The following is a 55,466-nucleotide window of genomic DNA, read 5'->3' on the forward strand; positions in this document are numbered from 1 at the left end:
GCAGTGATGTGGCGTACGTTCAGGACGACCGCGTAAGCGGTAGGTGGTGTTCTAGGGCTTTGGTTGAAGTGGGGAGTCATCTGCGTTATGGGGCTCGGTGATTCCCTCCGCGCCGCAGAGATGTTCGCTAGAGATGGCATTACCTCGGTCGGCGTTGGACCAATCGGCGCAGTACGTAACGTATTCGTCGGTGATTTCGAGGATTAGGCTTTTGGTAAATGGCATCAGACTTCCTTGTCTCAGAAGGACAGGGCATCCCGCCCTGCGATGCGGCAGTCAACCAATATCCCGGCCGTGTTGCCAGCCCATTTTTCGATTTCGTGACCGGCTCCCACTGCTCTGGCAAGCACCTAATGGGGCTTCAGCGTTTTCTGGTCGGCTCCGAAAACCGAGGCGTAGGACGCCACTGATCCCACCTTGTACGCTCACCTGCGCGTGGTCGCCTATTCCGCAGGCGGTGACGAGTTCACCCCAGCCGCTACCCCGCTTCTACGCCGCTCAGTCCCCCTCCAACCTCACCCGCGCAAAGTTGTTCGACCCCAGCGGGTTGAGCTGGTAGCCGCTGACGCCTTTGCGCACGACGGCGAATTGCCGGGGGTGGGCGAGGGGGATCCAGGGGGCTTGCTGGTGGAAGATGCCCAGGGCCTGGCGGTAGAGGGCGGCGCGCTGGGTGCCGTCGCGTTCGGCGCGGGCCTGGCGGATGAGGGCGTCGAAGGTGGGGTCGCACCAGCCGGCGAGGTTTTCGCCGGAGCTGGCGGCGGCGCAGGAGAGGTTGGGGCCGAGGAAGTTGTCCGGGTCGCCGTTGTCGCCGACCCAGCCCATGAACACCAGGTCGTGCTCGCCGTTCTTGGCGCGTTTGATCAGTTCCCCCCATTCGAAGACGCGGATGTCGGCCTGGATGCCGACGGCGGCGAGGTCCGCCTGGAGCATCTGCGCGCCGATGCCGGGGTTGGGGTTGGTGGGACCGCCGCCGGGGCGGGTCCAGATGGAGAGGTGGAAGCCGTCGGCATGCCCGGCCTCGGCCAGCAGCTGGCGGGCGCGCGCGTGATCGTGGGCCCAGGGTTTCAGGGCGGGGTCGTAGCCGAGCACGCTGGGTGGATAGGGGGCGGCGGCGAGGGTGGCGTTGCCTTCGCCGAACTGGGCGCGCAGGTAGGCGTCGCGGTCGAAGGCGAGGTTGATGGCCTGGCGCACGCGCACGTCGTCCAGCGGCGGGTGGCGGGTGTTGAGGCCGACGTAGGCGACCAGCAGGGCGTCCATCTCCAGCACGTTCAGCTCCGGCTCCTGGCGCAGTACCGGGATGTCGGTGGGGCGCGGGTAGATGGCCACCTGGCAGTCGTTGGCCTTGAGCTTCTGCACCCGCACGTTGGGATCGGGGGTGATGGCCAGCAGCAGCCTGTCGATGGCGGGGCGGCCGCCCCAGTAGTCGGGGTGGGCGGTGAAGCGCACCTGGGCGTCCTTCTCGTAACGCTGGAAGACGAAGGGGCCGGTGCCGATGGGGCGGCTGTTGAGGGCCTCGGGCGTGCCGGCGGCGAGCAGGCGGTCGGCGTATTCGGCGGAGTAGATGGAGGCGAAGCCCATGGCGAGGTCGGCGAGGAAGGGCGCTTCGGGGTGGCGCAGGACGAAGCGGACGCGGTGGTCGTCGAGCTTTTCGATGCGCTCGATCAACTGCCCCAGGGCCATGGATTCGGCATAGGGAAAGCCCCGGGGCGAGCGTTCGTGCCAGGGGTGCCTGGGGTCGAGCTGGCGCTGGAAGCTCCAGAGCACGTCGTCGGCATTGAAGTCGCGGGTGGGGGTGAACCAGGGCGTGGTGTGGAACTTGACGCCCTGGCGCAGGGTGAATTCGTAGCTGAGGCCGTCATCGGAAAGCGTCCAGCGTTCGGCCAGCGCGGGTTCGATGCGGGTGCTGCCGGGGGCGAACTGCACGAGGCGGTCGAAGAGGGTTTCGGCACTGGCGTCGGCGGTGTTGGCGGCGGTGTACTGGACGATGTCGAAGCCTTCCGGGGCGGCTTCGGTGCAGACCACCAGGCTGGGGGCGGCCTGGGTCCAGAGGGGCAGCAGGAGCAGGAAGGGCAGCAGGCGTGGGTGCATCGGGCGTCCTTGGCGTGATGGCCTGCCGCGAATGCGTGCCTGCGGTGGCGGTGGCGGGTGGGGGAGGGCGCCCAGTAGCGTGCGCCCGGTGCCGGGAGGGCGGGGCGTGGTGCCCCGCCTGCCGGGTTACTTGCCGACGCTTACGCCGTAGAAGGCGTTGAGGGCGAACGGGCTGATCTTGAAGTCCTGCACGTTCTTGCGCATCGGCTGGTAGACCGTGGAGTGGGCGATCGGGGTGATCGGCACCTGGTCCTTGAGGATGTGCTGGGCCTGTTTGTACAGCTCGGTGCGCTGGGCCTGGTCGGGGTTGGCCTTGGCCTGCTTGACCAGCTTGTCGTAGTCGGTGTTGCACCACTTGGAGAAGTTGTTGCCGTCGATGGCGTCGCAGCCATAGAGGGTGCCGAGCCAGTTGTCCGGGTCGCCGTTGTCGCCGCTCCAGCCAATCAGCATGGCGTCGTGCTCGCCGCCCTTGGCGCGCTTGATGTACTCGCCCCACTCGTAGGTGACGATGCGGGCCTTGATGCCGACCTTGGCCCAGTCGGCCTGGAGCATTTCGGCCATCAGCTTGGCGTTGGGGTTATAGGGGCGCTGCACGGGCATGGCCCAGAGGGTGATCTCGGTGCCTTCGGCCACGCCGGCGGCCTTGAGCAGTTCCTTGGCCTTGTCGGGGTTGTAGCCGGCGTCCTTGATGGTCTCGTCGTAGGACCACTGGGTCGGCGGCATGCCGTTGACGGCGAGCTGGCCGGCGCCCTGGTAGACGGCGTCGATGATGGCTTTCTTGTTCACCGCCATGTCCAGCGCCTGGCGCACTTCGAGCTTGTCGAAGGGCTTGTGGGTGACGTTGTAGGCGATGTAGCCGAGGTTGAAGCCCGGCTGGGACGGCATGTTGAGGTTGGCGTCCTTCTTCAGCGCTTCGAGGTCGGCGGGGCGGGGGAAGAGGGTGATCTGGCACTCGCCGGCCTTGAGCTTCTGCATGCGCACGGAGGCGTCGGTGTTGATGGCGAAGATCAGGTTGTCGATCTTCACGTCCTCGGGCTTCCAGTAGTCCTTGTTGCCGGCGAAGCGGATCTGCGCGTCCTTCTGGTAGCGCTTGAACACGAACGGGCCGGTGCCGATGGGCTTCTGGTTGAGGTCGGCGGCCTTGCCCTGCTTGAGCAACTGGTCGGCGTATTCGGCGGACTGGATGGAGGCGAAGCTCATGGCGAGGTTCTGGATGAAGGCGGCGTCCACCTGGTTGAGGGTGAACTTGACGGTCATGTCGTCCAGCTTCTCGACCTTGGCGATGTTGGCGTCCATGCCCATGTCGGTGAAGTAGGGGAATTCGGTGGGGTAGGCCTTACGGAACGGGTGGTCCTTGTCGAGCATGCGCTGGAAGGTGAACAGCACGTCGTCGGCGTTGAAGGTGCGGGTGGGCTTGAAGTAGTCGGTGGTGTGGAACTTCACGCCCGGGCGCAGGTGGAAGGTGTAGGTGAGGGCGTCGGGGGAGACGTCCCACTTCTCCGCCAGGCCGGGGATGACGGCGGTGCCGCCCCGCTCGAACTGGGTCAGGCGGTTGAAGACGGTCTCGGCGGCGGCGTCGAAGTCGGTGCCGGTGGTGTACTGGCCGGGGTCGAAGCCGGCGGGGCTGCCTTCGGAGCAGAACACCAGGTTCCCGGCGGCGCTGGCCAGCGGTGCGCCGGCGATCAGCCCGGCAGCGAGAAGCGCTTGGATGACGGCGTTTTTACGCATTTTGACCTCATGTCTTGTTGTGTTTGTCATCGTGAGGGGCGCCCTCGTAAGGCGCCTCGCCCGAAACTATGCATGGCACATGCCCGAGGCAAGCCATGGTGGGACATGAGTGTAGAAGCTGTGGCGATGCTGTAAGGCGGTGTCGCAATTCTGCAAGTTCGCGACCGTTCGCAGCCTGGGGCCACCCGTTCGTGCGGGTGGCCCGGGCCCCGTGTCAGGGCATCTGCACCTCGATGACGCCATCGGCGGTGACGTTGACGCGGCTGGTGCCGGCTTCGATCTCCGGTGCCGGGGCGTCTTCGGCCAGCATCATGCTGGCCTTGGCGGCGCGCATGGCCATCATCGGGCGCGGCTGGAAGCCGTCGCTGTTGAGGTTGAGGCTCACCAGCTTGTAGCCGGAGCCGCCCAGGGCCTGGGTCGCCAGTTGGGCGCGGGCCTTGAAGGCGTCGACGGCATCCTTCAGCAGGGCGTCTTCGTTCTTCTTGCGGGTGGCGTCGGCGATGCTGAAGTCCATGCCGGCCATCTTCAGGCTGCCCATCAGGTCGGCGCTGAGCTGGGACAGTGCGGCGAAGTCGGCGCTTTCCAGGCGTACTTCGGCACGCTCGCGCCAGCGGGTGATCTTCTGGCCCTTGTCGTCGTAGACCGGGTAGCTGTTGCGGCTGCCGAGGCTGACGGTGATGCCTTTGGTGGCGCGGGCCTTCTCGACGGCGGCGTTGAGGGTGCGGGTGATCTCGGCGGCCAGCTTGGCCGGGTCGCTGTTCTCGGATTCGCTGAACAGGGTGACGTGCATCAGGTCATGGGCCACGTCCTGGCTGACCTCGGCACGCAGGGCCACCTGGTTGTAGCGCGCCTCGTCGGCCATGGCCGGGAGGCTGGCGAAGGCGGCGGTGGCCAGGGCGAGGGCGGCGGAGAGGCGGGTGATGGCTTGCATGTCGGCTCCTTGTGAGAGGCAGTGGGTGTGCGCGCGGTTTGCGGCAGTCAACAGGGTAGACGGGCGTTCCGTGCGGTCCGGGTTAAGACCGCAGGAATTTTTTTCGTTCGATCACGGCCTCGTATTCTCGGCCGCTCTGGTACGCAGGCTGCGCAGTCGCGCTGTCCATGAGTCACCGCCGCGCAACGATGCGGCGAGTTGACGCATATCAGCGGTGCGCCAGGCACCTTGGTTATACTCCGCCGAATTCTTGGAGTGGCCATGCTCGAACCCTTACACCACCTGTCCGCCAGCCGGCAGAACCTCCTGCGTCTGACCCTCATCCGTGTGCTCGTGCTGGCCGCCCAGGCCGGTTCGGTGGGCCTCGCCTACCGGGCGCAACTGCTGGAGCTGCCCTGGCTGGAGCTGTCGGTGACCCTGGCGGTGTCGCTGGTGCTCTGTGTGAGCACCACCCTGCGCCTGCGCGGCCCTTGGCCGGTCACCGAGCTGGAGTATTCGGTACAACTGGCCTGCGACCTGGTCATCCACAGCGTGCTGCTCTATTACTCCGGCGGCTCCACCAACCCCTTCGTTTCCTATTACCTGGTGCCACTGACCATCGCCGCCGCCACCTTGCCCTGGGTCTACACCCTGGTGCTGGCGGGGCTGGCGCTGGCGGCGTACACCCTGCTGCTGGTGTGGTTCCACCCGCTGGAGATGCCGGTGGAGCAGCGCGAGGCGATGCTGATCTACGGCATGTGGCTGAGCTTTGCCCTGGCAGCGGCGTTGATCACCTTCTTCGCCGCCCGCATGACCGAGGAGCTGCGCCGCCAGGACCAACTGCGCGCCGTGCGCCGCGAGGAAAGCATGCGTGACCAGCAACTGCTGGCGGTGGCCACCCAGGCCGCCGGTGCCGCTCATGAACTCGGCACCCCGCTGGCGACCATGAGCGTGCTGCTCAAGGAGCTGCGCCAGGAGTACGGCGACAAGCCGGCCCTGCAGGATGACCTGGCGCTGCTGCAGGAGCAGGTGAAGCTGTGCAAGGAAACCCTGCAGCAACTGGTGCGCGCCGCCGAGGCGGATCGTCGCCAGGCGGTGGTGGACCAGACTGCCGTGGAGTGGCTGGAGGCGACCCTCAACCGTTGGCACCTGATGCGCCCGGAAGCCACCTACCGCTACCAGTGCCTGGGCGTGGGCCTGGCGCCGCGCCTGCGCCCGCCGGCCGACCTGACCCAGGCCCTGCTGAATCTGCTGAACAACGCTGCCGACGCCTGTCCGGAGAAACTCGACATTCGCCTGGACTGGGACCATCAATGGATGGTGCTGAGCATCCGCGACCAGGGCGCCGGCGTTCCCCTGGCCATCGCCGAGCAACTCGGCCGGCCCTTCTTCACCACCAAGGGCAAGGGATTCGGCCTCGGCCTGTTCCTCAGCCAGGCCAGCGTGACGCGCGCCGGTGGCACGGTGAAGCTGTACAACCACGAAGAGGGCGGTACCCTCACCGAGCTGCGCCTGCCCCGCAGCCACGGTGTCGCCTGAGCCCACCACGAGAGGACTCGACATGAGCGAAGAACCCCTGATCGACGGCGAAGAACAGCCCCACCTGCTGCTGGTGGACGACGACGCCACCTTTACCCGCGTCATGGCCCGCGCCATGAGCCGCCGGGGGCTGCGCGTGTCGGTGGCCGGCTCGGCCGACGAGGGCCTGGCCCTGGCCAAGGACGACCTGCCGGATTACGCCGTGCTGGACCTGAAGATGGAAGGCGACTCCGGCCTGGTGCTGCTGCCCAAGCTGCTGGAGCTGGACCCAGACATGCGGGTGGTCATCCTCACCGGCTACTCCAGCATCGCCACCGCCGTGGAGGCCATCAAACGCGGCGCCACCAACTACCTGTGCAAGCCGGCCGACGCCGACGACGTGCTGACTGCGCTGCTGTCCCAGCAGGCCGACGTGGAAAGCCTGGTGCCGGAGAACCCCATGTCGGTGGACCGCCTGCAGTGGGAGCACATCCAGCGCGTGCTGGCCGAGCACGATGGCAACATCTCCGCCACCGCCCGTGCTCTGGGCATGCACCGCCGCACCCTGCAGCGCAAGCTGCAGAAGCGCCCGGTCCGTCGCTGAGGCGGACGCGGGGCTCCGTAGCCCAGGCCTCAGCCCGGGAGCGGAGTGGGCGACCAGCCCCGGACTGAAGTCCGGGCTACGCCTACGGCACCGCACCTGCAGGGGCGACTTCTAGTCGCCAAGCGGCGCGCAGCGCCGCCACCCCACAGGCACGGGTTCATTCGCGATCAGGCTCCCCTCTCAAGCCAAGGCTCGCTCAGCGCCCTCCGGTTCTTCTCCCCTGAAAGCGTCCTGAAAGCCACTGGTGGCCGGGCCTTGGTATTCTTAGCCGCCTAACCAATCCCGCCCAGGCCCGTCATGTTCCCCGTTGTCCAGCAGATTCTCGGCATCACCGCCCCGGTGTTCTCCATGCTGTTCCTTGGCGTGTTGCTGCGCCGCCTGGGCTGGATCGACGCCCCCTTCATCGACACCGCCTCCAGCCTGGTCTTCCGCGGCACCATGCCGACCCTGCTGTTCCTCGGCATCATCAAGGCGGACCTGAGCACCGCCCTGCAGCCCGCGCTCATCGCCTACTTCGTCGTCGCCACCCTGGGCTGCTTCGGCTTGGCCTGGCTCTGGGCCCTCTGGCGCTGCCCGGAGGCGGACCGGGGCATCTACACCCAGGGCGCGTTCCGTGGAAACAACGGCATCATCGGCCTCGCCCTGGCCACCAGTATGTACGGCGACTACGGCCTGTCGGTCGGGGGTGTGCTCGGGGGCGTGGTGATCCTCTGCTACAACACCCTGTCCTCCATCGTGCTGGCGGTCTACGCACCGGGCATGCGCGCCGACCCCTGGAGCCTGATCAAGGGCGTGCTGAAGAATCCGCTGATCATCGGCGTGCTCGCCGCCATCCCCGTGGCCTACCTGCAACTGCAGTTGCCGGCCTGGCTGATGACCTCCGGCGAGTACTTCGCCCAGATGACCCTGCCCCTGGCGCTGATCTGCATCGGCGGCACCCTGTCGCTGGCGTCCCTGCGCCAGAGCGGCCGCCTGGCCATCAGCTCCAGCCTGATGAAGATGGTCTGGCTGCCGCTGCTGGCCACCGCCGGCGCCTGGGCCCTGGGGTTCCGCCAGGCCGAGCTGGCGATCCTCTTCCTCTACTTCGGCAGCCCCACGGCCGCCGCCAGCTTCGTCATGGCGCGGGCGGTGAACGGCAACCATGCCTTGGCTGCCTCCATCATCGTCATCACCACCCTGGCCGCCGTGGTCACCACCAACATCGGCCTGCTGAGCCTGCAGCTGCTCGGCCTGATCTAGGCCCGGTGCCCCGGCCTGCGCGGCCTTGGGTGAGTTGTATCAGAATGTGAGGGGCTTCCGACTCCTCGGTCGCGCGCGTTGCGTCTTGGCGTGGGGAGGGCTAGCATCGCGGCCTTTGCGCCATTAACGGATTAAACATGCGCGCCGTTTCGTTGCTCAGCCTGTTCCTCCTGGCCCCCCTTGCCTGGTCGGCCGAGCCGTCCGCGACGCTGGAGGGCCCCAGTGCTGGCTGGCGCTACGCCGGCTTGCTCGATCGCAGCGAAAACCCGGCGGTTGCCTACCCGACGCCGCCCATCGACCGGGGCGCACAGCGCAACCGCACCCTCATCGAAGGCCGCCTGGCCAACATCGGCCACGTCCGCCCGCCGCACCGCCTGGTGGTCAACGGCAACCCACTGCCGCTCTACACCGATGACGCCGGACGTTTCGTCCGCCCCTACGCATTCGGTGCCGGCTCCAACAGCGTCGAAGTGGTGTCCGGCGACGGCAAGTCGCTCAAGCGCGTGCAGTTCTACGAAGCCAACACCGGCCGCACCCCGGCGCGCCTGCGCGTGGTGCTCGGCTGGGACGATCCCAAGGCCGAGCTCGACCTGCACATCGTCACCCCCGACGGCCAGCACGCCTTCTGGGCCGACCCGGTGATGAGCAATGGCGGCGGCCTGGACACCGACAGCGTCGACGGCCCCGGCCCGGAAATGTTCACCATGGCCGCGCCCCTGCATGGCACCTACCTGGTGTACGTGAACTACTGGGGCAACTACGGCGCCAATGGCTACAACTTCGACGCCGGCAGCAACCAGAACGAGGTCATCACGTCGCAGATCAGCCTGGTGTTCAACGAGAACACCGTGAACGAGAAGCGTGAGTCCTTCGTCGTGCCCTTGCGGGCCATCGGTGAGCTGGTGCTCGTCAAATCCTTCAACTTCTGATGTCCCGCCGCGTGGATGAACCGGGGTTTTTCACCATGAACCAGAACACCACTCCTGAAAGCGCCCGCACTGCCCTGGCGCGTCACCCGCGCGCTCTGGCCCTCGGCCTGCTGCTGCCGCTGGCGGCCGCCGGCCTGCTGGGGGGCTGCGACAAGCAGGAGCCGCGCGACCTGGCGGAACAGAGCGCCCTGGGGCTGGACCTCAAGCGCCCTGACGCCCTGATCGAGAGCGCCTCCCTCAGCCGCCTGCCCAAGGACATCCTTGCGGTGCCGCTGCTGCGCGACACCCTCACCGAGGACTTCGTCTTCTACTACCAGGACAACGCCGATCGCCTCGGCCTGGCCGGCAGCCTGCGTCGCATCATCTACGAGCACGACCTCAAGCTGCAGGACTCGCTGATCGACGAACTGCTCGACCAGCCCGCTGAAGTCGCGGCCTGGCGGGGTGCCGACGGCAAGCTCAAGCACGTGCTGGTGACCCTGCAGCGCGGCGGCCTGGCCCGAGTGCTGGAGCCCCTGGCCCACGCCGCACTGGACGACACCCAGCTGAGCCAGGTGGGCGAGCTGCGGGTGGACGGCGACAGCGTGCCGCTGTACAGCCTGCGCTACCTGGGCGAGCGCTCGGTGCTGCTGGCCAGTCATGGCGACAAGCTGCTGGTGCTCTCCAGCCCCGGCATGCTGCTGGACGAATCCGGCAAGCTCGCCCGCGCCGAGACCGAGACGGTCGAAGGCCTGATGGCCGGCGATGATCCCTTCCCCGAGCGTTTCGGCCTCAAGGCCCGTGGCCAGGAGCAGCAGCGCATCGCCCTGGGCGGCGAATTCCTCGCCTTCGGCTACCAGCGCTTCCTGCCCAGCTTTGCCGGCCTGCGCTTCGAGATGGACGACAAGGGCTGGCGCAGCTACGTCGCCCTCAACGAGGTGGACGACCAGGCCAAGTTCGACTTCAAGCCCCTGTGGCAGGCCATGCCCATGGGCGCCAGTGCCTGCGTCGCGCTGCCCGTGGCGCCGGGCGTGAATGCCCGCCTGCTGGACCGCGTCGGTGCCGGCAAGGAGGTCACCGAGCAGCTCGGCAAGCGCCTCGGCACCGCCGCCGGCCTGTGCTGGTACGCCGACTCCCGCCTGCATTCGCCGCTGCTGGTGGCCCACCTCGACGAGGCGGCCTCCGGCCAGATGGACCCGGCCATCGAAGGCCTGTTCGGCTCGGTGATCGGTGCCTTCGAACCCTATGCCGAAGGCGGCCGCTTCCCGCTGGAGAGCCAGACCCGGGGCGCCGCCCGCATCTGGGCCCGCGACGTCGGCTCCAACTTCGGCCAGTACCCCGCATCCCAGAGCGCCAACCCCGATGCCCTGGCCTCCCGTGGCTACTTCCACGTGAGCCTGGCGCGCCATGGCGACACCCTGCTGTTCTCCCTCGACGACAAGCTGGTGACCAAGGGCCTGGATACCCTCGACAAGCGCTTCCCGCCCTTGGGCGAGACCCTGCCCAAGGACGCCCTGGTGCCGGCCTACCTGGCCCCCGAAGGCCTGGCCAAGCTGCTGGAGCGGGAAACCCTCGACAGCCTGCCGAGCAACGACGAGCCAGTGTTCCGCAACGCCGCCGAAGCCCACCTGCTGCCCAAGCTGCGGGCCCTCGGTGGCCACGGCAAATACGCCCTGGCACTGCCGGCCGACACCCAGGCCAGCGACCCGTGGGAATGGCTGCCCCTGGAATGGCGCTCCCTGTGATCCGTCGCCTGCCGTTCGGGCTGGCCGCGCTGCTGATGGTGTGGAGCCTGGTGCTGCGCGCCGACGAAACGGTGGGGCTCGACCCCGAGCAGTCCCAGGTGTTCCGCGCCTGGTTCGTGCGCATCGCCCAGGAGCAGCTGCGTCAGGGCCCGAGCCCGCGCTGGCACCAGCAGGATTGCGCCGGCCTGGTGCGCTTCGCCGCCAACGAGGCGCTCAAGGTCCACGACGCCAAGTGGCTGCGCGCCAATGGCCTGTCCAACCGCTACCTGCCGCCGGAGCTGGAGCTGAGCGACGCCCAGCGCCAGCTCGCGCAGAACTGGCAGCAGGGCGGTGGCAAGGTCGGCCCCTACGTCAACGCCATCAAACTCATTCAGCACAACAGCCGGTTCGCCGGCCGCGACCTCAACCAGGCCCGTCCCGGCGACCTGATCTTCTTCGACCAGGGTGATGACCAGCACCTGATGATCTGGATGGGGCGGGAAATCGCCTACCACACCGGCACCAGCACCCCGACCGATAACGGCATGCGCTCCGTCAGCCTGCAACAACTCATGAAATGGAAGGACACCCGATGGATCCCCGACGAATCCAACCCCAACTTTATCGGCATCTATCGACTGAACTTCCTCGCCCGATGAACGCCAGCCCCCTGCGCCGTGCGGCGCGCCTGTCCGCTGCCGCGCTGATGGCGCTGGTGCTGCCCCTGGCCCTGCCGGCGCTCACCCAAGCCGAGGACGAGGTGCCGGCCAGCGGCTACACGCCCCTGGCGGGCGAGTCCTTCTTCCTGCTCTCCGACAGCAGCTTCGCCACCGATGAAGTGGCCCAGGTGCGCCTGGAGGCTCCGGGCCGCGACTACCGCCGCTACCGGATGGAGGAGTACGGCGGCGTCGACATCCGCGTGTACCGCATCGAGAACCCCCTCGACTTCCTCAAGCGGCAGAAGAACCTGCACCGCGTGAGCACCGAGGGCGACTTCAAGGGCGAGGGCCTGTCCAACACCCTGGCCTACCTCTGGGACAACTGGTACCGCAAGTCGCGTCGGGTGATGCAGCGGGCCTTCTCCTACGAGTCGCGCAAGCAGGTCACCGAAGAAGCCCCCGAACTGAGCATGGGTGAGGCCATCCGCCAGCCCACCGAGTTCACCCCGCAGGTGCAGTACGCACCGCTCAAGGGCATGCCGATGGTGGCGCAGTTCCGCTACCCGCTGTGGCAGGCCAAGCCCATCGAGCCGCCGAAGGGCGTCGAGCTGGCCGGCTCCTCCAGCCAGTTCACCAGCACCCAGCCGGGCAACGTCTACATCCCCCTCGGCAAGCTCAAGCCCGGCCTGTACCTGACCGAAGCCATCGTCGGCAAGTACCGCGCCACCACCGTGGTGTTCGTCTCCAACACCGTGGCCGTGAGCAAGATCGCCGGCAATGAGCTGCTGGTGTGGACCGCCCGCAAGCACGAAGGCACCCCGGTGGCCGATGCCAAGGTGCTGTGGAGCGACGGCCTGGGCGTGATGATCAGCGGCAGCACCGACGCCCAGGGCCTGCTGCGCCTCGGCCACGGCAGCCCCGAGCGCTCCTACGTACTGGGCGAGGATGCCGAAGGTGGCGTGTTCGTCTCCGAGAACTTCTATTACGACAGCGAGATCTACGACACCAAGCTCTACGCCTTCACCGACCGCCCGCTGTACCGCCCGGGCGACTGGGTCGAGGTGAAGATCGTCGGCCGCGAATTCAAGAACGCCCGCGACTCGGTCGCCCCCACCGCCGCGCCGCTGAAGCTCAGCGTGCTCGACGCCAACGGCACCGAGCTGCAGACCCTGGACCTGGCGTTGGACGGCCAGTCCGGCACCCAGGGCCGCTTCCAGTTGCCGCGCAACGCCGTGGCCGGTGGCTACGAACTGCGCTTCCGCTACCGCGACCAGATCTACAGCAGCGCCTTCCGCGTGGCCGAGTACATCAAGCCGCACTTCGAGGTGTCGCTGGACCTGGCCAAGCCGGACTTCCGCACCGGCGAGCCGGTGAAAGGCGCCCTGGTGCTGCTCTACCCGGACGGCAAACCGGTGGCCAACGCCCGCCTGCAACTGAGCCTGCGCGCCCAGCAGTTGTCGATGATCGACAACGAACTGCAGTACCTCGGGCAGTTCCCGGTGGAGCTGGAGAGCACCGAGCTCACCACCGACGCCCAGGGCCGTGCCGAACTCAACCTGCCGGCTGCCGAAAAGCCCAGCCGCTACCTGCTCACCGTGTTCGCCAGCGATGGCGCCGCCTACCGCGTGCGCACCAGCAAGGAGATCCTCATCGAGCGCGGTGCGGCCCGCTATGTCCTCACCGCGCCGCAGCGCTTCAGCAGCGCCGGTGAGTCGGTGCACTTCAGCTTCCGCAGTGAGCGCCCGAGCGACCTCAAGCCGGCCCGCTACGACTGGGTCCGCCTGGAAGACCAGAGCACCCAGGGCGGCACCCTGGCCGGCGGCAGCGACGGCTTCGACCTGAAGTTCGAGCGCCCCGGCACCTACAGCATCACCCTCAAGGACGACAAGGGCCTGATCCTCGGCGCCACCGGCCACTCGGTCAGCGGCGACGGCGTGAAATCCGTGGCCGGCACCATCGAGATCGTTCTCGACAAGGCCGAGTACAAGACCGGCGACGAAGCCCTGGCGCTGATCACCTTCCCCGAGCCGGTGAGCGATGCCCTGTTGACCCTGGAGCGCGACAAGGTGGAAGCCACCGCGCTGCTGTCCAAGGGCGGCGACTGGCTGAAGCTGGAGCGCCTTTCCGACACCCAGTACCGCGCGCGCATCCCGGTGGGCAAGACCTTCTCGCCCAACATCACCTTCTCCGCGCTGTACACCCGTGGCGGCGACTACAGCTTCCAGAACGCCGGCATCAAGGTGGCCACGCCGCAGATCGACATCGAGGTGGTGGCCGACAAGGAAGTGGCCCGCCCGGGTGACACCGTCACCGTCGAGCTGACCACCCGCTACGAAGGCAAGCCCACCGCCTCGCGCCTCACCGTCAGCGTGGTGGACGAGATGATCTATGCGCTGCAGCCGGAGATCGCCCCGGGCATCGACCAGTTCTTCTACCACCCGCGCCGCAACAACGTGCGCACCAGCGCCAGCCTCTCGTTCATCGCCTACGACCTGGCCCTGCCCGGCAGCGCTACCGCGCCCGGCCGCGCCAACCGCAGCGACCGAGGCGTGAAGGTGCTGGAGCGTCCGCGCCGCGAGGACGTGGACACCGCCGCCTGGCAGCCGGACCTGGTCACCGACGCCAACGGCAAGGTGCGCTTCAGCTTCCGCGTGCCGGACTCCCTGACCCGCTGGCGCATCACCGCGCGGGCCATGAACGCCGATGGCCAGGTGGGCCAGAAGCGCCAGTTCGTGCGCTCCGAAAAGCCGCTGTATCTCAAATGGAGCGGCCCGACCACCTTCCGCAAAGGCGACCGCCCGACCCTCGGCCTGTTTGCCTTCAACCAGGGCGAAGCCGGTTCCAAGGCCGAGCTGGTGACCCGTTACGGCGGCCAGGAACAGCGCACCACGGTGGAACTGGCCAAGGGCATCAACTACCTGCCGCTGACGGTTCCGGCCGTGACCGAAGGGGACTTCCACGCCGAACTGGTGCGTGACGGCCAGGCCGTCGATGCCCTCGACGTGGCCCTGCACCTGGCTGCCGACGGTTGGCCGAGTGCCCAGAGCAAGAGCCTGGTGGCCTACGCCGGCAAGACCGAGCTGGGCCTGCCGGCTGACGCCAGCGCCATCCGCCTGCGCCAGGACGACAACGGCCAGGCCCTATTCCGTGGCGCCCTCGACGACCTGCTCGCCTACCCCTATGGCGGCGTCGAGCAGACCGCCAGCCGCCTGCTGCCGCTGGCCGTGGCCTACCCGACCCTGGCCCAGGGCGAGCGCCGCGTGAGCGACCGCCTGCGCCTGATCATGCAGACCGGCCGCCTGCGCCTGGTGCAGATGGCCGGCCCGGAAGCGGTGTTCACCTGGTGGGGCAATGAGGCCGATGCCGACGCCTTCCTCACCGCCTACGCCTACTACGCCGACTGGTACACCAGCCGTGCCCTGGAGGTTCAGCTGCCGCCGGACCACTGGCAGCGCGTGCTGGACACCTACGCCGCCCAGGCCCCCAACACCCCGCTGCTGCAACGTGCCCTGGTGCTGGCCTTCGCCCGCGACATGGGCTTGCCGGTGAACACCCTGATGGAAGGCCTGATGGCCGACCTGGCCGCCGCCGGTGAGGGCGAGGACGTGCCCGAGGTGGACGACGGCCGCGCCAGCCTGGTGATGGCCGCACCGGAGTCGTCCCTCGGCCTGGCGGCTGCCCGCGTGCTCACCGCCGGTCTTGCCCGTCAGCTGCAAGTCCGCGTGCCGGCAGCGCTGGACGCCCAACTGGGTGCCGCCCGCGAGCGCCTGTCCGCCAGCCAGCAGCCCTTCGCCGAAGCCCTCGGCCTGTACCTCAATGGGGCCGACCCGGTGCGTGCGGCTGCCCTGCTCAAGCGCCTGGCGCCGGGGCAGTCCACCGTCGAGCGCGCCCTGGCCCTGACCTGGCTGCAGCGCAGCCTGGACAAGGCCGGCCCGGACCTGGCCATCGCCCCGCAAGGCGACTGGCAGGCCCGCGAAGGCGACAGCGGCGAACGCTACTGGCAGTGGCATGGCCAGGGCGTGCCCGCCACCCTCGACCTGCCGACCGACCTGGCCCACCCGGTGGACGTGCGCCTGGATTACCAGAGCGCCCAGGCTGCCGGCGCGGGTGCCGCACTGCCGGTGGCGATCAGCCGCCGCCTGCTGCGCCTGGTGCCGGGCAGCGAGCCCTTCACCTTCAAGGCCGAAGAGGCCAAGCCCGGTGACATCTCCAGCGACGCCCTCTACCTGGACGAAGTGGTGCTGAACGCCCAGGCCGGCCGCGCCCTGCGCTACGGCCTGCTGGAAGTGCCGCTGCCGCCCGGTGCCGATGTCGAGCGCACCACCTGGGGCATCCAGGTTTCCGGCCTGGAAGGCGAGGAAGCCTCCGCCCTGGAGAAGGCCCGCAACGAGCCGGGGCAGATGGTCTACGCCGTCCCGGTGGATCGCCTGGAAGGTGCCCTGGTGCTGCGTCACCTGGTGCGCTTCTCGCAGAAAGGCGAGTTCCAGTTGCCGCCGGCGCGCTACGTCCGCCTCTACGCGCCGCAGGAGCAGGCGCTGGAGAGCGAACCGGCGCTGGGACAGATCAAGGTCGATTGAGATTGACCAGGGGCCTGCGCATGGCCGCTGCGCTGCTGGCGCTGGCGGCCCTCCCGGTGGGGGCCGCCGAGGCGCCCCTCGCCCTGGCCTGGCGCACCCCGGCCGGTAACGAACTGCTCGAACTGGACCGCAGCCGCGTGCTGGCGCGCGGTCCCTTGCCCGCCGAGCGCCAGGCACCCCTGGGCAGCTTGTGGAAGCTCTTCGTCTACGCCTACCTGGTGGACCAACAACGGCCGGACCCCGGCTACCAGTGCCTCGGCCACGACCGTGACGAGGTGTATTGCTGCAACCCCGGCGAACGCATCGACCGTGACCAGGCGCTGGTGAAATCCTGCGGCCTGTATTTCGACCCGGTACGCCTAGGTGTGACCCCGGATGACTGGGCCCGCTACTGGCAGGCACGCCGTGCCCCGGCCTGGCTGCAACGCCTCGATGCGCTGAAGCCCGAGGCGCGTGTCCCGGTGGCCGACCTGCTGGCCCAGTTGCAGACCCTGCCGGCCCAGGACGAGGCCCGCCGCGTGCTGCTCGATGTACCGCTCCAGGCCCGTGATGCCGGCGTGCTCGCCACCCTCGGCGCGCGCCTGCGGGTGAAGACCTGGAGCTGGCTCGCGGACGCCGATCCCCAGGCCCGCCAGGGCGGCTTCGCCGGCTGGCTGAACGACGGCACGCCGGTCTGGGCCGGCGGCCCCGGCACCAGCCAGCGCGTTCTCGGGCAGTACGCCGAGGTCCTCGAACGCACGTTGCCGGTGAGCTGGCCCCGCGAGCCGGGCAGTTGCGTGGAGGTGCGGCTGTTCAGCCGCTATCCGCTGCGCGAGGTCAGCCTCGCTGGCCAGTCCACGCCCGTGGCACCCGGTGCCCTGCGCGGGCGCTACCAGGTGTTGTTCGAGAACGGCAACCGCCTGGACATCGAAAGCCAGGGCGAGCTCTTTCTCGAACGCCGTGACGACGGCCTGGCGCTGACCGCTCATCTGGAGCGCGAGGACTACGTGGCCCGCGTGCTCGACCGCGAGGCGGCAGCCGAACCGGCCGAGGCCGCCAAGGCCCTGGCCGTGGCGGTGCGCACCTACCTGGTGCAGAACGCCGTGCGTCGCGGCGAGTGCCTGTCCATCGACGACAGCAGCTCCAGCCAGCGGGTCGCCCCCCGGCCGGCGTCTGCTGCCAGTCGTACCATCGCCGCCTGGACCGCCGACCTGGTGCTGGCCGGCAGCACGGTGACCTACCACAGCGAGCGCGCCGGTCCGGATCGCCTCTCCTGGCAGCAGGCCGTAACGGAAGCGAAGGAGGGCATCCGTTACGACAGCATCCTCGCCCGTGCCTTCCCGCGCGCCAGCCTCAGCCGCTGGGACAAGCCCGTGGCGGCCTGTCAGGCCCTGCCCAATGCCGAGGAGTGGCTGCGCCGCCAGCGTCGCGGATGGCGTCCGATCCTCGATGCCGAGCCGGGCTACGCTGAAATCCCGCAGTTCTCGGTGTGCCGCCTGGCCTCTGGTCGGCCCCATGTCGACCGCGAGCGGCGGCGCATCTTCGTGCGCGGCCTGTTTTCCCTGCAGGACCGCCTCGACCTGACCCACGAATACCTGCACCTGGCCTTCGAAGCCCACCCCAACGGCCAGGACGAAGCCTACGTCGAGCGGCTCGCCCGCCAACTGCTACTGGAATGATCCCCATGCGCTGCGCCTCCCTTGCTTCCCTGTTCCTGGCTCTGACGCCGCTGCTCGCCAGCGCCGAGCTGCGACTCGACACACCGCGCGGTGGCTGGCGCGAGGGCGCCGGCTCCGGGGAGCACTTCATGCAGGAGGTCAACTACCCGGCTTCTTCGGTCAACACCGCGGCGGACCAGGCCGACACTGCGCTGATCAAGGGGGCGATCACCGGTCTGCCGAAAGCGGCCAGCGGCCCCGGCACCCTGGTGGTCAACGGCGTGAGCATGCCGCTGAAGGTGGGCGAGGACGGCAGCTTCCAGCGGCCCTTCGTGTTCCCCTCCGGCAGCAACAGCGTCGAAGTGCGCAGCCCGGATGGCAAGCAATCCCACCGCGTGCAGTTCTACAGCCGGGCCAAGGGCGGCGTACCGGCACGCATGCGTGTGGTGCTCTCCTGGGATGCCGACAACACCGACCTGGATCTGCACCTGGTGACCCCGGATGGCGCCCACATCTGGTACGGCGACCGCAGCGCACCCAACGGCACGGCGCTGGACGTGGACGTGACCACCGGCTACGGCCCGGAAATGATCGCCAGCCCGACCCCGCTCAAGGGGCAGTACCTGGTGTACGTGAACTACTACGGCGGCGGTTACTACGGCAGCGACGACGGCACCGAAGGCCCTGCGCAGCCACTGATCACCGCCCAGGTGACGGTCATCACCGAGGAAGGCACGCCGAGCGAGAAGCAGGAAAACTTCATCGTGCCCATGCGCCAGCCGGGCGAACTTACCCTGGTGAAGCGCTTCAGCTACCCCTGAGCGGTTCTTTGGGCCGAGCCTCGGCGCCTGTTGGGGCGCCGGGTGGAGCGCGATCCACCCGCCGTATCGGCGTTGGGTGGTGGGCACGACGTTGGCTTGGTGAGCGGGGTTTGATGCGGTTCGCGGGCTCACCACATCCTACGGGTGGCTGGCGCGTGGGGTTTGGTGACGCAGCGCTAGGAGCGAGCTCTGCTCGCGAAGGCGTACCGGCGGTTGGGGCTTATCGGTCGCTCTCCCTCAAGAACTGCCAGCCCTCGCGGAGCCGTAGGGTTGGCCGGGCGGCGTTCCGCTTCAGCCCACCATCGAAGCCGCTGGCAGCTTCGTTGGTGGATGGCGCTCTTTCCATCCACCGTTTCGGGGCCGGCGGGCCTCAGCCCTGCGGGTCTGTCTGCCAGGCGTCGACCACTTCCTGGGCGGCGCGGAAGGCGTCGATGGCGGCCGGTACGCCGGCGTACACCGCGCAGTGCAGCAGCGCTTCGCGGATTTCCTCCACGCTGCAGCCATTGTTCAAGGCCCCGCGCACGTGGCCTTTCAGCTCCTGAGGGCACTTCAGGGCGGTGAGGGCGGCGAGGGTGATGAGGCTGCGGGTCTTGCGGTCGAGCCCTTCACGGTTCCACACGCCGCCCCAGGCGTGCTCGTTGACGAAGTCCTGCAGGGGCTGGGTGAATTCGGTGGCATTGCCCAGGGCGCGGTCGACGAAGGCGTCGCCCATCACCTCGCGACGGACCTGTTCCCCCGGAAGGGTTTTCTCGTGCATCTCTGTCTCCTCTTTTCAGCGCTGAAGGCGCCAGGCTCGAACGCCGATGATGGCCAGGGTCAGGGCTGTCAGGGGCAGGACGAAGGTGAGCATGGCGTGCTGGAAAGCGCCCAGCCAAGGGGCGCCATTGCTGTGCATGATCAGGTAGACGGTGTAGAGGACGTAGTAGCCCACGAACAGCGCACCCTCCCAGCGGTTGATGCAGTAGCCATGGAAGAAGATCGGCAGGCAGGCGATGGCGACGGCGATCATGACCGGGAAATCGAAGGCCAGTGCGTTCTCGGCCACGGGAATGGCACCGGGAGCGACCAGCGAGGCCAGACCCAGCACGCAGAGCAGGTTGAAGAGGTTGCTGCCGACGATGTTGCCCACGGCGATGTCACGTTCACCCTTGATGGCCGCCATGACGGATGTGGCCAGCTCCGGCAGCGAGGTGCCAATGGCGACGACGGTCAGGCCGATCACCAGTTCCGAGAGCCCGAGGGCGCGGGCGAGCTGGGTTGCACCTTCCACCAGCAGGTTGGAGCCGCCGACCAGCAACACCAGACCCAGGAGGACCAGGCCGAGGTTGGCCAGGGTGGCATAACGCCCCTGGGGTTCGTGGAGGGCGTATTCCTCGCTGAACTCGTCATTCGCGGTGCCAGGCTCCTGGCGGGCCTTGATGATGAGGAACAGGGTATAGGCGATGACGCTGGCAAAAAGCAGGGCGCCATCCAGCCGACCCAGCCGGCCGTCCGCAGCGAGCCCCCAGGTCACCAGGCTGGCACCTATCATCAGCGGCACGTCCAGCCGGATCAGTTGGCGCGAGACGGTCAGGGGCGCTATCAGGGCGGTAAACCCCAGGATCAGCAGGATGTTGGCGATGTTGCTGCCGATGACGTTGCCGATCGCCAGGTCTCCACTGCCATTCCAGGCGGACTGCACGCTCACCGCGGTTTCCGGCGCGCTGGTGCCGAAGGCGACCACGGTCAGCCCGATGATCAGCGGGGGGATATCGAATTGGGCCGCCAGCCTGGCGGCGCCGCGTACCAGTACTTCGGCACCGATCACCAGAAGTACCAGGCCGGAAACGAGGTAGACGAAGGTCATGAGTTCCATGGGCCAGTCCTATTGAGGAAAATTGCCGAAGCATATCCGACTGCGATGCCCGTTGCCCGAGTGCTCGTTGCAGGCCGTTTCACTCATCAGCGCGTTGCACGCGTACCGGGGCCACGCCGCTGCGCAGCATGTCCAGGGCTTCGGCGGCGCGGCGCGAGAGGTCGATGAGGCGGCCGCGCACATGGGGGCCGCGATCATTGATGCGCACCACGACGCTGCGGTCATTGTTCAGGTTGGTGACTTTCACCCGGGTGCCGAAGGGCAGGGTGCGGTGGGCGGCGGTGAGGGCGTTCTGGTCGAAGCGCTCGCCGCTGGCGGTGCGCTTGCCGTGGTGGCGGGCACCGTAGTACGAGGCTTCGCCGTCCTCACGGTAGGTGCCACCGGTTTCAGCGGAAAAGAAGCCGGGGGTGCTGCAGGCGGCCAGCAGGGTTAGACCGGCCAACAGCGGAAGTGAGCTGAGGAATCGCCACATCAGGACGTCTCCAGGGAGCGGTTGACCGGTGCTTGTGCGCTGCGTCGGGCCTCCTGACGCTGCACCGGGTCAACCGGGAATCCCGGACCGGCCTTCCGTGGCCGGTCGTTCGCCGGGCCAACCCATGGGTTGGCCAGTCCGGCTTACCCTTCGAGTTTCTTCTTCAGCAGTTCGTTCACTTGCCCCGGGTTGGCTTTGCCCTTGGAGGCTTTCATGGCCTGGCCGACGAAGAAGCCGAACATCTTGCCGCGCTTGGCGGAGTCCGAGGCGCGGTACTGCTCGACCTGCTCGGCGTTGGCGGCGAGGACTTCGTCGAGCATGGCTTCGATGGCACCGGAATCGGTGACCTGCTTGAGGCCCTTCTTCTCGATGATCGCGTCGGCGCTGCCTTCACCGGCGGCCATGGCTTCGAAGACCATCTTGGCGATCTTGCCGGAGATGGTGTTGTCCTTGATGCGCAGGATCATGCCGCCCAGGTGCTCGGCGGAAACCGGCGATTGCTCGATCTCCAGGCCGTCCTTGTTGAGCAGGCTGGAGAGCTCGCCCATCACCCAGTTGGCGGCCAGCTTGGCGTCGCCGCAGGTGCGCTGCACGGCCTCGAAGTAGTCGGCCATCTCGCGGCTGGCGGAGAGCACGCTGGCGTCGTAAGCGGAGAGGCCGAACTGGCTCTCGAAACGCTCGCGCTTCTGCACCGGCAGCTCCGGCAGCTGGGCGCGCACTTCGTCGAGGAAGCTCTGCTCGATCACTACCGGCAGCAGGTCGGGGCAGGGGAAGTAGCGGTAGTCGTTGGCTTCTTCCTTGCTGCGCATGGAGCGGGTTTTGTTGGCTGCCACGTCGTAGAGCACGGTTTCCTGGACGATCTTGCGGCCGGATTCCAGCTCGTCGATCTGCCAGGCGATCTCGGCGTTGATGGCGCGCTCGATGAACTTGAACGAGTTGACGTTCTTGATCTCGCGGCGGGTGCCGAACTCGGCCTGGCCCTTGGGGCGCACCGAGACGTTGCAGTCGCAGCGCAGCGAGCCTTCGGCCATGTTGCCGTCGCAGATGCCGAGGTAGCGCACCAGGGCGTGGATGGCCTTGGCGTAGGCGACGGCTTCCTTGGCGCTGCGCATCTCCGGCTCGGAGACGATCTCCAGCAGCGGGGTGCCAGCGCGGTTCAGGTCGATGCCGCTCATGCCGTGGAAGTCTTCGTGCAGGCTCTTGCCGGCGTCCTCTTCCAGGTGTGCGCGGGTGATGCCGATGCGGCGGATGGTGCCGTCTTCCAGGGTGATGTCCAGGTGACCCTTGCCGACGATGGGCAGGTCCATCTGGCTGGTCTGGTAGCCCTTGGGCAGGTCCGGGTAGAAGTAGTTCTTGCGGGCGAAGACGTTGCGCGCGCCGATCTCGGCGTCAATGGCCAGGCCGAACTTGAGCGCCATGCGCACGGCTTCGGCGTTGAGCACCGGCAGGGTGCCGGGCATGCCCAGGTCAACCAGGCTGGCCTGGGTGTTGGGCTCGGCGCCGAAGGTGGTGGCGCTGGCGGAGAAGATCTTCGATTGGGTGCTGAGCTGTGCGTGGATTTCCAGCCCGATCACGGTTTCCCATTGCATGTGTGTCGTCCTCAGAATCCGGCCGGGGCCTGTTTGTGCCAGTCGGTGACCTGCTGGTACTGGTGGGCCACGTTGAGCAGGCGGCCTTCCTGGAAGTAGGGCGCAAGCAGTTGCACGCCCACTGGCAGGCCGTCGACGAAGCCGGCGGGCATGGACAGCCCCGGCAGGCCGGCGAGGTTGGCGGTGATGGTGTAGATGTCTTCCAGGTACTCGGCGACCGGGTCGTTGTTCTTCGCACCCAGTTCCCAGGCCGGGTTGGGCGTGGTCGGGCCGAGGATGACGTCGACATCGGTGAAGGCCGCGACGAAGTCGTTCTTGATCAGGCGGCGGATCTTCTGCGCCTTGAGGTAGTAGGCGTCGTAGTAGCCGGCGGACAGGGCGTAGGTGCCGACCATGATGCGGCGCTTCACTTCGCTGCCGAAGCCTTCGGCGCGGGAGCGCTTGTACAGGTCCATCAGGTCCTTGGGGTCTTCGCAGCGGTGGCCGAAGCGCACGCCGTCGAAGCGCGACAGGTTGGAGCTGGCCTCGGCCGGGGCGATGACGTAGTAGGCCGGGATGGCGTGCTGCATGTTGGGCAGCGAGATGTCCTTGACGGTGGCGCCGAGTTTTTTCAGCTCTTCCACCACGGCCATCACCGCCGCGCCGATGCGCGCGTCGAGGCCGGCGCCGAAGTACTCCTTCGGCAGGCCGATGCGCAGGCCGGCCAGGGGCTGGGCGAGGGCGGCGAGGTAGTCGTCCACCGGGGCGTCGACGCAGGTGCTGTCCTTCGGATCGAAGCCGGCGATGGCGCCGAGCATCAGGGCGCAGTCCTCGGCGGTGCGGGCCAGCGGGCCGCCCTGATCGAGGCTGGAGGCGTAGGCCACCATGCCCCAGCGCGAGACGCGGCCGTAGGTGGGCTTGATGCCGGTGAGGTTGGTGAAGGCGGCGGGCTGGCGGATCGAGCCGCCGGTGTCGGTGCCGGTGGCGGCGGGCACCAGGCGCGCGGCGACGGCGGCGGCAGAACCACCGGAGGAGCCGCCGGGCACGCGGTTCAGCGCCCAGGGGTTCTTCACCGGGCCGTAATGGCTGGACTCGTTGGAGGAGCCCATGGCGAACTCGTCCATGTTCAGCTTGCCGAGGGTGACGGCGCCGGCGGCCTTGAGCTTCTCGACCACGGTGGCGTCATAGGGCGCCTTGAAGTTGTCGAGCATCTTCGAGCCGCAGCTGGTGCGCACGCCCTGGGTGCAGAACAGGTCCTTGTGGGCGATGGGCGCACCGAGCAGGGCGCCGTTCTCGCCGGCGGCGCGACGGGCGTCGGCGGCGCGCGCCTGTTCCAGGGCCTGGTCGGCGGTGACGGTGATGAAGCTGTTGAGTTGCGGGTCGAGGGCCTGGATGCGCGCCAGCAGGGCGCTGCTCAGTTCCTCGGAGGAGAATTCCTTGGCGGCCAGCGCGCGGGCGATCTCGGCCAGGGTCAATTGATGCATGGGGTAACCCTTTTCCTTAGTCGATGACTTTAGGCACGAGGTAGAGGCCGTTCTCGACGGCCGGCGCGATGGCCTGGTAGGCGTCGCGATGGTTTTCCTCGGTCACCTGGTCAGCGCGCAGGCGCTGGGTGGCTTCGAGGGGGTGGGCCAGCGGCTCGACGCCGTCGGTGTCCACGGCCTGCATCGCGTCGATCAGGCCGAGGATGTTGTTCAGGGTCTCGGTGGTACGCGGGATATCGCCTTCGTTCAGGCCCAGTCGGGCCAGGCGGGCGATCTTTTCCACGTCGGAGCGTTCAAGCGCCATCGGGTTCTCCAACTGAAAATGCGGTGGCCGCCAGGGGCATCCGACCGGGTGGGAAGAGGGTCGGGAACGGTACCGCGAACGGGCGGTCAAAGGCCGCGATGATGGGCCCGGAGGCCCGGAAAAACCGGCAATTTAGCACAACGCCTGCCTTGCCCAAAATCCCTGCCGTTGTTAGAGTTTGCCGCACTTTTTTACCCACGCGTCGCCTAGGGTCCCTCTCCCATGTTCAAGAAGCTGCGTGGCATGTTTTCCAGTGATCTGTCGATCGACCTGGGCACTGCCAATACCCTCATTTATGTGCGCGAACGCGGCATCGTCCTGAACGAGCCGTCCGTTGTCGCGATCCGCAACCACGGCAACCAGAAGAGCGTCGTGGCCGTCGGTACCGAAGCCAAGCGTATGCTCGGTCGTACCCCCGGTAACATTTCCGCCATCCGCCCGATGAAAGACGGCGTGATCGCTGACTTCAGCGTCTGCGAGAAGATGCTGCAGTACTTCATCAACAAGGTTCACGAGAACAGCTTCCTGCAGCCCAGCCCCCGTGTGCTGATCTGCGTACCGTGCAAGTCGACCCAGGTCGAGCGCCGTGCCATCCGTGAATCCGCGCTGGGCGCTGGTGCCCGCGAAGTGTTCCTCATCGAAGAACCCATGGCCGCGGCCATCGGTGCCGGCCTGCCGGTCGAGGAAGCCCGTGGTTCCATGGTCGTCGACATCGGCGGCGGCACCACCGAGATCGCCCTGATCTCCCTGAACGGGGTGGTCTATGCCGAATCCGTACGTGTGGGCGGCGACCGTTTCGACGAGTCCATCGTTACCTACGTGCGCCGCAACTACGGCAGCCTGATCGGCGAATCCACCGCCGAGCGCATCAAGCAGGAAATCGGCACCGCCTTCCCCGGTGGCGAGGTCCGCGAGATCGACGTCCGTGGCCGCAACCTGGCCGAGGGCGTGCCGCGCAGCTTCACCCTGAACTCCAACGAAGTGCTCGAAGCGCTGCAGGAATCCCTGGCGACCATCGTCCAGGCGGTCAAGAGCGCGCTGGAGCAATCCCCGCCGGAACTGGCCTCCGACATCGCCGAGCGTGGCCTGGTGCTGACCGGCGGTGGCGCCCTGCTGCGTGACCTGGACAAGCTGCTCTCCCAGGAAACCGGTCTGCCGGTGATCGTCGCCGAGGACCCGCTGACCTGCGTGGCCCGTGGTGGCGGCCGTGCCCTGGAAATGATGGATCGCCACGCGATGGACCTGCTCTCCACCGAGTAAGGTCGGAGAGCCATTGCGCCCCACATAGGAGCGGCCCATCAAACCGCTATTCGCCAAGGGACCCTCGCTCGGCGTGCGCCTGCTGGCGTTCGCCGTGCTGTCCGCCGCCCTGATGGTGGTGGATGCGCGCTTCGAGACCCTCAAGCCCGTTCGCAGCCAACTGGGATCGGTCCTGACGCCCTTCTATTGGCTGGCGGACCTGCCTGTGCGCGTGTGGGATGGCATCAGTGACCAGTTCACCAGCCGCAGCGTGCTCATCGCCGAGAACGAGAAGCTCAAGGCCGAGGCCCTGCTGATGCAGCGCCGACTGCAGAAGCTGGCGGCCCTCACCGAGCAGAACGTGCGCCTGCGCGAGCTGCTCAACTCCTCCGCTCTGGTGGACGAGAAGGTGCTGGTGGGGGAGTTGATCGGCGTCGACCCCAACCCCTTCACCCACCGCATCCTCATCGACAAGGGTGAGAAGGATGGTGTGTTTCTCGGTCAGCCGGTGCTCGATGCCCGGGGCCTGATGGGGCAGGTGGTGGAAGTCATGCCTTACACCTCCCGCGTGCTGCTGCTCACCGACACCACCCACAGCATCCCGGTGCAGGTGAACCGAAACGGCCTGCGCGCCATTGCCAGCGGCACCGGTAACCCGGAGCGCCTGGAGTTGCGCCATGTGGCCGACACGGCCGACATCAAGGAAGGCGACCTGCTGGTGAGTTCCGGCATGGGTCAGCGCTTCCCGGCAGGCTACCCGGTGGCCACCGTCAAGGAAGTGATCCACGACTCTGGCCAGCCCTTCGCCATCGTCCGCGCGGTGCCCACTGCCGCCCTCAACCGCAGCCGTTACGTGCTGCTGGTATTCACTGACACCCGGAGCCCCGAGGAGCGTGCCAACGCCGCTGCCGAGGCCCAGGAAGCCGCTGACCGCGAGGCCGCCAGCAAGGCCGCTCAGCCCCAGGGCGCTGCGCAGCCGGCACCGGCTGCGGCACCTGCTGCATCCCCGGCGCCGGCAGCCGCTCCCGCTGCGCCTGCCCAGGCGGCTCCCGCTTCCCGAGGCAACCACTGATGGCCACTGCGCGCCCCCGCAATGGCTGGGTGATCGGCTTCAGCCTGCTGGTCTCCCTGCTGCTCAGCGTTGCACCGATGCCCAGTTTCATGGAGGTCGGTCGCCCGCTGTGGCCCGCCCTGCTGCTGACCTACTGGACCCTGGCGCTGCCCCAGCGCGTGGGCATGACCACCGCCTGGATCGTCGGCATCGCCCAGGATGTGCTCTACGGCTCGCTGCTGGGGCAGAACGCCCTGGTGCTGGCCCTGGTCACTTTCCTCGTGCTCAATCTTCACCAGCGCCTGCGCATGTTCCCCATGTGGCAGCAGAGCCTGGTGCTGATGGTGGTCTTCGGTCTGGCGCAACTGGTGCAGCTCTGGCTCAACGCCCTCACCGGCAACCGCCCGCCGACCCTCTTGTTCCTTCTGCCCGCCCTGGTGAGCGGGCTGCTCTGGCCCTGGATCTTCGCCGCCATGCGCGGCCTGAGTCGGCGCCTCAACGTCCACTGATCGCCTTGCGGCCATGCCGCGGGGCCTTCTCGACATGGAGAAGTCTGCATGGCCACGCTCCACCTGGCCTCCGGATCGCCCCGCCGCCGCGAACTGCTGGCGCAGATCGGCGTTCCCTTCCAGCCCCTGGGCGCTCCCATCGATGAAACCCCGCTGCCCGGTGAATCCGCGCCGGCTTACGTCGAGCGCCTGGCCCGGGAAAAGGCCGCCGCCGGCCTGGCAGCGCTGGGTGCTGCGAGCGACGGCCACTGCGTACTGGGTGCCGACACTGCCGTGGTGCTGGACGGTCGCATCCTCGGCAAGCCCCTGGACCGCGAGGACGCGCTGGCCATGTTGGCCGCGCTCTCCGGGCGCGAACACCAGGTGCTCACCGCCGTGGCCCTGATCGACAGCTCCCGCTGCCTCTCCCGTCTGGTGACCAGTCAGGTGCGCTTCCGCGACATCTCCCCGGCCGAGCGCGAGGCCTACTGGGCCAGCGGCGAGCCCAGCGACAAGGCCGGTGGCTATGCCATCCAGGGCCTGGGGGCGGTCTTCGTCGCCGATCTGCAGGGCAGCTATTCCGCCGTGGTCGGGCTACCGTTGCTGGAAACGGCGGAACTACTCGGGCAGTTCGGCATTCCTTGTTGGCAGCGCCTCAGGTAGGTTTTCAGCATGAGCGAAGAGATTCTGATCAATATCACGCCGATGGAATCGCGCGTGGCGGTGGTGGAGAACGGCGTGCTGCAGGAAGTGCACGTCGAGCGTACCCAGCGTCGCGGCATCGTCGGCAACATCTACAAGGGCAAGGTGGTGCGTGTGCTGCCGGGCATGCAGGCGGCTTTCGTCGACATCGGCCTGGACCGTGCCGCCTTCATCCACGCCTCGGAAATCTCCACCCGCGAAGGCACCGCGGTGGAGAACATCAGCGCGCTGGTCCATGAGGGGCAGAGCCTTGTGGTGCAGGTCACCAAGGACCCCATCGGCACCAAGGGCGCACGCCTGACCACCCAGTTATCGATCCCCTCGCGCTACCTGGTGTACATGCCGCGTACCGCCCATGTGGGCATCTCCCTGAAGATCGAGGACGAAGCCGAGCGTGAGCGCCTCAAGCAGGTGGTGGCCGATTGCGTGGCTGCCGAGGGCATCGAGGAAGCCGGTGGCTTCATCCTGCGCACGGCTGCCGATGGTGCCCGCCGTGAAGATATCCTGGTGGACATCCGCTACCTGCGTCGCCTCTGGGAGCAGATTTCCGGGCAGATGCAGACCGCCTCCACTCCCTCGGTGATCTACGAGGACCTGAGCCTGGCCCTGCGCACCGTGCGTGATCTGGTGAATCCGCGCATCGAGAAGATCCGCATCGACTCCCGCGAGACCTTCCAGAAGGTCACCCAGTTCGTCGACGAGCTGATGCCCGAGATCGCCGACCGCCTGGAGCACTACCCCGGCGAGCGGCCGATCTTCGATCTGTACGGCGTCGAGGACGAAATCCAGAAGGCCCTGGAGCGCAAGGTGCTGCTCAAGTCCGGCGGCTACCTGATCATCGACCCCACCGAGGCGATGACCACCATCGACGTGAACACCGGTGCCTTCGTCGGTCACCGGACCCTGGAAGAGACCATCTTCAAGACCAACCTCGAGGCCGCCACCGCCATTGCCCGCCAACTGCGCCTGCGCAACCTCGGCGGGATCATCATCATCGACTTCATCGACATGGAAGACGAGGAGCACCAGCGGCAGGTCCTGCGGACCTTGGAGAAGCAGCTGGAGCGCGACCACGCCAAGACCAACATCATCGGCATCACCGAACTCGGCCTGGTGCAGATGACCCGCAAGCGCACCCGCGAAAGCCTCATGCAGAACCTCTGCGAGCCCTGCCCGAGCTGTCAGGGGCGCGGCATGCTGAAGACGCCGGAAACCATCTGCTACGAGATCTTCCGCGAAATCCTCCGCGAGGCCCGCGCCTACCAGGCCGAGGGCTACCGAGTGCTGGCCAACCAGAAGGTGGTGGACCGCCTGCTGGACGAGGAGTCCGGCAATGTCGCCGACCTGGAGGCCTTCATCGGGCGCACCATCAAGTTCCAGGTCGAGGCCATGTATTCCCAGGAGCAGTACGATGTCGTCCTGCTCTGAGGGCCCCCGCTGAATGGCGCGCCAGGGTCTGCTACTGGTCACCCTCCTAAGAACCCTCCTGGCCCTCTGTGCACTGGGGCTGGTGTTGGCCGCGCTCTATGTCAGCCTCGGTCGGCAGCTGGTGCCGATGGTGGCCGAATACCGCGACGACCTGCGCACCCGCGCCAGCGATGCCTTGGGCCAGGATGTCGAGATCGGTGCCCTGGAAGGCAGCTGGCAGGGCTTTGCACCCGTGGTGGTGGCCCGTGACGTGGTCATCGGCCAGGGCGACGAGGTGCTGCGGCTGGATCAGGTCCGACTGGTGCCGGATGTGCTCGGCAGCCTCCTGCAGCGTGCGCCCAGGCTGGCCAGCATCGAACTAGACGGCCTGAACCTGCAGGTGGTGCAGGATGAAAGCGGCCATTGGGCCGTCGCGGGCATGCCGGCCCGCCCCGATTCCCCCGCGCTGCGTCCCGCCCAGTTGATCCAGGGTTTCCAGTCCGTGGGGCGGTTCGCGCTGGTCAACAGCCAGGTCACCGTTCAGCCCTGGCAGCAGCAGCCGGTGACCTTCACCTATGTGGAGGCAGCGCTTTCCGGTAGCGCATCGTCCCAGCAACTGGAGGGGCGCCTGGTGCTGGCCGATGGGCAGCCCCTGAGCCTGCGTCTGGATACCCGCCTGGACCCCGAGGACTGGCTGGCCAGCGAAGCCCGTGCCTACCTGAGCCTGCCTCAGACCGATTGGGCCCGCTGGCTGCCCCAATCGCTCGCCAGCGACTGGCGCTTGAGCAAGGTGCTGGGCGGCGGTGAACTGTGGGCGGAGTGGGCCCGTGGCGAGCTGCGCCGTGCGGTGAGTCGGTTGCGGATCGGTGAGCTGAAAGGCGGCCGCCGCGACCAGGCAGCCGTGACCCTCCAGGACCTCGCGGTGGACGCCTATTTCGACCGCACCGCTTCCGGCATGAGACTGCAGTTGGACTCCCTGGCCATGACCGTGGGCGAACAGCGCTGGGGCGGCGTGCACCTGCTGGCCGAAGAGGGCGGCAGCGACGGCGCGCGGGAGTGGCGTGTGCGCGCTGACCGCATTGACCTGCAACCCTTGGTGCCCCTGGTCAAGGGGCTTGCGCCCCTCAACGACCTGGCGCGGGAACTGGTGGACGGCCTCGACCCCAAGGGCGCCCTGCGCAACGTACAGGCCACCTGGCGCCCGGATGCCCCTCTCGGTCAACGTCTGACCTACAGCACCAACCTGGAACGCCTCAGCTTCGGCGCTGTGCGCGGTGCGCCGGCGGCGGAGAACGTCAGTGGCAGCCTGACTGGCAGCCTGGCTGGCGGCGAGCTGCGTCTGGACGCCGATGATTTCGCCCTGCACCTCGACGATCTGTTCCCCAAGCCCTGGTACTACCGCGAAGCCCACGCCCGGCTGACCTGGACGCTGGACGAGCAGGCTTTCACCCTGGCTGCCCCCTATCTGCGGGTGGAAGGCGAGGAGGGCCATATCGCCGGGGACTTCCTCATCCGCCTGCTGCGCGACCCTGACGGCGAGGACTACATGGACCTGCGCGTCGGTCTCAGCCAGGGCGATGCGCGTTTCACCGAGAAATACCTGCCGACCCTGTCCCCCGGCCTCAGCCCGGAGCTGGCGGGGTGGCTCAAGCGTTCCATCAAGGGCGGCAGCATCGACGAAGGCTTCTTCCAGTACCAGGGCTCCTTGCGGAACGCCTCGCCGCCGGAGGCGCGCTCCATCAGCCTGTTCTTCAAGGTGCGTGACGCCCAGCTTGATTACCAGCCCGGCTGGCCGACCCTGGCTGAGGCCCGCGGTGACGTGTTCGTCGAGCACACCGGCGTGCGGGTGCGGGTACCCAGCGGCCGCATCCTCGACAGCCAGGTCAGTGACGTCCACGCCGACGTGCCCCACGTGGACAGCGGCAAGGTACCTCATCTCAAGCTGAGCGCCCGACTCGACAGCAGCTTCACTGACGCTTTGAAGATCCTCCAGCAGGCACCGACTCCCGCCGCGCAGATCATGGCCGGCTGGCAGGGCGAAGGCACCCTGGACGGCAACCTGGACCTGGACATCCCCCTGGCGAAGGCTGGCGGTGAGCCCCGTGTGGTGGTCGACCTGGCCACCCAGGACGCGCGCCTGCGCTTCTCCATTCCCAGCCTCGAACTCAGCGCCCTGAACGGTGCCTTCCGCTACGACACGGCCAGCGGTCTGAGTGGCAAGGACATCCGTGCCCGGGTCTTCGGTCGCGACGTCGTTGCCCGTGCCACGGCCGAAGGCCGCAAGGGGCAGGCGCGCAGCCGCATCCAGGCCAATGGCGTGGTGGCGCTGAAGGACCTGACCAACTGGCTCGGTGTCAATCGCCCGTTGCCGGTCAGCGGCGCGGTGCCCTATCGGCTCGACCTGCTGCTGGACGGCAAGGACAGTCAACTGAAAGTGGATTCGTCCCTCAAGGGCGTGGCCATCGACCTGCCGGCGCCCTTCGGCAAGTCTGCCGAGACTGTGCGTGACAGCCAGTGGCGCATGACCCTGGATGGCGCCGAACGCCGTTACTGGTTCCAGTACGCCGACCTTGCCGATCTGACGCTGGCGGCTCCTGCGAACGATTTCTCCGGCGCCCGTGGCGAGCTGATGCTCGGCTCCGGGCGTGCCGTGCTGCCCACCACCCGTGGCGTGCGCGTGCGCGGCGTGCTGGATGACCTCGACCTGGATGCCTGGCAGGCCGTGCGCCAGCGTTACGCCGAGAAGGATGCCGGCAATGCCGTCGGCTTGCTGCAAAGTGCCGACCTGCGCATCGGCCGGTTCAGCGGCATGGGGCTGGAGTTGCAGGACTTCCGCGTTGGCCTGCAGCGGGGTGAAGCGGCCTGGAAGGTGGACCTGGACAGCGACCTGCTGCAGGGCGCCATCAGCCTGCCGGACGCTCAGGGTGCACCGGTGGTACTGGACCTGGCGCGTCTGCGCCTGCCCAAGCCGGCCGACGACAAGGCCGATACCCCTGGTCCCGACCCGCTCAAGGATCACGACCCCCGTTCCCTGCCCGCGCTGGACGTGCGCATCGCCCAGGTTCAGCTTGGCGATGAGCCACTGGGGGCCTGGTCGTTCAAGGCACGTCCAGTGGCCAGAGGCACCCAGTTCAGCGAGCTGTCGCTGGACCTCAAGGGGCTGCACATCGACGGTACCCTTGGCTGGGAGGGCAGCGTGGACGCCAGCAGCACTTGGTACAAGGGGCGCCTGGAAGGCAAGAACCTCGCCGACGTGCTGCTGGCCTGGAAGTACGCGCCCACCGCCACCAGCGAGCGCTTCCGTCTAGATGTGGACGGGCGCTGGCCCGGCTCGCCGGCCTGGGTCAGCCTGAAGCGCTTCAACGGTTCCCTCGATGCCGCGCTGCGCAAGGGGCAGTTCGTCGAGGCCGACGGCAGTGCCCAGGCCCTGCGAGTGTTTGGCCTGCTCAACTTCAACTCCATCGGCCGCCGCCTGCGCCTGGACTTCTCCGACCTGCTGGGCAAGGGCCTGGCCTACGACCGGGTGAAGGGCGTGCTGGAGGGCACCGACGGGGTCTTTGTGACCCGCAAGCCCATCGTGCTCGAAGGGCCCTCCAGCGGGCTGGAGCTCAATGGCACCCTGGACATGGCCCACGAGAGCATCGACGCCAAGCTGCTGGTGACCCTGCCGGTGACCAACAACCTGCCGCTTGCCGCACTGATCGTCGGCGCCCCGGCCATTGGCGGTGCGTTGTTCGTGGTGGACAAGCTGCTGGGGGACCGGGTCGCCCGCTTCGCCAGCGTGCAGTACAAGGTGCGCGGCCCCCTGCAGGACCCGAAGTTCACCTTCGACAAGCCGTTCGAGAAACCCGATTCATGACGGGCCGTTGCATGGCCGTTGTCGTACGCCGGAGGACGCCATGGAGTTCGCGGTAATCCAGATGACCAGCCAGGACGATGTCCTGGCCAACCTCGACGCCGCTCGGCGCCTGCTGGCCGACGCGGCAGGGCAGGGCGCGCGCCTGGCCGTGCTGCCGGAGAACTTCGCCGCCATGGGCCGGCGCGACCTGGCTCGGTTGGGCCAGGCCGAGGCCCGTGGCGAAGGGCCGATCCTGCCCTGGTTGAAACAGACCGCTCGCGACCTCAGGTTATGGATCGTGGCCGGCACCTTGCCGCTGCCACCCGAAGGCTGCCCGGACGCCAAGCCCAACGCCTGCTCGCTGCTGGTGGATGAGCACGGCGAGCGGGTCGTGCGCTACGACAAGATCCACCTGTTCGATGTGGACGTGGCCGATGCGCGGGGGCGCTATCGCGAGTCCGACGACTACGCCTTCGGCGACCACGTGGTGCTGGCCGATACGCCGGTCGGGCGGCTGGGGCTGACGGTCTGCTATGACCTGCGCTTCCCCGAGCTGTACGGCGCATTGCGCGAGGCCGGGGCCGAGTTGATCACCGCGCCGTCGGCGTTCACGGCGGTTACCGGTGCGGCACATTGGGAGGTGCTGGTGCGCGCCCGCGCCATAGAGACCCAGTGTTACCTGCTGGCGGCCGGGCAGGGCGGCGTTCATCCGGGGCCACGGGAAACCCATGGGCATTCGGCTATCGTCGATCCATGGGGGCGTGTCCTGGCCGAGGTCGGAAAGGGTGAGGCGGTGCTGCTGGCCCGGCGCGATGCCGAGGAGCAGCGGGCAATCCGCCAACGAATGCCGGTGACGGCACACAGACGATTCAAGACGCCGGCCGAACCCGCGCCGGTGCTTACGGAGTAGCTATGAGCCAGATGTTGTTATCCGTCAGTGACCGCCTGCTGGCACCGGGCGGCCTTGCCATCGAGCAGTTGCAGGGTGTCCTCGGCGAGTTGGCCGGTCCGGGCATCGATGCCGCCGACCTGTATTTCCACGGGCTGGTTTCCGAGTCCTGGGTGCTGGAAGACGGCATCGTCAAGGACGGCAGCTTCCACCTCGACCAGGGCGTGGGCGTGCGTGCCCAGTCCGGCGAGAAGACCGGCTTCGCCTACAGCAACGCCATCACCCCCGAGGCGCTGAGCCAGGCGGCCCGCGCGGCCCGCTCCATCGCCCGGGCCGGGCAGCAGGGTCGCGTGCAGGCATTCGCCAGCCCCGAAGTGGCCCGGCTCTATGCGCCGGACAGCCCGCTGGACGTGATCAGCCGTGCCGAGAAGGTCGCGCTGCTGCAGCGCATCGACCAGGCCACCCGCGCGCTCGACCCGCGCATCAAGCAGGTCACCGTGAGCATGGCGGGGGTCTGGGAGCATGTGCTGGTGGCCGCCAGCGACGGCAGCCTGGGCAGCGATGTGCGCCCGCTGGTGCGTTTCAACGTCAGTGTGATCGTCGAGCAGAACGGTCGCCGCGAGCGCGGCGGACATGGTGGCGGCGGGCGGACCGACTACCGCTACTTCCTCCAGGAAGACCGCGCCATGGGCTACGCCCGCGAGGCGCTGCGCCAGGCGCTGGTGAACCTGGAAGCGGTGCCGGCACCGGCCGGTACGCTGCCGGTGGTGATGGGTGCCGGCTGGTCCGGCGTGCTGCTGCACGAGGCGGTGGGCCACGGCCTGGAAGGCGATTTCAACCGCAAGGGCAGTTCGGCCTACAGCGGCCGCATCGGCGAGAAGGTCGCCTCCAGCCTGTGCACCATCGTCGATGACGGCACCCTGGCCGGTCGCCGTGGTTCGCTGAGCGTGGACGACGAAGGCACCCCGACCCAGTGCACCACGCTGATCGAGAACGGCGTGCTCAAGGGCTACATGCAGGACAAGCTCAATGCGCGGCTGATGGGTGTGGCGCCCACCGGCAACGGCCGTCGAGAGTCCTACGCGCATCTGCCGATGCCGCGCATGACCAACACCTACATGCTGGCGGGTGAAAGCGACCCGGAAGAAATCATCGCCTCGGTCCAACGCGGCATCTACTGCGCCAACCTCGGCGGTGGCCAGGTGGACATCACCAGCGGCAAGTTCGTGTTCTCCACCAGCGAGGCGTATTTGATCGAGAACGGCAAGATCACCGCGCCGGTGAAGGGCGCGACGTTGATCGGCAACGGGCCGGAGGCGATGAGCCGGGTGTCTATGGTGGGCAACGACCTGGCGCTGGACAGCGGTGTGGGGACATGTGGCAAGGACGGGCAGTCGGTGCCCGTGGGCGTCGGTCAGCCGACGCTGAAGATCGATGCGATCACTGTGGGAGGCACCGGCGCCTGATGCGGCGCGGTGTTACGGGCCGTTGGCCCCGGCGTGGCCGGGGTGCGGGCCCGTGGCGGTCTTCAGCGCAGGCCGCGCTGGATTTCGTCCAGTTCGCGGATGTACTTGAAGACCTTGCGTGCGGCGGCGGGCGGTTTGTTGCGGGCCGCTTCGTGCTGGGCATGGCGGATCAGGCCGCGCAGGTGCTGGCGGTCGGTGTCCGGGTAGTCGGCCACGAAGGCTTCGAGGGTTTCGTCGTCGCCGGCGATCAGGCGATCACGCCAGCGCTCGAGGCTGTGGAAGCGCTCGTTGTATTCGCGGGTGGTGTTGTCGACCTGGTCCACCATGGCGACGATGGCCTCGACATCCTGCTCGCGCATCAGCTTGCCGATGTACTGCAGGTGGCGTTTGCGGGCGATGTGAGCCTTGTGCTTGGGCGCCTCGATCAGGGCCTTGCGCAGCGCATCGGTGAGCGGGAGCTTGTCCTGCATGTCGGGCTTGAGGGTGGTCAGGCGTTCGCCCAGGTCCTGCAGGGCCTGCAGCTCGCGTTTGACCTGGGACTTGCTCTTCTCTCCGGAGAAGTCGTCGTCGAGATATTCAGGCATGGGGGTGGTCCAGTGGAAAACGCCGCCATGATAACCAGTCGGAGGGGGATTGTCCGTCCCGGCTGGCGCCGCGTTCGCGGCGGGTGGGGCAGGGTGCGCGGCGCCCGCCCCGTCGAAACGGGTTTGAGAAATCGGAGTGGCTATGAGTGACGTACAAGGTGTTGGCCCGCAGGCCCTTCCGGAGCTGCAGGCGCAGGTAGAGCGCATCATCGCCGAGGCCGCCCGTCAGGGCGCGACGGCATGCGAGGTGGCGGTGTCGATGGAACAGGGGTTGTCCACCACGGTGCGCCAGCGCGAGGTGGAGACGGTGGAGTTCAACCGTGATCAGGGTTTCGGCATCACCCTTTATGTGGGGCAGCGCAAGGGCTCGGCGAGCACCTCGGCCAGCGGCGAGGATGCCATTCGCGAGACCGTGGCGGCGGCCCTGGCGATTGCCAAGCACGCCTCGGAAGACGACTGCGCGGGGCTGGCCGACCCGGCCCTGATGGCTCGCGACCTGCCGGAGCTGGACCTCTACCACCCCTGGGCCATCAGCCCGGAGCAGGCGGTGGAGCTGGCGCTCACTTGCGAGGCAGCGGCCTTCGATGCCGATCCGCGCATCACCAATGCCGACGGCACCACCCTCAGCACCCACCAGGCCTGCCGCGTGTACGGCAACAGCCATGGCTTCGTCGGGGGCTACGCCAGCACCCGCCACAGCCTGAGCTGCGTGATGATCGGCGGTAGCGAAGGCCAGATGCAGCGCGACTACTGGTACGACGTGAACCGCATTGGCACCCAACTGGCGGACCCGGCGAGCATCGGTCGCCGCGCCGCCGAGCGTACCGTCAGCCGCCTGGGGGCCCGGGCGGTACCCACCTGCGAGGTGCCGGTGCTGTTCGCGGCGGAGCTGGCCACGGGGCTGTTCGGCAGCTTCCTGTCGGCCATTTCCGGCGGCAACCTGTACCGCAAGTCTTCCTTCCTGGAGGGCGCGCTGGGCCAGCGCCTGTTCCCCGAATGGCTGAGCATCGACGAGCGCCCGCACATCCCGCGCGCCATGGCCAGTGCAGCGTTCGACAACGATGGCCTGGCCACCTACGCCAAGCCGTTCGTGGAGAAGGGCGACCTGGTGTCCTATGTGCTGGGCACCTATTCCGGGCGCAAGCTCGGCCTGCCGAGCACGGCCAATGCCGGTGGTGTGCACAACCTGTTCGTCAGCCATGGCCCGGAAGACCAGAAGGCGCTGCTGCGCCGCATGGGGCGTGGCCTGCTGGTGACTGAGCTGATGGGACAGGGGCTGAACATGGTCACCGGTGATTATTCCCGTGGTGCGGCCGGCTACTGGGTGGAGAATGGCGAGATCCAGTTCCCGGTGCAGGAAGTGACCATCGCCGGCAACCTGAAGGACATGTTCCGCCAGATCCTCGCTGTGGGCTCCGACCTGGAGATGCGCGGCAACATCCGCACTGGCTCGGTGTTGATCGAGCGGATGACTGTTGCTGGCAGCTGATCGCTTCTACATGCTCCGTCCCTGAGAACGCGCCCAATGGGCGCGTTTTCGTTTCTTTTCCCGCTTTTTCAAGCGCTTTCATCGAAGCGCGGCCCACGGCTGGCGTGCGGGCTTGCACAACGGCGCCTGGTAATTATCTCTAAATATTATTATTCTCATTCGCGAATGATTTTCGTTAGAGGTTTGCCATGCAGTCCTGCCGCGAGGAAAACCCGGCTACCGCCCGCTGGCGCTCGACCGGCCTGCGCATCCGCTGCGCGCTGTGTCCGGATGAGCCGCGCCTGCTGGTGCGTTACCTGAACGAGGCCCGGCAACTGGCCGAGCGCCAAGGCGCCTCGCCCTGGCGCATCTTCGAGGCCTGCCTCGACCTGCTGCTGCGCAGCGCGGAAGACCGCGCGCTCCCGGCCCACTGGCGGGCGCAGTGCCTGGACTACGCCTACCTCCCCCTGCAGGAGCTGCGCCACCACGCGCGCAGCTCTGCCCTGCAGCGCCGCCTTCGCGCGCTGCAATGGCGCCTGGCGACCCTGGACCTGGCGCCGTCCCTCCGTTACCACGATCCCGAAGAAGGAGCCCAGCGTGACTGACACCCGAATCGAACGCGACAGCATGGGCGAGCTGGCCGTGCCCGCCCATGCCCTCTATGGCGCTCAGACCCAGCGGGCAGTGAACAACTTCCCGGTATCCGGCCTGCGGATGCCGGCACCCTTCATCCGTGCCCTGATCCTGGCCAAGGCGGCTGCGGCCCGCGCCAATGTGGAACTGGAGCAGATCAGCCCGGCCATGGGCGATGCCATCGTGGGGGCCTGCCAGGAGCTGCTGGCTACGGACTTCATGGCGCACTTCCCGGTGGATGTGTTCCAGACCGGCTCCGGCACCAGTTCCAACATGAACGCCAACGAGGTGATCGCCACGTTGGCCGGGCGCCTGCTCGGCGAGCCCGTCAGCCCCAACGACCATGTGAACTGCGGGCAGAGCAGCAATGATGTGATTCCCTCCAGCATCCACATCAGCGCGGCCATCGAACTCACCGAGGGCCTGCTGCCGGCGCTGGGTCATCTGCTGCAGGTGCTGTGTGAGAAGTCCCTGGCGGTCCGTCCTTATGTGAAGACCGGGCGTACCCACCTGATGGATGCCATGCCGGTGCGCATGAGCCAGGTGCTCGACGGCTGGGCACAGCAGGTGCAAAGCAACATCGAGCACCTACGTGGGCTGCTGCCGAGCCTGCAGCAACTGGCCCAGGGCGGCACGGCGGTGGGCACCGGGATCAACGCCCATCCGCGTTTTGCCGAACGTTTCTGCGATGAGCTGAATACCCTGACTGCTCTGCACTTCGTCCCAGGCAGCAACTTCTTCGCCCTGATCGGCTCCCAGGACACTGCGGTGGCCTTGTCCGGTCAGTTGAAGACGGTGGCTGTGTCGCTGATGAAGATTGCCAACGACCTGCGTTGGATGAACTCGGGGCCGCTTGCCGGACTGGCAGAAATCGAGCTGGAGGCCCTGCAGCCGGGCTCTTCGATCATGCCGGGAAAGGTCAACCCGGTGATTCCGGAAGCGACGGCGATGGTGGCCGCCCAGGTGATCGGCAACGACGCCGCCATCACCCTGGCGGGGCAGTCCGGCAACTTCGAACTGAACGTGATGCTGCCGCTGGTGGCCCATAACCTGCTGGGCAGCCTGCAGGTGCTCACCACCAGCAGCCGCCTGCTGGCGGACCGCGCCGTGGCGAGCTTCACCGTCAACCAACCGAAGCTGAAGGAAGCGCTGTCGCGCAACCCCATCCTGGTGACGGCGCTGAATCCCATCATCGGTTACCTGAAGGCGGCGGAAATCGCCAAGCAGGCCTACCGCGAGGGACGCCCGGTGATCGATGTGGCCGAGGAGCACACCGCGCTGTCCCGGGGCGAACTGGAGCAGTTGCTCAACCCCGAGAAACTCACCGAGGGCGGCCTCTAACCGCCCCACCGGGCGCCATTCCGGTGGCGCTCCTGTCCTGGAGGTGTCGCATGGAATATTGGAAACGCATCATCACAGCGGGCAACCGCTATTTCCAAGAAGGGGACTGGATCGAGGCGCGCGAGCTTTACCTGCGCGCGCTCGCTCAGGCGCAGATGTTGCTGGAGCGCTGGCCGGAGCCGGCCGAGGCGGTATCGGCACTGGTGGTTTCGTACCACAACCTGGGCGATCTGCACCTGATGCTGGAGCAGCCGGAAGAAACCGCAGAGTACCTCTGTGCCTGCCACGAGAGGCTGCTGCAACTGGTGTATGACGCGCGCCAGCCGCAGGACCTGCGGGAGATGGCGCAGCGCCACAGTGGGCGGACCTACGCCACGCTGATGCACTTCATCCAGGAGCACGGTACCTACCCGCGCACCGATCGTTTGCTGGATGGCGGCACCCCCGTCGCCCGTCGGGCACCCGCCATGAGCCGCCAATACCACTGAGAGAGGAACATCCTCCATGCCTTACGTCTTGCCTGCCTTGCCCTATGCCTACGACTCTCTGGAACCGCACATCGATGCGGCCACCATGGAAATCCACCACAGCAAGCACCACCAGGCCTACGTGAACAACCTGAACGCGGCGCTGGAGGGCAACTCGCTCGGGCATCTGCCGGTGGAGCAGGTGCTGCTTCGCCTCGATGAGCTGCCCGAGGCCTTGCGCGTGGCGGTGATCAACAACGGGGGCGGGCATGCGAACCACAGCCTGTTCTGGACCGTGATGTCGCCGTCAGGTGGCGGTGAGCCCGGTGGAACCCTGCGCACGGCCATCGAAGCGGAGCTGGGCGGTTTCGCCGCCTTCAAGGAGGCTTTTACGCAGGCAGCGCTGAGGCGCTTCGGCAGTGGCTGGGCATGGTTGTCGGTAACGCCCGAACGAGGTCTGGTGGTGGAGAGTACCGGTAACCAGGACAGTCCGCTTATGCATGGCAACACGCCGGTGCTGGGGCTGGACGTGTGGGAACACGCCTATTACCTGCGCTACCAGAACCGCCGACCGGAGTACATCGGGGCCTTTTACAACGTGGTGGATTGGGTCGAGGTTGAGCGGCGCTATCGAGAGGCGCTTGCCTGATGGCTGCGCCCTTGCGTGTACCGTTCCTGGCCCGTCGACGGCGGCTGGTGGGGTCGGGCCTGCCCAGCGGCTTGTCGCTTCGGCAGGTGTTGGGTATCGCCCTGGTGTTGATCGGGGCGCTGCTGCTGGGGTGGCGGGCGCTGTTGGCTACCGAGCGGGTGCTGGAGCCGCACCTTTGGCATGCGCTGATGGCTGGGAGCCTCTGTGCCTTGGGCACGGCCGTTGGCGCCCTGCCGGTACTGTGCCTGGGCAGTCTGTCGGCTCGAGCGTCCAATGCCCTGCTTGGTTTCGGGGCCGGTGTGATGCTGGCAGCGACGGTGTTTTCGCTGCTGATGCCAGGACTGGAGGCGGCGGGGCAACTGGGGTTTTCCCGGTGGTCGGCTGGGTTTCTGGTCAGCATTGGCTTGCTGTTGGGGGCCAGCGCGCTGTTCGGCCTGGGGCGCTTGCTGCCGGATCACGCGTTACCCGTCGATGCTGGGGCTGGCGTTCGCCTGGCCCCCCGGGTGGTGCTATTCGTGATTGCCATCGTGGTGCACAACATTCCGGAAGGCATGGCGGTGGGGGTGGCGGCCGGAGCGGGTTTGGCCGGTGCTGACAGCCTGGCACTGGGCATTGCCCTGCAGGATCTGCCGGAGGGGCTGATCATTTCCCTGGTACTGGCGGGTGCTGGGATGTCCCGAGGGAAGGCGCTGTTGATTGGCGCTGCATCCGGGTTAGTGGAGCCACTGTTTTCGCTCTTGTGTGCGTGGCTGGTGCAGGTCTCGACCTTGCTGCTGCCGTGGGGCCTGGCCCTGGCTGCGGGTGCAATGCTTTTCGCAGTAACCCACGAGATCATTCCTGAGTGCCATAGGCGAGGACATCCGGTGGCCGGTAGCCTGGGCCTGGCGTTCGGCTTCTGCCTGATGATGGTGCTGGATACGGCGCTGGTGTAGCGAGGGGGTGGCTATTCGCCTTCGTCGAACTTGTTGTTGATCAACTCGATCAGGGCGTTGAGGGCTTCGTCCCCCTGGTCCCCTTCGGTGTGCAGGTGAATGGGGGTGCCTTTGCCCGCGGCCAGCATCATCACGGCCATGATGCTCTTGCCGTCCACCAAGCTTTCCGGGGAGCGTCCGACGCGGACCTGGCACGGGAAGCGGCCTGCAACGCCAACGAACTTCGCCGCAGCGCGTGCGTGCAGGCCGAGCTTGTTGCAGATGGTGATTTCACAGGCTGGCATCGCGTGGGGTCCTTATCAGGTGAGGTCGCGGTGGCGAACCTGAACGTTCTTGAGAAGCGGCTTGAGGGTGCGTCCAATGCGCTCGGCGAGGTACACGGAGCGGTGGTGACCGCCGGTGCAGCCGATGGCGATGGTGACGTAGGCACGGTTGCTGGCGGCGAACCGGGGCAGCCATTTGTTCAGGTAGCCGACGATGTCCTGATACATCTCCTCGACATCGGGCTGGGCGGCCAGGTAGTCGGCGACCACGCTGTCGAGCCCGGAAAAGTCCCGTAGGTCGGGCTTCCAGTAGGGATTGGGCAGGCAGCGCACGTCGAAAACCAAATCGGCGTCCACCGGCATGCCGCGCTTGAAACCGAAGGACTCCACCAGGAAGGCGGTGCCGGGCTCGGGCTTGTTGAGCAGGCGCAGCTTGATGGTGTCACGCAGTTGATAGAGGTTCAGGTGCGTGGTGTCGATCTTGAGGTCGGCGAGGTCGGCAATCGGCGCGAGCAATTTGCTCTCGTCGTGGATGGCCTCGGCCAGGGATCGGTTCTCGGTGGTCAGCGGGTGGCGCCGGCGGGTCTCGGAGAAGCGCTTGAGCAGCGTCTCCTCGTCCGCATCTAGGTACAGCAGGTCGCAGAGGATGTGCTTGGCGCGGGCCTCGGCGAGCAGCTCCGGGAAACGCTGGAGCTGGCTCGGCAGATTGCGGGCGTCGATGGAAACCGCGACCTGCGGGTGAAGCAGTTCGGTGTGCAGCAGTGCACGCTCGGCGAGTTCGGGAAGGAGTCCGGCGGGGAGGTTGTCGATGCAGTAGAAGCCGTTGTCCTCAAGAACGTCGAGGGCTGTGCTCTTGCCGGACCCGGAACGACCACTGACGATGACCAGGCGCATCCCGGTGCCTACTGTGCGTTCTGCACGTCGACGACCACCTGGTACAGATCCTCGCTGTCCCGCGCGTGACGCAGGCGATCCCGAACGTCGCTGCGGTCGAGCATGCTGGCGATCTGGCGCAGCAGCTCAAGGTGTTCATCGGTCGCCGCTTCGGGGACCAGCAGTACGAACAGCAGGTCCACAGGGGCGCCATCGATGGCGTCGAAATCTACAGGCGCATCCAGGCGCAGCACCGCACTCACCGGTGCTGCGCAGCCCTGAAGGCGACAGTGGGGAATGGCGATGCCGTTGCCGAAGCCGGTCGAGCCGAGCTTTTCTCGGGCCACGAGGCTTTCGAAGATGTCTTGCGAGTCGAGATCCACCAGGTCGCGTGCGACGAGGTTGGCGATCTGTTCCAGCACGCGTTTCTTGCTGCCACCCGGCACGTTCACGAGTGAACGGCCGGGGGTCAGTATTTGCTCAAGTCGGATCATAGGGGAGGGGGTAGGTCAGCGGACGGCCGCGCCCTGCTGGCGGTTGAGCTGCTTTTCCTTGTGCTTGATCAGTTGGCGGTCGAGTTTGTCGGTCAGCAGGTCGATGGCGGCGTACATGTCTTCATGCTCGGCGTTGGCGACGACCTCACCACCTGCGATGTGCAGGGTGGCCTCGATCTTCTGCTTCAGCTTTTCGACCTGCATGATCACTTGCACGTTGGTTATCTTGTCGAAGTGGCGCTCCAGGCGTTCGAACTTTTCGATCACGTAGTCGCGCAGGGCGTCGGTCACATCCAGTTGATGTCCACTGATGTTGACTTGCATACCGCTTTCTCCTTATTGCCCGTGTGTAAGAGACAGGCTAACGGGCCTGCCACCGGAACACTTTGGCGTGGATCAATCCGCTCACATCAGTCGCTTGCGTTCGCTGGAAGGCGCGATGCCAAGAGATTCCCTGTACTTGGCGACTGTGCGGCGGGCCACTTGGATACCCTGTGCTTCCAGTAAACCAGCGATCTTGCTGTCGCTCAACGGCTTTTTGGCATTTTCGGCGGCCACCAGTTTCTTGATGATCGCGCGGATCGCGGTGGACGAGCATTCGCCACCTTCGGAGGTGCTGACGTGGCTGGAGAAGAAGTATTTCAGCTCGTAAATGCCACGAGGGGTATGCATGAATTTCTGTGTGGTGACGCGGGAAATCGTGGACTCGTGCATCCCGACTGCTTCGGCGATGTCGTGCAGGACCAGAGGCTTCATGGCCTCATCACCGTACTCGAGGAAGCCACGCTGATGTTCGACGATCTGGGTGGCCACCTTCATGAGGGTTTCGTTGCGGCTCTGCAGGCTCTTGATAAACCAACGTGCCTCTTGCAACTGGTTGCGCATGAATGTGTTGTCCGCGCTGGAGTCGGCACGACGGACGAATCCCGCGTAGTGCGGATTGACGCGCAGACGAGGCACGGCCTCCTGGTTCAATTCGACTAGCCAACGGTCGTTGTGCTTGCGAACGATGACGTCGGGCACGACGTATTCGGGTTCGCTGGCCTCGATCTGCGAGCCTGGGCGTGGATTGAGGGCCTGAATCAGCTCGATGACCTGGCGAAGCTCGTCTTCCTTCAGCTTCATGCGGCGCATCAGCTGGCTGTAGTCGCGGCTACCGAGCAGGTCCAGGTAATCGCCGACGAGGCGCTGTGCTTCGCCCAGCCAGGGCGTCGCGGTCGGCAGTTGGCGAAGCTGCAGCAGCAGGCATTCGCGCAGGTCACGCGCGCCGATACCGGACGGCTCGAACTGCTGGATTCGATTGAGAACGACCTTGACCTCATCCACCTCGATGCCCAGTTCAGGGTCGAAGGACTCGGTGATCTCCTCGAGCGTTTCCTCAAGGTAGCCGTCGTTGTTGATGCAGTCGATGATGGTGACGCCGATCAGCCGGTCTGTGTCAGACATAGGGGCGAGGTTCAATTGCCACAGCAGATGGCTCTGCAGGCTTTCCCCGGCGGAGGTGCGTGAGGTGAAGTCCCACTCGTCATCATCTGAGCTGGGCAGGCTGCTGGCGCTGGTCTGGTAAATGTCTTCCCAGGCGGTATCGACGGGAAGTTCGCTGGGGATACGCTCGTGCCATTCGCCCTCGTCGATGCCCTCGTTGTCGTTGCTGGGCACGGTGGTTTCCTGGAAGCTGGCTTCCTGACCACCGGAGTTGGGCTGCTGCTCGCTTTCCGCCATGGGGTCGGAGTTGTCGAAGTCTTCCCCTTCCTCCTGGCGTTCGAGCATGGGGTTGGACTCCAGCGCTTCCTGGATCTCCTGCTGGAGGTCCAGGGTGGAGAGTTGGAGTAGGCGGATGGCCTGTTGCAGCTGCGGGGTCATCGTCAGCTGCTGGCCCATCTTCAGGACAAGCGATGGTTTCATGGCAGAGGGCTTTGCACCTTATTCGCCGGCGCGTGTGCGCCATCCACTACAGGACGCCGAGGCGCCACCAGGAAGCAAATTATATGCCTGACCTTGAATGATTTTTCCAGCAGGCGCAACGCCCTTCTGGGCTGCTGCGCGCCTCAGAGACGGAATTCGTGCCCCAGGTAGACTTCCTTGACCAGCTGGTTGGCCAGGATTTCCTCAGCGGTGCCTTCTGCGATCAGTTGGCCGTCGTTGACGATGTAGGCCGTCTCACAGATGTCCAAGGTTTCGCGAACGTTGTGGTCGGTGATGAGTACGCCGATGCCCTTGTTCTTGAGGTGATGAATGATCTGCTTGATATCGCCCACGGAGATGGGGTCGACGCCAGCGAAGGGCTCGTCCAGCAGGATGAACTTCGGCGCGGTGGCCAGTGCGCGGGCGATCTCGACGCGACGACGCTCGCCACCGGAGAGGCTCATGCCGAGGCTGTCGCGAATGTGGCTGATGTGGAACTCCTGCAGCAGGCTTTCCAGCTCGCGGTTTCGCCCTGCGCGGTCCAGGTCTTTGCGGGTTTCCAGGATCGCCATGATGTTGTCCGCCACGCTCAGCTTGCGGAAGATTGAGGCTTCCTGCGGCAGATAGCCGATTCCGGCGCGCGCCCGGCCGTGCATGGGTTGGTGGGTGACATCCTGCTGGTCGATCAGGACACGGCCCTGATCAGCCTTGACCAGGCCTACGATCATGTAGAAGCAGGTGGTCTTGCCGGCACCGTTGGGGCCGAGCAGACCGACGATCTGGCCGCTTTCGATGGACAGGCTGACGTCACGGACCACCTGGCGGCTCTTGTAGCTCTTGGCCAGGTGCTGGGCTTTGAGGATCGCCATTACTGTGCTTGTCCCGCTTGCTTCTTGGGCTGGATGACCATGTCGATGCGCGGGCGTGGCGTGCCGACGTTGGTGCCGGTGGCACGACCTGCGTTGACGATCTGGCGGCGGGTGTCGTAGACGATCTTCTCGCCTTCGAAGGTATTGCCTTCCTGGATCACCTTCGCCTGGTCGATCAGCACGATGCGCTCGTTGGCGGCGAAGTACTGGATGGTGCGCCCGTAAGCCTTGACGATCTGCTTGTCCGGGGCCGGCTTCTGCTCGTAGTAGGCCGGCTTGCCTACTGAGGTGAACACATCCAACTCGCCCTGGGCGTTCTGGGTGATGGTCACGGTATCACCGGTGATCTTCAGGGTGCCCTGGGTGATGACCACGTCACCGCGGTAGACCGCAACGCCCTGCTTGTCGTCGAGCTCGGCGCTGTCCGCCTGGACGCGGATAGGCTGGTCGCGATCGCTGGGCAGCGCCCAGGCACTGGCACTTCCGAGTGCGGCGCCCAGGCTGAGCAGTAGGGGGAGGGTTTTAACGAACCTCATGCTGGCCTCTTACGTTGGACAGCAGGAGCATCCTGCCGTCATTCAAGTACGCTTTCATTCCTTGTGCCGTGGTGACCCCGTTGGCGGCGTCGATTTTAACGGCTTGCTCGGTCTGCGCATATTCCTGATCCGGGAACACGGTCAGCCGGCTGGTGGTCAGGACGGTCGGTCGCCCCTTGGGGTCGGTGCGGGCCACGCGGACCTGTTCGATCAATTCCACCTGCTTGCCTTCCGGGCCCACCTCTCCACGTTCGCTCTGAACATGCCAAGGGTAGTCGGTGCCTCGGTAAAGCTGCAGGTCCGGTCTGGTCAGCATCGTCACATCGTTTGCCTTGATGTGTTCGAGTTTGTCCGCCCTCATTTCATAGTGGCGCTTGCCATCTTCCTGAAACTGCACGCTGGTTGCGTTGATGACGTAGAAGTCGATGGTGTTCTCGTCCCCGGCTGGCTGGGCCTGGCGGTCCATGAAGCTCTCGGGGCGGATGTTCCAGTAGCCCAGCGCGATCAGCAGGGCGGCGAGCGGCGCAAGGATCAGGGCGAGGCGAACGTTCTTGTGCATGGGGGACCTACAGGTAGGCGGATTGTGCGGCATCCAGGGTGTCCTGGGCGCGCATGATCAGTTCGCAGAATTCCCGTGCGGCACCTTCACCGCCCTTGGCAGCGGTAACGCCATGGGCATGCTGGCGCACGAAGGCGTCGGCGCTGGCAACGGCCATGCCCAGGCCTACGCGGCGGATCACGGGCAGATCCGGCAGATCGTCACCCAGATAGGCAACCTGGTTGTAGTCCAGGCCCAGTTCGCCCAGCAACTCGTCGAGGACGACCAGCTTGTCCTCGCGGCCCTGGTAGAGATGCTGGATGCCGAGGTTGCGCGCGCGGCGCTCCACCACCGGGGTGCTGCGTCCGGAGATGATGGCTGTGCGTACGCCGGAGTTGATCAGCATCTTGATGCCGTGGCCGTCCAGGGTATTGAAGGTCTTGAACTCGCTGCCATCTGCCAGGAAGTAGAGCTTGCCATCGGTGAGCACGCCATCCACGTCGAAGACCGCGAGGCGGATCGCTTGGGCGCGCTGGTGCAGGTGTTCGCTCATCAGATCACTCCGGCGCGGGTCAGGTCGTGGATATGCAGGGCGCCGATGGGGGTGTCGTTGTCGTCCACCACCACCAGCACGTTGATCTTGTGGTCTTCCATGATCTTCAAGGCCTCGGCCGCCAGCATTTCACCGCGTGCGGTCTTGCCGTGCACGGTCATCACCTCGTCGATGCTCGCCTGGTGCACATCGACGCCCTTGTCGAGGGTCCGGCGCAGGTCGCCGTCGGTGAAGATGCCGGCGAGACGGCCGTCATTCTCCAGTACGATGGTCATGCCGAGCCCCTTGCGGGTCATTTCCAGCAGGGCGTCGCGCAACGAAGTACCGCGGGCGACCCGGGGTAGCGCTTCGCCACTGTGCATGACGTTTTCCACTTTTAGCAGCAGGCGGCGGCCCAGCGCGCCACCCGGGTGCGAGAAGGCGAAGTCTTCGGCGGAGAAGCCGCGTGCCTCCATCAAGGCAATGGCCAGGGCATCGCCAAGCACCAGTGCTGTTGTGGTGGAGGAGGTAGGAGCCAGGTTGAGCGAGCAGGCTTCCTTGTCTACCCTCGCATCCAGGCGTGCCTCGGCTGCTTTCGCGAGGGCGGACTCCGGGTTGCCGGTCATGCTGATGAGCGGAATACCCAGACGCTTGATCAGCGGCAGCAGTGTGATGATTTCCGCCGTCGAGCCGGAGTTGGAGAGGGCCAGTACCACGTCGTCGCGAGTGATCATGCCCATGTCGCCGTGGCTGGCTTCTGCCGGGTGGACGAAGAAGGAAGGCGTACCGGTGCTGGCCAGGGTCGCAGCGATCTTGCGGCCGACATGGCCGGATTTGCCCATGCCGACAACAACGACGCGCCCCTTGCAGGCAAGGGCGAGTTCGCAGGCTTTGATGAAATCACTGTCGATTCGCTGGAGAAGGGCGTCGATGGCGTCGCGTTCCAGTCGAATGGTGCGTTGCGCGGATTGGATCAGGTCGCTGGACTGGCTCATGTCTTGAGTGCAGTGGCCGAGGAAAAGGCGCGGATTATACCGGTAAAGCACGAATCGCTCACGCTTCATCGTCGTCAATGATGCGTCGAACCTGTCACGCTCCTGAACGAAGCTGTCTGCGGCCTTGGGCGGCCCAGGGCGCAATGCTATGATCCGCCGCCTGTTCGGCCACCTCGCCGGGCCGTGTCTCGTTCTCGGGAGACGACGTCCATTCAGGGATGGCCGCATCGCAAGGAGTACAGATGAGCGCCGATAACGCTTATGCCGTGGAGCTGAAGGGCCTGACCTTCAAGCGCGGCGAGCGCAGCATTTTTCGCGACGTTGACATACGCATACCCCGTGGCAAGGTCACCGGGATCATGGGGCCGTCCGGCTGCGGCAAGACCACCCTCCTTCGCCTGATCGCTGCTCAACTGAAGCCGGCGTCGGGAGAAGTCTGGGTCAATGGTCAGAACCTGCCCTCGCTTTCCCGTTCCGAGCTCTTCGACATGCGCAAGCAGTTCGGTGTGCTGTTCCAGAGTGGCGCATTGTTCACCGATCTGGATGTGTTTGAGAACGTCGCCTTCCCGTTGCGTGTTCATACCCAGCTTCCTGAGGAGATGATCCGCGACATCGTGCTGATGAAACTTCAGGCCGTCGGGCTGCGTGGTGCCATCGACCTGATGCCTGACGAACTCTCCGGCGGGATGAAGCGGCGTGTGGCGCTGGCCCGGGCCATAGCCCTGGACCCGCAGATCCTCATGTACGACGAGCCCTTCGTCGGCCAGGACCCGATTGCCATGGGCGTCTTGGTGCGCCTGATCCGCCTGTTGAACGACGCACTGGGCATCACCAGCATCGTCGTTTCTCACGACCTGGCTGAGACCGCGAGCATCGCCGACTACATCTATGTGGTGGGCGATGCGCAGGTGCTGGGCCAGGGCACTCCGGCTGAGTTGATTGACTCGGACAATCCCCGGATTCGCCAATTCATGAAGGGCATCCCCGACGGGCCGGTGCCGTTCCACTTCCCGGCGCCCGATTACCGTAACGACTTGCTGGGAGAGCATTGATGCGCAAGAAGTCCCCGCTCGAGCGCATCCGCCTGCTCGGGCGCGCCGGCCTTGACGTGGTAGAGGCGCTCGGCCGTTCCACCCTGTTCCTGCTGCGGGCCATGTTCGGCCGCACCGGGACTGGCTCCGGTTTCCAGTTATTGGTCAAGCAGCTCTATTTCGTCGGCGTGCTGTCGCTGCCGATCATTGTCGTCTCTGGCATCTTCATCGGCATGGTGCTGGCGTTGCAGGGTTACAACATCCTCGTCGGCTACGGCTCCGAGCAGGCTGTCGGACAGATGGTCGCCCTGACCCTGTTGCGCGAGCTCGGCCCGGTTGTCACGGCGCTGCTGTTCGCTGGGCGTGCGGGCTCCGCGCTGACCGCAGAGATCGGCAACATGAAATCCACCGAGCAGCTCTCCAGCCTTGAAATGATCGGTGTCGACCCGCTCAAGTACATCATTGCGCCCCGCCTGTGGGCCGGCTTCATCTCGATGCCGGTGCTCGCGCTGATCTTCAATGTGGTCGGCATCTGGGGGGGCGCAATGGTGGCCATCAACTGGCTCGGTGTCTACGACGGTTCGTTCTGGTCGAACATGCAGAACAGCGTTGAATTCACCGAAGATGTTCTCAATGGCGTGCTGAAAAGCCTGGCCTTCGCTTTCGTCGCCACCTGGATCGCCGTGTTCCAGGGTTACGACTGCGAGCCCACCTCCGAGGGGATCAGCCGCGCAACGACTAAAACCGTGGTCTATGCCTCGTTGGCCGTGCTGGGGCTCGACTTCATCCTGACCGCCCTGATGTTTGGAGATTTCTGATGCAAATCCGCACCCTGGAAATTGGTGTCGGCCTGTTCCTCCTGGCCGGGTTGCTTGCCCTGCTGCTGCTGGCCCTGCGTGTTAGCGGGCTGTCCGTAGGCAGTGCTGGCGAGACATACAAGGTTTATGCACATTTCGACAACATCGCCGGTCTGACTGTCAGAGCGAAGGTGACCATGGCCGGTGTAACCATCGGCCGGGTCACGGCCATCGACCTGGACCGTGACAGCTACACAGGTCGCGTCACCATGGAGCTGGAGAAGAAGGTCGACAACCTGCCGACCGACTCCACTGCCTCCATCCTGACCGCCGGCCTGCTGGGCGAGAAGTACATCGGGATCAGCGTTGGCGGCGACGATCGGCTGTTGAAGGATGGCAGCACCATCCGCGATACCCAGTCCGCGCTGGTGCTGGAAGACCTGATCGGCAAGTTCCTGCTCAATACGGTCAATAAGGACACCAAGTGAGGACCTTCGAAATGATCAAAGCCCTGCGAAACGGCCTGTTGCTGCTGATGGCCGCATTGCCCCTGCTGGCCAATGCGGCGCCGAGCGCCCGCGATGTGGTGCAGCAGACCACCGACAAACTGCTCAACGACCTCAAGGCCAACAAGGCCCAGTACCGCAGCAACCCAAGTGCTTTCTACGATGCGCTGAACGGCATCCTCGGTCCGGTTGTAGATGCCGACGGCATTTCCCGCAGCATCATGACCGTCAAATACTCGCGCCAGGCCACCCCGGAGCAGATGACCCGCTTCGAGGAGAACTTCAAGCGCAGCCTGATCCAGTTCTACGGCAATGCACTGCTGGAGTACGACAACCAGGATATCCGCGTCCTGCCCGCCAAGCAGGAAGACCCCGAGCGCACCAGCGTCGGCATGGAAGTGAAGGACAGCAAGGGCACCGTCTACCCCGTCTCCTACACCATGGTGAACATCGAGGGTCAATGGATGTTGCGTAACGTGATCATCAACGGCATCAACATCGGCAAGCTGTTCCGTGATCAGTTCGCCGACGCCATGCAGAAGAACGGCAACGACCTCAACAAGACCATCGATGGCTGGGCCGAGATCGTGGCGAAGGCCAAGCAGTCCGAGGAAGGCCAGAAGGCTGCCGGTCATGAGTGAGGCGTCTCTGGTAGCTGGGAACGGCGGGGAGCTCAAGCTCCTTGGCGTCCTTGACTACAGCAGCGGCCCCGCCTTGCGTGAAACCGGTGCCAGGCTGATCCGCGAGCAGGCCGCCGCCGCCCTGGTGATCGACTGCTCCGGCGTGGTGAAATCCAGCAGTGTCGGGCTTTCCCTGCTGCTGGCCTTCATGCGCGATGCGCGCAAGGCTGGCAAGGCGCTCAAAATCCGCGCCTTACCCGAGGACATGCGGCAGATTGCCGGCGTCTCCGCGCTCGACGAGTTGTTACCCTTCGAGCATTGATGCATCCAAAGCCCTCCGTCAGGCCCCGCATGCGCGGGGTTCGCAGGCGGGGGGCTTTTTTGTATCATTGCCGACCCGCGCGCACAGGGCGCCGATAGAGGTTGAGCATGCAGGCCGTAGAAGTGAAAAGCCTCCTGGAGGCGAAGTTGCCCGGTACCCAGGTCGAAGTGGAAGGTGAAGGTTGCAACTTCCAGTTGAACCTGATCAGCGACGAACTGGCCGCTCTCAGCCCGGTCAAGCGCCAGCAGCAGGTCTATTCGCACCTGAATCCCTGGATCGCCGACGGCAGCATCCACGCCGTCACCATGAAATTCTTCAGCCGCGCCGGCTGGGCCGAGCGTTCCTGACCCCCCGGCGACGAGACTCCCAATGGACAAACTGATTATCACCGGCGGCCAACGCCTCGATGGCGAAATCCGCGTTTCCGGCGCCAAGAACTCGGCTCTGCCGATCCTGGCTGCCACGCTGCTGGCCGATACCCCGGTCACCGTCTGCAACCTGCCGCACTTGCACGACATCACCACCATGATCGAGCTGTTCGGTCGCATGGGCGTGCAGCCGGTCATCGACGAGAAGCTCAGCGTTGAAGTGGACGCCAGCTCCATCAAGACTCTGGTCGCGCCCTATGAACTGGTGAAGACCATGCGCGCCTCGATCCTGGTGCTCGGCCCCATGGTCGCGCGCTTTGGCCAGGCCGAAGTAGCACTGCCCGGTGGCTGCGCCATCGGCTCCCGCCCGGTCGACCTGCATATTCGCGGTCTTGAGGCGATGGGGGCGCTGATCGACGTCGACGGCGGCTACATCAAGGCCCGTGCCCCTGCCGGTGGTCTGCGTGGTGCGCACTTCTTCTTCGATACCGTCAGCGTGACCGGTACCGAGAACATCATGATGGCCGCCACCCTGGCCAATGGCCGTACCGTGCTGGAAAACGCCGCCCGCGAACCGGAAGTGGTCGACCTGGCCAACTGCCTGATCGCCATGGGGGCTCAGATCCAGGGCGCCGGCACCGACACCATCATCATCGATGGCGTGAAGCGCCTTGGTGGTGCACGTTACAGCGTGATGCCCGACCGTATCGAGACCGGCACCTACCTGGTCGCCGCTGCCTCCACAGGCGGTCGCGTCAAGCTGAAGGATACCGATCCGACCATCCTCGAAGCCGTTCTGCTCAAGCTGGAAGAAGCGGGTGCTCACATCAGCACCGGCAACAACTGGATCGAGCTGGACATGAAGGGCAACCGCCCGAAAGCCGTCAACGTGCGTACCGCGCCGTATCCTGCATTCCCTACCGACATGCAGGCCCAGTTCATCTCCATGAACGCCGTGGCCGAAGGCACCGGTGCGGTCATCGAAACCGTGTTCGAGAACCGTTTCATGCACGTCTATGAGATGAACCGCATGGGCGCTCAGATCCTGGTCGAGGGTAACACCGCCATTGTCACTGGCGTGCCGAAGCTCAAGGGCGCCCCAGTGATGGCCACCGACCTGCGTGCATCCGCCAGCCTGGTGATTGCCGGTCTGGTAGCCGAGGGCGACACGCTGATCGACCGCATCTACCACATCGACCGTGGCTACGAATGCATCGAGGAAAAATTCCAGCTGCTCGGCGCCAAGATCCGCCGCGTGCCGGGCTAACAAGGGAACCCCATGCTCACCATCGCGCTGTCCAAGGGCCGTATTCTCGATGACACCCTGCCGCTGTTGGCAGAGGCCGGCATCGTGCCCACCGAGAATCCGGACAAGAGCCGCAAGCTCATCATCCCGACCACTCAGGATGACGTCCGCCTGCTGATTGTCCGTGCTACCGATGTGCCGACCTACGTCGAACACGGCGCAGCCGACCTTGGTGTGGCGGGCAAGGACGTGCTGATGGAGTACGGCGGGCAGGGGCTCTACGAGCCTCTCGACCTGATGATCGCCAACTGCAAGCTGATGACCGCCGGTGCGGTCGGCGCGCCGGAGCCAAAGGGGCGCCTGCGCGTAGCCACCAAGTTCGTCAACGTCGCCAAGCGTTACTACGCCGAACAGGGTCGCCAGGTCGACGTGATAAAGCTCTACGGCTCCATGGAGCTGGCTCCGCTGGTCGGTCTGGCCGACAAGATCATCGACGTGGTGGACACCGGCAACACCCTGCGCGCCAACGGCCTGGAGCCCCAGGAACTCATCGCCACCGTGAGCTCCCGCCTGGTGGTCAACAAGGCCTCGATGAAGATGCAGCACGCACGCATCCAGGCCCTGATCGACACGCTGCGCGAAGCGGTCGAGAAGCGACACCGTCACTGATACCCGTTGCCCTCCAGGCCTGTTTCCCGCTCGGGAGAAGGCCTGGCGTGCAGCTCCGGCCCTATCCGTGTCATAGCGAATTTTCTCGGGTGCCCGCACGGTGGGCTTGGTAGTCTAGCGGCGCCCGAGTTAACGCCATTCTTACAAGAGGCTCGCTATGACTGCTCCCATTGCTATCCGTCGTCTCAATGCCGCTGATCCAGACTTCGGTCGACACCTGGATCATCTGCTGAGCTGGGAAAGCGTTTCCGACGAGGCGGTCAACCAGCGCGTCCTCGATATCATCCAGGCCGTGCGCGAGCGTGGCGATGCAGCCGTGGTCGAGTTCACCCAGCGCTTCGATGGCGTGCAGGCCACCACCATGGCGGAGCTGATCCTCCCTCGCGAGCGCCTGGAATTGGCCCTGACCCGCATCACCGCCGAACAGCGCCAGGCGCTGGAGAAAGCCGCCGAGCGGGTGCGCCTGTACCACGAGAAGCAGAAGCAGGACTCCTGGACCTACACCGAGGCCGACGGCACCGTGCTGGGGCAGCAGGTCACCCCGCTGGACCGTGCCGGCCTTTACGTACCGGGTGGCAAGGCCTCCTACCCGTCTTCCGTGCTGATGAATGCCATCCCGGCCAAGGTCGCCGGCGTGGCCGAAGTGGTGATGGTGGTGCCGACCCCCCGTGGTGAGATCAACGAGATCGTCCTCGCCGCCGCCTGTGTGGCCGGCGTCGACCGCGTCTTCACCATCGGTGGCGCCCAGGCCGTGGCCGCGCTGGCCTACGGCACCGAGAGCGTGCCGCGTGTGGACAAGATCGTCGGCCCCGGCAACATCTACGTGGCCACCGCCAAGCGCCACGTCTTCGGCCAGGTGGGCATTGACATGATCGCCGGCCCGTCGGAGATCCTGGTGGTCTGCGACGGTGACACCGACCCGGACTGGATCGCCATGGACCTGTTCTCTCAGGCCGAGCACGACGAGGATGCCCAGGCCATCCTGGTCAGCCCTGATGCCGCGTTTCTCGACAAGGTGGCTGCCAGCATCGACAGGCTGCTGCCGACCATGGAGCGTGCCGAGATAATTCGCACCTCCCTAAGCAACCGCGGAGCGCTGATCCAGGTCGTCGACCCGGCCCAGGCCTGCGTGGTAGCCAACCGCATCGCCCCGGAACACCTGGAGCTCTCGGTGGCCGAGCCCGAGGCCTGGCTGCCACACATCCGCCACGCCGGCGCCATCTTCATGGGCCGCTACACCGCCGAGGCCCTGGGCGACTACTGCGCCGGCCCGAACCACGTGCTGCCGACGTCCGGCACCGCGCGTTTTTCCTCTCCGCTGGGCGTGTATGACTTCCAGAAACGTTCGTCGATCATCTACTGCTCCGCTGATGGCGCGTCCGAGCTGGGCAAGACGGCGTCCGTACTGGCCCGTGGCGAGTCGCTGACCGCCCACGCCCGCAGTGCCGAATACCGGATCAAGGGGGAATAAGCATGAGCAAGTTCTGGAGTCCCTTCGTCAAGGAACTGGTGCCCTACGTACCGGGTGAACAGCCGAAGATCGCCAACCTGGTGAAGCTGAACACCAACGAGAATCCCTATGGCCCTTCGCCGAAGGCCATCGCCGCGATGCAGGCAGAGCTGGGCGATAGCCTGCGCCTCTACCCGGACCC

At 66.3% G+C, this 55,466-nt stretch carries 53 protein-coding genes (1 of these 53 running past the window's edge); 33 read left to right on the top strand and 20 right to left on the bottom strand.

The genetic code is table 11. The annotated features are described in order from the left end of the window. Window positions 1-498: 498 nt before the first annotated feature. The 3 genes from A9G05_RS05715 to A9G05_RS05725 form a co-directional block, all read right to left on the bottom strand. Window positions 499-2,088: an ABC transporter substrate-binding protein gene (locus A9G05_RS05715; protein ID WP_069560049.1), complete on the bottom strand. Its 1,590-nt coding sequence runs from the start codon at window positions 2,086-2,088 to the stop codon at window positions 499-501. Between the two features lie 126 nt (window positions 2,089-2,214). Next, entirely contained in the window at window positions 2,215-3,816 is a 1,602-nt protein-coding gene (locus tag A9G05_RS05720; protein WP_069560050.1) for an ABC transporter substrate-binding protein, read from the bottom strand. Window positions 3,817-4,030: 214 nt separating this feature from the next. Then, entirely contained in the window at window positions 4,031-4,747 is a 717-nt protein-coding gene (locus A9G05_RS05725) for an SIMPL domain-containing protein (RefSeq protein ID WP_069560051.1), read from the bottom strand. A 261-nt stretch (window positions 4,748-5,008) separates the two neighbouring features. On the opposite strand from A9G05_RS05725, the gene A9G05_RS05730 reads away from it, so the two are divergent. From A9G05_RS05730 to A9G05_RS05770, 9 genes are all read left to right on the top strand, one after another. Then, entirely contained in the window at window positions 5,009-6,265 is a 1,257-nt protein-coding gene (locus tag A9G05_RS05730) for an ATP-binding protein (protein WP_044409815.1), read from the top strand. 22 nt (window positions 6,266-6,287) lie between these two features. Further along, window positions 6,288-6,848 carry a response regulator transcription factor gene (locus tag A9G05_RS05735; RefSeq protein WP_044409812.1) on the top strand — a complete coding sequence of 187 codons (561 nt, stop codon included), beginning with the start codon at window positions 6,288-6,290 and terminating at the stop codon, window positions 6,846-6,848. Between the two features lie 297 nt (window positions 6,849-7,145). After that, the gene (locus tag A9G05_RS05740) at window positions 7,146-8,087 is read left to right on the top strand and encodes an AEC family transporter (RefSeq protein ID WP_069560052.1); all 942 of its coding nucleotides are present in this window, start codon (window positions 7,146-7,148) and stop codon (window positions 8,085-8,087) included. Window positions 8,088-8,224: 137 nt separating this feature from the next. Then, entirely contained in the window at window positions 8,225-9,016 is a 792-nt protein-coding gene (locus A9G05_RS05745; protein ID WP_069560053.1) for a YfaP family protein, read from the top strand. Between the two features lie 35 nt (window positions 9,017-9,051). After that, window positions 9,052-10,740: a DUF2138 domain-containing protein gene (locus A9G05_RS05750; RefSeq protein WP_069560173.1), complete on the top strand. Its 1,689-nt coding sequence runs from the start codon at window positions 9,052-9,054 to the stop codon at window positions 10,738-10,740. Continuing rightward, window positions 10,740-11,378, top strand: a complete 639-nt coding sequence (locus A9G05_RS05755; RefSeq protein WP_139131087.1) for a DUF1175 domain-containing protein — start codon at window positions 10,740-10,742, stop codon at window positions 11,376-11,378. The genes A9G05_RS05750 and A9G05_RS05755 overlap by 1 nt, the downstream gene beginning before the upstream one ends. Continuing rightward, window positions 11,375-15,955 (top strand): alpha-2-macroglobulin, encoded by a 4,581-nt coding sequence (locus tag A9G05_RS05760; protein WP_083272506.1) that lies wholly within the window; start codon window positions 11,375-11,377, stop codon window positions 15,953-15,955. Before A9G05_RS05755 ends, A9G05_RS05760 begins: the two co-directional genes overlap by 4 nt. Window positions 15,956-15,975: 20 nt before the next feature. Beyond that, a complete protein-coding gene (locus tag A9G05_RS05765; RefSeq protein WP_069560055.1) occupies window positions 15,976-17,613 on the top strand; it encodes a DUF2300 domain-containing protein in 1,638 nt (545 codons plus the stop codon). A gap of 5 nt (window positions 17,614-17,618) precedes the next feature. After that, window positions 17,619-18,413 (top strand): YfaP family protein, encoded by a 795-nt coding sequence (locus A9G05_RS05770; RefSeq protein WP_069560056.1) that lies wholly within the window; start codon window positions 17,619-17,621, stop codon window positions 18,411-18,413. 370 nt (window positions 18,414-18,783) lie between these two features. On the opposite strand, the gene A9G05_RS05775 is transcribed toward A9G05_RS05770, so the two are convergent. From A9G05_RS05775 to gatC, 6 genes are all read right to left on the bottom strand, one after another. Further along, window positions 18,784-19,170, bottom strand: coding sequence for a carboxymuconolactone decarboxylase family protein (locus A9G05_RS05775; RefSeq protein ID WP_069560057.1), 387 nt, complete (start codon window positions 19,168-19,170; stop codon window positions 18,784-18,786). A 15-nt stretch (window positions 19,171-19,185) separates the two neighbouring features. Further along, entirely contained in the window at window positions 19,186-20,268 is a 1,083-nt protein-coding gene (locus A9G05_RS05780) for a calcium/sodium antiporter (RefSeq protein WP_069560058.1), read from the bottom strand. A gap of 79 nt (window positions 20,269-20,347) precedes the next feature. Further along, window positions 20,348-20,740: a septal ring lytic transglycosylase RlpA family protein gene (locus A9G05_RS05785; RefSeq protein WP_069560059.1), complete on the bottom strand. Its 393-nt coding sequence runs from the start codon at window positions 20,738-20,740 to the stop codon at window positions 20,348-20,350. Window positions 20,741-20,883: 143 nt separating this feature from the next. Beyond that, window positions 20,884-22,329: an Asp-tRNA(Asn)/Glu-tRNA(Gln) amidotransferase subunit GatB gene (gene gatB / locus A9G05_RS05790; protein WP_069560060.1), complete on the bottom strand. Its 1,446-nt coding sequence runs from the start codon at window positions 22,327-22,329 to the stop codon at window positions 20,884-20,886. 11 nt (window positions 22,330-22,340) lie between these two features. Then, the gene (gene gatA, locus A9G05_RS05795; RefSeq protein WP_069560061.1) at window positions 22,341-23,792 is read right to left on the bottom strand and encodes an Asp-tRNA(Asn)/Glu-tRNA(Gln) amidotransferase subunit GatA; all 1,452 of its coding nucleotides are present in this window, start codon (window positions 23,790-23,792) and stop codon (window positions 22,341-22,343) included. 16 nt (window positions 23,793-23,808) lie between these two features. Continuing rightward, a complete protein-coding gene (gene gatC, locus A9G05_RS05800; RefSeq protein WP_069560062.1) occupies window positions 23,809-24,096 on the bottom strand; it encodes an Asp-tRNA(Asn)/Glu-tRNA(Gln) amidotransferase subunit GatC in 288 nt (95 codons plus the stop codon). Window positions 24,097-24,318: 222 nt separating this feature from the next. Between gatC and mreB the strand changes: the two genes are divergently transcribed. The 8 genes from mreB to tldD are packed head-to-tail and all read left to right on the top strand — an operon-like array spanning window position 24,319 to window position 35,176. After that, window positions 24,319-25,356 (top strand): rod shape-determining protein MreB, encoded by a 1,038-nt coding sequence (mreB, locus tag A9G05_RS05805; RefSeq protein ID WP_021217765.1) that lies wholly within the window; start codon window positions 24,319-24,321, stop codon window positions 25,354-25,356. Window positions 25,357-25,393: 37 nt separating this feature from the next. After that, window positions 25,394-26,407 (top strand): rod shape-determining protein MreC, encoded by a 1,014-nt coding sequence (gene mreC / locus A9G05_RS05810; RefSeq protein ID WP_083265502.1) that lies wholly within the window; start codon window positions 25,394-25,396, stop codon window positions 26,405-26,407. Then, complete coding sequence (mreD, locus tag A9G05_RS05815) at window positions 26,407-26,895, top strand: rod shape-determining protein MreD (protein WP_069560064.1); 489 nt, start codon at window positions 26,407-26,409, stop codon at window positions 26,893-26,895. The genes mreC and mreD overlap by 1 nt, the downstream gene beginning before the upstream one ends. Before the next feature lie 48 nt (window positions 26,896-26,943). Next, complete coding sequence (locus A9G05_RS05820) at window positions 26,944-27,537, top strand: nucleoside triphosphate pyrophosphatase (protein WP_069560065.1); 594 nt, start codon at window positions 26,944-26,946, stop codon at window positions 27,535-27,537. A gap of 9 nt (window positions 27,538-27,546) precedes the next feature. Beyond that, on the top strand, window positions 27,547-29,004 hold the full coding sequence (gene rng / locus A9G05_RS05825; RefSeq protein ID WP_069560066.1) for a ribonuclease G: 1,458 nt from the start codon (window positions 27,547-27,549) through the stop codon (window positions 29,002-29,004). 13 nt (window positions 29,005-29,017) lie between these two features. Then, entirely contained in the window at window positions 29,018-32,842 is a 3,825-nt protein-coding gene (locus A9G05_RS05830) for a YhdP family protein (RefSeq protein ID WP_069560067.1), read from the top strand. Between the two features lie 40 nt (window positions 32,843-32,882). Beyond that, window positions 32,883-33,731 (top strand): carbon-nitrogen hydrolase family protein, encoded by an 849-nt coding sequence (locus A9G05_RS05835; RefSeq protein WP_069560068.1) that lies wholly within the window; start codon window positions 32,883-32,885, stop codon window positions 33,729-33,731. Window positions 33,732-33,733: 2 nt separating this feature from the next. Next, window positions 33,734-35,176 carry a metalloprotease TldD gene (gene tldD / locus A9G05_RS05840; protein WP_069560069.1) on the top strand — a complete coding sequence of 481 codons (1,443 nt, stop codon included), beginning with the start codon at window positions 33,734-33,736 and terminating at the stop codon, window positions 35,174-35,176. A gap of 62 nt (window positions 35,177-35,238) precedes the next feature. Here tldD and yjgA read toward each other — a convergent pair whose 3' ends face one another. Further along, window positions 35,239-35,760, bottom strand: a complete 522-nt coding sequence (yjgA, locus tag A9G05_RS05845) for a ribosome biogenesis factor YjgA (RefSeq protein WP_069560070.1) — start codon at window positions 35,758-35,760, stop codon at window positions 35,239-35,241. 142 nt (window positions 35,761-35,902) lie between these two features. Between yjgA and pmbA the strand changes: the two genes are divergently transcribed. From pmbA to A9G05_RS05875, 6 genes are all read left to right on the top strand, one after another. Then, complete coding sequence (gene pmbA, locus A9G05_RS05850; RefSeq protein WP_069560071.1) at window positions 35,903-37,249, top strand: metalloprotease PmbA; 1,347 nt, start codon at window positions 35,903-35,905, stop codon at window positions 37,247-37,249. A gap of 188 nt (window positions 37,250-37,437) precedes the next feature. Continuing rightward, window positions 37,438-37,833: a hypothetical protein gene (locus tag A9G05_RS05855; RefSeq protein WP_069560072.1), complete on the top strand. Its 396-nt coding sequence runs from the start codon at window positions 37,438-37,440 to the stop codon at window positions 37,831-37,833. Further along, complete coding sequence (locus tag A9G05_RS05860) at window positions 37,826-39,202, top strand: lyase family protein (protein ID WP_069560073.1); 1,377 nt, start codon at window positions 37,826-37,828, stop codon at window positions 39,200-39,202. The genes A9G05_RS05855 and A9G05_RS05860 overlap by 8 nt, the downstream gene beginning before the upstream one ends. A 50-nt stretch (window positions 39,203-39,252) precedes the next feature. Next, window positions 39,253-39,690 carry a tetratricopeptide repeat protein gene (locus tag A9G05_RS05865; protein WP_069560074.1) on the top strand — a complete coding sequence of 146 codons (438 nt, stop codon included), beginning with the start codon at window positions 39,253-39,255 and terminating at the stop codon, window positions 39,688-39,690. A 16-nt stretch (window positions 39,691-39,706) separates the two neighbouring features. Beyond that, entirely contained in the window at window positions 39,707-40,318 is a 612-nt protein-coding gene (locus tag A9G05_RS05870; RefSeq protein WP_069560075.1) for a superoxide dismutase, read from the top strand. Then, window positions 40,318-41,250 carry a ZIP family metal transporter gene (locus A9G05_RS05875; RefSeq protein WP_139131085.1) on the top strand — a complete coding sequence of 311 codons (933 nt, stop codon included), beginning with the start codon at window positions 40,318-40,320 and terminating at the stop codon, window positions 41,248-41,250. The genes A9G05_RS05870 and A9G05_RS05875 overlap by 1 nt, the downstream gene beginning before the upstream one ends. 11 nt (window positions 41,251-41,261) lie before the next feature. Here the strand turns inward: A9G05_RS05875 and A9G05_RS05880 are convergent, their stop codons facing one another. The 10 genes from A9G05_RS05880 to A9G05_RS05925 form a co-directional block, all read right to left on the bottom strand. Beyond that, window positions 41,262-41,534: an HPr family phosphocarrier protein gene (locus A9G05_RS05880; RefSeq protein WP_069560076.1), complete on the bottom strand. Its 273-nt coding sequence runs from the start codon at window positions 41,532-41,534 to the stop codon at window positions 41,262-41,264. A 15-nt stretch (window positions 41,535-41,549) separates the two neighbouring features. Next, window positions 41,550-42,407 carry an RNase adapter RapZ gene (gene rapZ / locus A9G05_RS05885; protein WP_069560077.1) on the bottom strand — a complete coding sequence of 286 codons (858 nt, stop codon included), beginning with the start codon at window positions 42,405-42,407 and terminating at the stop codon, window positions 41,550-41,552. Between the two features lie 8 nt (window positions 42,408-42,415). After that, window positions 42,416-42,880: a PTS IIA-like nitrogen regulatory protein PtsN gene (gene ptsN / locus A9G05_RS05890; RefSeq protein WP_069560078.1), complete on the bottom strand. Its 465-nt coding sequence runs from the start codon at window positions 42,878-42,880 to the stop codon at window positions 42,416-42,418. A gap of 15 nt (window positions 42,881-42,895) precedes the next feature. After that, window positions 42,896-43,204 (bottom strand): ribosome hibernation-promoting factor, HPF/YfiA family, encoded by a 309-nt coding sequence (gene hpf / locus A9G05_RS05895; RefSeq protein WP_069560079.1) that lies wholly within the window; start codon window positions 43,202-43,204, stop codon window positions 42,896-42,898. 81 nt (window positions 43,205-43,285) lie between these two features. Continuing rightward, entirely contained in the window at window positions 43,286-44,785 is a 1,500-nt protein-coding gene (locus A9G05_RS05900) for an RNA polymerase factor sigma-54 (RefSeq protein ID WP_069560080.1), read from the bottom strand. A 143-nt stretch (window positions 44,786-44,928) separates the two neighbouring features. After that, entirely contained in the window at window positions 44,929-45,654 is a 726-nt protein-coding gene (gene lptB, locus A9G05_RS05905) for an LPS export ABC transporter ATP-binding protein (protein WP_069560081.1), read from the bottom strand. After that, entirely contained in the window at window positions 45,654-46,190 is a 537-nt protein-coding gene (gene lptA / locus A9G05_RS05910) for a lipopolysaccharide transport periplasmic protein LptA (protein WP_069560082.1), read from the bottom strand. Before lptA ends, lptB begins: the two co-directional genes overlap by 1 nt. Beyond that, entirely contained in the window at window positions 46,177-46,749 is a 573-nt protein-coding gene (gene lptC, locus A9G05_RS05915; RefSeq protein ID WP_069560083.1) for an LPS export ABC transporter periplasmic protein LptC, read from the bottom strand. Before lptC ends, lptA begins: the two co-directional genes overlap by 14 nt. A 7-nt stretch (window positions 46,750-46,756) precedes the next feature. Beyond that, window positions 46,757-47,281: an HAD family hydrolase gene (locus A9G05_RS05920; protein WP_069560084.1), complete on the bottom strand. Its 525-nt coding sequence runs from the start codon at window positions 47,279-47,281 to the stop codon at window positions 46,757-46,759. Next, window positions 47,281-48,255, bottom strand: a complete 975-nt coding sequence (locus A9G05_RS05925; protein ID WP_069560085.1) for a KpsF/GutQ family sugar-phosphate isomerase — start codon at window positions 48,253-48,255, stop codon at window positions 47,281-47,283. Before A9G05_RS05925 ends, A9G05_RS05920 begins: the two co-directional genes overlap by 1 nt. A gap of 242 nt (window positions 48,256-48,497) precedes the next feature. Here A9G05_RS05925 and A9G05_RS05930 point away from each other — a divergent pair, with 242 nt between their 5' ends. The 10 genes from A9G05_RS05930 to hisC all read left to right on the top strand — a co-directional run. Then, window positions 48,498-49,307, top strand: coding sequence for an ABC transporter ATP-binding protein (locus tag A9G05_RS05930; protein ID WP_069560086.1), 810 nt, complete (start codon window positions 48,498-48,500; stop codon window positions 49,305-49,307). Then, window positions 49,307-50,104 carry a lipid asymmetry maintenance ABC transporter permease subunit MlaE gene (gene mlaE, locus A9G05_RS05935; protein ID WP_069560087.1) on the top strand — a complete coding sequence of 266 codons (798 nt, stop codon included), beginning with the start codon at window positions 49,307-49,309 and terminating at the stop codon, window positions 50,102-50,104. Before A9G05_RS05930 ends, mlaE begins: the two co-directional genes overlap by 1 nt. Beyond that, window positions 50,104-50,571, top strand: a complete 468-nt coding sequence (gene mlaD, locus A9G05_RS05940) for an outer membrane lipid asymmetry maintenance protein MlaD (RefSeq protein ID WP_069560088.1) — start codon at window positions 50,104-50,106, stop codon at window positions 50,569-50,571. Before mlaE ends, mlaD begins: the two co-directional genes overlap by 1 nt. Before the next feature lie 11 nt (window positions 50,572-50,582). Further along, window positions 50,583-51,230, top strand: a complete 648-nt coding sequence (locus A9G05_RS05945) for a phospholipid-binding protein MlaC (protein WP_069560089.1) — start codon at window positions 50,583-50,585, stop codon at window positions 51,228-51,230. Beyond that, window positions 51,223-51,531, top strand: a complete 309-nt coding sequence (locus tag A9G05_RS05950; RefSeq protein ID WP_069560090.1) for a lipid asymmetry maintenance protein MlaB — start codon at window positions 51,223-51,225, stop codon at window positions 51,529-51,531. The genes A9G05_RS05945 and A9G05_RS05950 overlap by 8 nt, the downstream gene beginning before the upstream one ends. A 107-nt stretch (window positions 51,532-51,638) precedes the next feature. Continuing rightward, window positions 51,639-51,878 carry a BolA family protein gene (locus A9G05_RS05955; protein ID WP_044409669.1) on the top strand — a complete coding sequence of 80 codons (240 nt, stop codon included), beginning with the start codon at window positions 51,639-51,641 and terminating at the stop codon, window positions 51,876-51,878. A gap of 22 nt (window positions 51,879-51,900) precedes the next feature. After that, window positions 51,901-53,166, top strand: coding sequence for a UDP-N-acetylglucosamine 1-carboxyvinyltransferase (gene murA / locus A9G05_RS05960; RefSeq protein ID WP_069560091.1), 1,266 nt, complete (start codon window positions 51,901-51,903; stop codon window positions 53,164-53,166). Between the two features lie 12 nt (window positions 53,167-53,178). Beyond that, window positions 53,179-53,814, top strand: coding sequence for an ATP phosphoribosyltransferase (hisG, locus tag A9G05_RS05965; RefSeq protein ID WP_069560092.1), 636 nt, complete (start codon window positions 53,179-53,181; stop codon window positions 53,812-53,814). A 157-nt stretch (window positions 53,815-53,971) separates the two neighbouring features. Next, on the top strand, window positions 53,972-55,285 hold the full coding sequence (gene hisD / locus A9G05_RS05970) for a histidinol dehydrogenase (RefSeq protein ID WP_069560093.1): 1,314 nt from the start codon (window positions 53,972-53,974) through the stop codon (window positions 55,283-55,285). A 2-nt stretch (window positions 55,286-55,287) separates the two neighbouring features. After that, on the top strand, window positions 55,288-55,466 hold the start of the coding sequence (hisC, locus tag A9G05_RS05975) for a histidinol-phosphate transaminase (RefSeq protein ID WP_069560094.1). Its footprint extends 874 nt past the window's final position; only the first 179 of its 1,053 coding nucleotides appear in the window; its start codon is at window positions 55,288-55,290; its stop codon lies beyond the right edge, outside the window.

This window comes from Pseudomonas sp. ENNP23 (assembly GCF_001728945.1).
Classification (GTDB): Bacteria; Pseudomonadota; Gammaproteobacteria; order Pseudomonadales; family Pseudomonadaceae; genus Metapseudomonas; species Metapseudomonas otitidis.

What these genes read in the sequence shown, in the direction of transcription:
- A9G05_RS05715 (WP_069560049.1), bottom strand. Translation starts at nt 2,088, where the DNA reads ATGCACCCACGCCTGCTGCCCTTCCTGCTCCTGCTGCCCCTCTGGACC.
- A9G05_RS05720 (WP_069560050.1), bottom strand. Translation starts at nt 3,816, where the DNA reads ATGCGTAAAAACGCCGTCATCCAAGCGCTTCTCGCTGCCGGGCTGATC.
- A9G05_RS05725 (WP_069560051.1), bottom strand. Translation starts at nt 4,747, where the DNA reads ATGCAAGCCATCACCCGCCTCTCCGCCGCCCTCGCCCTGGCCACCGCC.
- A9G05_RS05730 (WP_044409815.1), top strand. Translation starts at nt 5,009, where the DNA reads ATGCTCGAACCCTTACACCACCTGTCCGCCAGCCGGCAGAACCTCCTG.
- A9G05_RS05735 (WP_044409812.1), top strand. Translation starts at nt 6,288, where the DNA reads ATGAGCGAAGAACCCCTGATCGACGGCGAAGAACAGCCCCACCTGCTG.
- A9G05_RS05740 (WP_069560052.1), top strand. Translation starts at nt 7,146, where the DNA reads ATGTTCCCCGTTGTCCAGCAGATTCTCGGCATCACCGCCCCGGTGTTC.
- A9G05_RS05745 (WP_069560053.1), top strand. Translation starts at nt 8,225, where the DNA reads ATGCGCGCCGTTTCGTTGCTCAGCCTGTTCCTCCTGGCCCCCCTTGCC.
- A9G05_RS05750 (WP_069560173.1), top strand. Translation starts at nt 9,052, where the DNA reads ATGAACCAGAACACCACTCCTGAAAGCGCCCGCACTGCCCTGGCGCGT.
- A9G05_RS05760 (WP_083272506.1), top strand. Translation starts at nt 11,375, where the DNA reads ATGAACGCCAGCCCCCTGCGCCGTGCGGCGCGCCTGTCCGCTGCCGCG.
- A9G05_RS05765 (WP_069560055.1), top strand. Translation starts at nt 15,976, where the DNA reads ATGGCCGCTGCGCTGCTGGCGCTGGCGGCCCTCCCGGTGGGGGCCGCC.
- A9G05_RS05770 (WP_069560056.1), top strand. Translation starts at nt 17,619, where the DNA reads ATGCGCTGCGCCTCCCTTGCTTCCCTGTTCCTGGCTCTGACGCCGCTG.
- A9G05_RS05775 (WP_069560057.1), bottom strand. Translation starts at nt 19,170, where the DNA reads ATGCACGAGAAAACCCTTCCGGGGGAACAGGTCCGTCGCGAGGTGATG.
- A9G05_RS05780 (WP_069560058.1), bottom strand. Translation starts at nt 20,268, where the DNA reads ATGGAACTCATGACCTTCGTCTACCTCGTTTCCGGCCTGGTACTTCTG.
- A9G05_RS05785 (WP_069560059.1), bottom strand. Translation starts at nt 20,740, where the DNA reads ATGTGGCGATTCCTCAGCTCACTTCCGCTGTTGGCCGGTCTAACCCTG.
- gatB (WP_069560060.1), bottom strand. Translation starts at nt 22,329, where the DNA reads ATGCAATGGGAAACCGTGATCGGGCTGGAAATCCACGCACAGCTCAGC.
- gatA (WP_069560061.1), bottom strand. Translation starts at nt 23,792, where the DNA reads ATGCATCAATTGACCCTGGCCGAGATCGCCCGCGCGCTGGCCGCCAAG.
- gatC (WP_069560062.1), bottom strand. Translation starts at nt 24,096, where the DNA reads ATGGCGCTTGAACGCTCCGACGTGGAAAAGATCGCCCGCCTGGCCCGA.
- mreB (WP_021217765.1), top strand. Translation starts at nt 24,319, where the DNA reads ATGTTCAAGAAGCTGCGTGGCATGTTTTCCAGTGATCTGTCGATCGAC.
- mreD (WP_069560064.1), top strand. Translation starts at nt 26,407, where the DNA reads ATGGCCACTGCGCGCCCCCGCAATGGCTGGGTGATCGGCTTCAGCCTG.
- A9G05_RS05820 (WP_069560065.1), top strand. Translation starts at nt 26,944, where the DNA reads ATGGCCACGCTCCACCTGGCCTCCGGATCGCCCCGCCGCCGCGAACTG.
- rng (WP_069560066.1), top strand. Translation starts at nt 27,547, where the DNA reads ATGAGCGAAGAGATTCTGATCAATATCACGCCGATGGAATCGCGCGTG.
- A9G05_RS05830 (WP_069560067.1), top strand. Translation starts at nt 29,018, where the DNA reads ATGGCGCGCCAGGGTCTGCTACTGGTCACCCTCCTAAGAACCCTCCTG.
- A9G05_RS05835 (WP_069560068.1), top strand. Translation starts at nt 32,883, where the DNA reads ATGGAGTTCGCGGTAATCCAGATGACCAGCCAGGACGATGTCCTGGCC.
- tldD (WP_069560069.1), top strand. Translation starts at nt 33,734, where the DNA reads ATGAGCCAGATGTTGTTATCCGTCAGTGACCGCCTGCTGGCACCGGGC.
- yjgA (WP_069560070.1), bottom strand. Translation starts at nt 35,760, where the DNA reads ATGCCTGAATATCTCGACGACGACTTCTCCGGAGAGAAGAGCAAGTCC.
- pmbA (WP_069560071.1), top strand. Translation starts at nt 35,903, where the DNA reads ATGAGTGACGTACAAGGTGTTGGCCCGCAGGCCCTTCCGGAGCTGCAG.
- A9G05_RS05855 (WP_069560072.1), top strand. Translation starts at nt 37,438, where the DNA reads ATGCAGTCCTGCCGCGAGGAAAACCCGGCTACCGCCCGCTGGCGCTCG.
- A9G05_RS05865 (WP_069560074.1), top strand. Translation starts at nt 39,253, where the DNA reads ATGGAATATTGGAAACGCATCATCACAGCGGGCAACCGCTATTTCCAA.
- A9G05_RS05870 (WP_069560075.1), top strand. Translation starts at nt 39,707, where the DNA reads ATGCCTTACGTCTTGCCTGCCTTGCCCTATGCCTACGACTCTCTGGAA.
- A9G05_RS05875 (WP_139131085.1), top strand. Translation starts at nt 40,318, where the DNA reads ATGGCTGCGCCCTTGCGTGTACCGTTCCTGGCCCGTCGACGGCGGCTG.
- A9G05_RS05880 (WP_069560076.1), bottom strand. Translation starts at nt 41,534, where the DNA reads ATGCCAGCCTGTGAAATCACCATCTGCAACAAGCTCGGCCTGCACGCA.
- rapZ (WP_069560077.1), bottom strand. Translation starts at nt 42,407, where the DNA reads ATGCGCCTGGTCATCGTCAGTGGTCGTTCCGGGTCCGGCAAGAGCACA.
- ptsN (WP_069560078.1), bottom strand. Translation starts at nt 42,880, where the DNA reads ATGATCCGACTTGAGCAAATACTGACCCCCGGCCGTTCACTCGTGAAC.
- hpf (WP_069560079.1), bottom strand. Translation starts at nt 43,204, where the DNA reads ATGCAAGTCAACATCAGTGGACATCAACTGGATGTGACCGACGCCCTG.
- A9G05_RS05900 (WP_069560080.1), bottom strand. Translation starts at nt 44,785, where the DNA reads ATGAAACCATCGCTTGTCCTGAAGATGGGCCAGCAGCTGACGATGACC.
- lptB (WP_069560081.1), bottom strand. Translation starts at nt 45,654, where the DNA reads ATGGCGATCCTCAAAGCCCAGCACCTGGCCAAGAGCTACAAGAGCCGC.
- lptA (WP_069560082.1), bottom strand. Translation starts at nt 46,190, where the DNA reads ATGAGGTTCGTTAAAACCCTCCCCCTACTGCTCAGCCTGGGCGCCGCA.
- lptC (WP_069560083.1), bottom strand. Translation starts at nt 46,749, where the DNA reads ATGCACAAGAACGTTCGCCTCGCCCTGATCCTTGCGCCGCTCGCCGCC.
- A9G05_RS05920 (WP_069560084.1), bottom strand. Translation starts at nt 47,281, where the DNA reads ATGAGCGAACACCTGCACCAGCGCGCCCAAGCGATCCGCCTCGCGGTC.
- A9G05_RS05925 (WP_069560085.1), bottom strand. Translation starts at nt 48,255, where the DNA reads ATGAGCCAGTCCAGCGACCTGATCCAATCCGCGCAACGCACCATTCGA.
- A9G05_RS05930 (WP_069560086.1), top strand. Translation starts at nt 48,498, where the DNA reads ATGAGCGCCGATAACGCTTATGCCGTGGAGCTGAAGGGCCTGACCTTC.
- mlaE (WP_069560087.1), top strand. Translation starts at nt 49,307, where the DNA reads ATGCGCAAGAAGTCCCCGCTCGAGCGCATCCGCCTGCTCGGGCGCGCC.
- mlaD (WP_069560088.1), top strand. Translation starts at nt 50,104, where the DNA reads ATGCAAATCCGCACCCTGGAAATTGGTGTCGGCCTGTTCCTCCTGGCC.
- A9G05_RS05945 (WP_069560089.1), top strand. Translation starts at nt 50,583, where the DNA reads ATGATCAAAGCCCTGCGAAACGGCCTGTTGCTGCTGATGGCCGCATTG.
- A9G05_RS05950 (WP_069560090.1), top strand. Translation starts at nt 51,223, where the DNA reads ATGAGTGAGGCGTCTCTGGTAGCTGGGAACGGCGGGGAGCTCAAGCTC.
- A9G05_RS05955 (WP_044409669.1), top strand. Translation starts at nt 51,639, where the DNA reads ATGCAGGCCGTAGAAGTGAAAAGCCTCCTGGAGGCGAAGTTGCCCGGT.
- murA (WP_069560091.1), top strand. Translation starts at nt 51,901, where the DNA reads ATGGACAAACTGATTATCACCGGCGGCCAACGCCTCGATGGCGAAATC.
- hisG (WP_069560092.1), top strand. Translation starts at nt 53,179, where the DNA reads ATGCTCACCATCGCGCTGTCCAAGGGCCGTATTCTCGATGACACCCTG.
- hisD (WP_069560093.1), top strand. Translation starts at nt 53,972, where the DNA reads ATGACTGCTCCCATTGCTATCCGTCGTCTCAATGCCGCTGATCCAGAC.